Genomic DNA, 40703 nt, shown 5'->3' on the forward strand with positions numbered 1-40703 from the left:
GTCGCGATCAAAAAACGATTTTTGCAGTAGAAAGGGCGATTGGGCTGATCGGTGCAACGGCGAAGCGATTGCCGATTAGTTTTATGGATCAGTATCCCCAAATTAATTGGCGACGCTTGACTAGTGTGGGTGATAGCTTAATGTTTGGCTATTTAGAAGTGGATCTCAATACTTTGTGGGAGTTAACTCACCATGATGTGCCTTTTATCAAAGAGTTAATGCGAAAAGCGATCGCCAATTTATAACTCTATAGCTGTCGCCATTCTTAAACCCAAGTAGTGTGAGGCGGCGCGAAGCGCCGCCTCACACTATTTGGGTTTTGATTTGATACAGGTGGCTATAGCTATATAAAAAAAGACAGCACTTCGTGCTGTCTTTTTTATGCACAGATCCATCCTTCAAGGCGATCGCAGGTTTCAGGAATTCCATAGTTTTCTTGTCGAGAAGCATGTGCTGCTTGAATTGCCGCAAGTACAGCATCGATTGTGTCTCCTGATGGATCATTTACACATTCCCCGTTAAGCTGTTGATTAACTTCGACATCAAAGCCGTATTTTGTTAGAGATAGAGGCGATCGCACCTGATTAATTATTTCTTGACGCAAAAATTTCATTTCTGAGGTTTGTTTTCGCTTGTTATCGGATTTATAGCTTTGCTTGCCAATAAGGCCCCTTGCGATTAGGGCAGGGTAAATCTCCATGACAATGCGTGGATCGTCAGTGGGATGACAAGGCAAAATGCTAAACCCAGTCTTAAGCATTCTAGGTGCGCCTTCAAAAAACATTTTCCCTACAGGCACACCATAAATTTTCATCGGACTAATTGCACCTGTGAGCCGATCAGTTTGACGCAAATGTTCGCGATCGCCATTAGCTCGACCCTGACGATATTGATTTAAGGTTTCCACAAATTCCTGCTTAGTCATCTGCCCAATGTGAGCAACATATTCTGCCCAAGTTTCTCCCCATTGCAAGTTCTCGATTAATTTGCGAGGCTGTCCTAAAGGAAAATCCACCCCAGCAATCCAAGATGGCGATCGCTGAAGAAATTCCATAAAAGAGAGAAAGTCTGTAAACCGATAGAACTTCTCAATATGTAGAATATCTGCTTCTAAAAATGACTCTACACAAGTAATTACCTTTGTTTTACTAGGTGCGCTCGTAAAATCAATTCCATATATTTTCATGGTGTTCTCAAACTAGAAATGACGCGGCTTTGCCGTGCCACAAAAAATTTGCTTCTTATCTATCTCTAACTTTAATTTCGATTTGTGGAGGTGGGGGTGTTGGTGTTGCTGTAGGTGTTGGGGATGGAGGAATTGGCGTTGTCGATGTGGGAGTTGGTGACACTAATGGAGAAGTTAAGGGAGGAGTTGTGGGACTGGCTGTTGGTTGAGCGATCGCCGTTTCCTTCAGATTAAGTTTTAGTTGATAGGGGATCTCAGAAGTGCCGCCAATACCCTTGATCTGCACGACATAGGCTCCATCAGATGTAATGGGGACATCGGCATTGACAACATTAACAGCATTGGATAGGGGAACCCCTTGAGCATTCAGGACAGTAAGTAATAGTCCATTACCTGTAATTGCTGTACTGAGCAATTGACCAGACTTAGCCTGAATTGTATAAGTATGCGTGCCATCGCCCACGATTTTGCTAGGAAAGAAGGAATCCTTGTTAACTTCTAAATTGATAACTTGATTTATAGAAGTATTAGAAATGGTTGCTGATGTTGGACTAGGACTAGCTTCAGGTACTATCGGCTTGACAGGTATCGCTGGATTATTGACAATAACTGCGGGCTGATTATTTCGCATCATTGCTGGTAAAGCAAAAGCAGCAATTACCGCTACTACTGCCAACAGTCCACCAAATAGAAATAGAACTCCTGAGTTAGAGCTAGCAGATGGAGCGGGAACTGTTCGACGAGTGGTGGAACTAGATTTGTAAGAAGTCGCCACATTAGAGTTAGCTAATTTGTCCGTTCCATTAAGAACAGTTGTCCTGACAATCTTGCTTGTTGTGGCTTGACGCTCCACTTCAGTCATCGTCGCAAAGGTGCTAATACCTTGATTGACCTCACGTATTGATTGATATCGTTGTGTATAGTGATATCGCACCATCCGAGTTAATACCATGGCTAGTCCGTTACTAACCTGTGCTTTATCGCGCCAGACTAGTTCCCCCGTAGCAGGATCGGTTGGCAGATCAGTGGGACCGTAACCTGTAAGAGCCTTAATCGCCACCATACCCAGAGCATAAATATCACTGCTGTAAGTTGGTCTCCCTGCACATTGCTCACTGGGCATATAACCAGGTGTGCCGATGGTGACCGTAAATCGTGATTCCCCTTTCTCATTGGCGGTCAGTTGGGTACTAGCATCTTGCATAGCTCTCACCGCACCAAAGTCAATTAGGACAATTTTGCGATCTTTCTTACGGCGAATTAAGTTGTCTGGCTTAATATCGCGATGGATTACCCCTTCTGAATGAACAAATTCCAAAACATCAAGAACATCTTTCAAAATCTGAATTACTTCAACTTCGCTGAGTTGTTTGTCTCGCACTGGTGCGTCTATATTGGCAAGCTCCGCCAGAATCCGATCTTGCGGTTCGTTATCTAAATCTGACACTTCAGGCAAAGGGGCTTTGAGTTCGTCATGAAGCGATCGCCCTTCTACAAATTCTTGTACTAAAAAGAACTGCTTATCTTCCTCAAAATAGGCAAGCAATTGTGGGATCTGGTCATGCCTGCCTAACTTTTCAAGAGTTTCTGCCTCAGTGTTAAATAGCCGTCTTGCCTCCCGAATAAAACTAGGATCATCACTAGCGGGTTTTAATTGCTTGACAACGCAGGGTGGCGATCCAGGTCGGCGCATATCCCTCGCGATAAATGTATGCCCAAATCCACCTGCACCGATTTGCTTAATTAGTTTGTAACGTCCATCAAGTACTTTGGCTGGCATGGCGATCGCCCCTCTAGTTATAGGCTATGGCAAGTTGGAAATTTGCTCTATATTGTAAGAATTGGAGAGTTTTGAGAGCCTCCCGAACGGGCGCTCTCAAAACTCATCTAGGATTGCTATGTTTCATTGTATAGGATCAGTCAGTTCTGCAAAACTTCAGCGCTGTAAGTCGTATCATAGATAAGAAAAATATTCTCTTGCCTCAAAGTTAATGAACTTGACTGCTGACACGCACTTACTTACTCAACAACTCCAGACCATTGATGAGCAATTATCAAAGCGATCGCTAGCTCTCGATCCTAGTGGCTACTTTATTATTTATGTAGATCGCCAACAAAATTTAATTTGTGCGAAACACTACAGCAATATCATCAATGAGCAGGGCTTAGCCGTTGATCCTGAGACAGGAAAGCCAATTCCTGCTAAAGGTAAAGTTGATCGCCAAGCAGTGCAGTTATTTACAGGTCGTACTGCTAAGGAACTATGTGTAGAAATCTTTGAAAACACCCATCCTTGTCCTGTTACACTATTTGACCATGCTGCATATTTAGGTCGTGAAGCGCAACGAGCAGAATTAGCACTGTTGCAGCAACAAGAATATATCCAAGACTAGAGATTGTTACGATATTCAGCGCTTCGCACGATCGCATGTACCCAAATATAATCATTCATATCATAGTCATAAGCGCCAGATGTCACCTTTGAGCCTTACCTCTAACAACAGTTGGTGGGAAATCCAAGTTATAGCCGAACAGTCTCTAGAAGAGCAGATTTTCTGGCGACTACAAAATTTTGGCTGTCAAGGAATGGCAAGCCAAAAAAAAGACGGAGAGATTCGCGTTAGCAGTTATTTGCCTGTTGAAAAAGGTAATGTTTTAGATCTAGCGGCTTTGGCGCTATGGCTAAAGCAAGATGCGATCGCTTGGAATTACGAAGCACCAATTACCCAATGGACAGTAATTAACGACGAGGATTGGTCATCGAGCTGGAAACAACATTGGAGTCCACAGGAAATCGGTGACATGTTGGTAATTTATCCAGCATGGATTGATCCGCCCACCGATGGCGATCGCAAAATTCTACGTCTTGATCCTGGTAGTGCTTTTGGTACTGGCGCTCATGCCACTACACAGCTTTGTTTAGAAGCTTTAGAAATGCGTCTTTGGGGTGCAAAGCCCGAAGATAATATTGTGGTTGCCGATGTTGGTTGCGGTTCAGGGATTCTCAGTATTGGGGCTTTGCTGATTGGGGCAAGTCAAACCTATGCGATCGATAATGACATTCTGGCGATCAAGGCAACTAATCACAATCGCCAACTAAATGATATTCCTGAAGATAAAATCTGGGTTGCAGAAGGCAGTATTCAAGACTTGATTGCCCATATGCCTGCACCTGCGAATGGGTTTACCTGTAATATTCTTGCCGATATCATTGTTGATATGGTTCCCCATTTCGATAAGCTAGTTGGTGAAAATGGCTGGGGGATTTTAAGTGGAATTTTGGTTGAGCAAGTACCAAAGGTTGCTGAGGCTCTGGATGCTCACAAATGGGTAATTGCTACATTTTGGAAGCGGCAAGAATGGGCTTGTTTGACAATTAGGCGTTCGGAATATTAGAGAACAAGGCGCTTAAGCGCCTTGTTCTCTAATATTCTGTAGGGGCTATTCATGAATCGCCCCTACGGGTGAGTGGGACTTGCAACCATAATCCCGATCGCATGATCAACCCCTTCAACGTAACGCTGTAAATCGGGAGAAACTTTGACTTTTCCTGATGGTGACGCATGGATCAGTCCTATCCCATTGCTAGTAGGATAAACAAAACCTGTATGCGTAGTATCCAGCCCTTGAATATCCGTCGTCACAGCAATAATGTCACCCGCTTTGAGTAATGGATAGATAGAACGAATTTTGGAGCTAGGAATATATTGTAGTGGATGCGATCTCGTCTCTAATGCGATCTGCTTTTCCATTACTAAAATGCATTGACGATTGGCTTCATTATTCTTTAGACGTGGATACTTTTGCCAATTACTGCTCATAAAGTTCAGAGTCTTATGGAGAGGAATCCCTCCTAATTCAGCAGTGCGATCGCGCACAATATTCCTTTTTTGATTGTCGCGTATCCATGCTGAGAAATAATGTAAACGACTGCAATAACCATCTAGTTTGCCATCTGTATATCGAACTGTTTGAACATTCCTCACAAAATTCTCATAACTTGAATTTGGAGAAAGTAAATTGCGTGAAAATGCTAAAACCGTTTCCACAAAAAGCACACAGTCGAATTCTATAAGTGAGATAAATAGTTTTTCAGCATCGCCTTGATCTAACAAACCTTCGCGATAGGTTGCACCTAGAAATTTGGCAGAAACAGTTTGCAGAACTTTGTCTATAGGTAATTGGGATAACTGGCGATCACCTAAGGACTGCATCAATCGCTGATATTCTAATTTCTGAGTGGCAATATTTGCAGTGGATCGCTTTTGAGGCTCAGTAATTTGCTTAGATATCAGTCTAGGTTTATCTTGCTGATGCTGAATACAATTATTGATGGGGAACCCTATAAATATGTTGCCTAGTAAGGAACACATAAAAAATAGATTTTCAATTTCTTGCATAAACCCCGCACCTAGTCTGTAGGCTTAGCAGTATAGCAATGAACAAGCCCAAAATATAAGCTGTGCAAAGCACAGCTTATATAGCAATGTAAGTTTTGCAAAAAGATGAGTGGCGGCGCTTCGCGCCGCCACTCATCTTTTTGGTTTTGATTTTTGTCCGAGCTATCTTTTACATTGCTATATTTTGATGAAAATATTTTAAGTTGGAACCAGTTCCCCAGGGCGTAATTTCATCCATTTTCCCAACTCTTGTGTAAAACTCTCACAACCGACCACATCCCATTCCATTTGAATGTCTTCAGACTCAGTACGGATATTGACATTAATCGTTGGTGAGGTTGCTTCAAAGTCTGGATGATTTGTCAAATGTGGTTGCAGATGTAGTGATTCAACAGAGTGATAGGTGGTGCAGCGATCGACATAGGTGCAATTGATGCAGATGCACATGGCAGTTATACCTAATTCATGGGGCTATCTTAACAAAAAAGCCAAAAGATGAGTGGCGGCACTGCGTGCCGCCACTCATCTTTTGGCTTTTTTGAAAGCAATGTTTTGACAGCAATATGTTGTTTTCATCTCTGACAGCGATTACCAATCCAACCACAAGAAATAATTTAAAAGGGTTGCAAAGCAACCCTTTTAAATTATTTCTTGGTTTGGGTTTGGGCGCAAATCGCTGGATGGTGCTGAAAACAACATATCGGTTTGCTATACAATACCTACTAGCAGTTATAAATCCTTAATAATTTGTTGCATTAAACATTATGGCTCTGAAGAAAGGCACACTCGTTCGCGCTATTCGTGAAAAATTAGAAAATAGCCCTGAGGCAATGGCAAATGATACTCGCTGGTCTTCTTACCTATTTGAAACATGGGGAGAAGTATTGGAGTTTCGTGGTGATTATGTCCAAATTAAATTTGGTAAAGTGCCAACCCCTGCAATCTGGCTACACAAGGATCAACTAGAAGAACAAGCTGCTTAATCATTTACAGCGCTTTGCGCTCAAACCCAAAAGATCCTTTGAGACTGTCGCTTCGCAACAGTCTCAAAGGATCTTTTGTAGTTCATTTTATCGGTAATTTAGCAATCCTAAATAGGTTATGAGAGTGCGCCCCGAAGGGGTGCACTCTCATAACCCTCCAAATCTTACAAATCATTTAGGATCGCTATTGCTGTAAGAATATATTTAAAAAACATGACAATTATTTTGACCAATGACGATGGCATTGATGCTGAAGGGATTTGGTCTTTGCAGCAAGCTACAGAACTGGTATTTGGAACTAAAGGGGCGATCGCTGCACCAATCCGAGAATATTCAGGATGCGGACATCAAGTCACTACCCATGCACCGATCGCAATTTCTCAACGTGACGAACATGCCTATGCCATTGATGGTTCTCCTGCGGACTGTGTAAGGGTGGCGATCGCGCATTTGTACAGCGATGTGAAACTGGTACTATCGGGCATCAATCATGGCGGTAATATGGGCGTGGATGTCTATATGTCGGGGACAGTAGCAGCAGTGCGCGAAGCAGCTTTTCATAATGTTCCTGCGATCGCTATTTCCCATTATCGCGATCGGCGCAGAGAGTTTGACTGGAATTGGGCAGCCGAGACTTCTGCTAGGGTAATTAAGCAACTGTTAGAAATTCAACTTCCACCGCAGTCCTATTGGAATGTGAATTTGCCGCATTTAGAAGTTGAAGATTTGGGCAAGAGTCCTGAGATTGTATTTTGCGAAAAGTCGAGTCAGCCATTGCCATTGGGGTTTAAAGTCGATGGCGATCGCGTAACTTATGCAGGTCGTTACAATCTTCGCGATCGCGCTCCCAATACCGATGTTGATGTCTGCTTCTCTGGCAAAATTTCTGTCACCCAAATGGGTGTTTAGCTATGTTTCCCCGCCAAAGGAGGGGAAACATAGCTAAACAACTCGCTTTCTTGAAAAACGCTATATTTTATAAAACAGATAAATATGGTTATATCCCTTGTTTTAAGTTACAAATTAACAGAGTAATTTAGATTTTCAAGAATATGAACACAAAACTTGTCGAGTCAATTATCCAGATTGTTTTGTCCTTTAACAAAGAAGAACAGGACTATTTTACAGAAAGATTATTTCATTCCTTGTCTGAACCATCCACCCATGAATTAACACTTATGGCTCAAAATGGTAAATCTTTGGACTTTCTAGATGATGAGCCAGACTTATATACCCTTGCAGATGGAGAGCCAGTCTCGTGAATAAGGGAGATATCGTTTTAGTCCCATTCCCCTTTACAGATCTAAGTCAAACAAAACTGCGCCCTGCGATCGTTTTATGGGCTGATTCAAGAAATAATGATGTAACACTATGTTTCATATCTTCACAAGGTGTTGAGAATCTGAATGAAGGAGAATTTAGACTTAATCCAACCGATGAAGAATTTCAAGGTACAGGTTTAAAAGTTGCTTCTAAGGTAAGAGTTACGAGAATTGCGACAATCGAGCGAGGGCTGATTGCCAGACGATTAGGAAAACTAGGCAATCGACAAACTCAACAGTTGAATTTAGCTTTAATTAATGCATTTAAGCTTTGAAAATGATTTGGTAAGTTGGCTGGGTGGATAGATTTTTTGAGCGATCGCCCTTGGCGGAAAATGGGAAGAATCGCTAAGCGATTCTTCCCATTTTTCTCTATTTACCCCTTAACACAGACAATCTGCTTCAAAGTCGCAACTACTTCTACTAGATCAGATTGCTGATTCATCACTTGCTCAATTGGTTTATAAGCCGCAGGAATCTCATCAATGATGCCAGTATCCTTGCGACACTCAATGCCCTGAGTCTGCTGAATTAAGTCATCTAAAGTGAATTGATCCTTCGCCTTACTCCGCGATAGCAAACGCCCAGCCCCGTGAGAACAGGAGCAATAACTTTCGGCATTACTTTTTCCTTTGACAATGAAAGACTTCGCTCCCATTGATCCAGGAATAATTCCGTAGTCCTCAGTTCTTGCCCTTACTGCACCTTTGCGAGTGACATAGACATGTTCTCCAAAATGAGTTTCTTTTTCTGCATAGTTATGATGACAGTTTACAGTTAGTAAAGGCTTCACAGGCTTACCGCCGCTAGCAAACTTCTCGATGATCTTCTTAAATCTTGCCATCATGACATCGCGATTGAAACGTGCATATTCCTGCGCCCATTGCAAATCTCGCCAATAAGCTGCGAATTCAGAAGTACCCGCAATAAAATAAGCAAGATCCTTATCAGGCAAAGAATTTTCCGCTAACCGTGCGAGATTTTTGGCTGTATCGATATGTCTTTGAGCCAGCATATTGCCAATATTTCGAGAACCAGAATGAAGCATCAGCCACACTTGATTATCTGTATCTATGCAAACCTCTATGAAGTGATTACCTCCACCTAGAGAACCCATTTGCTTCATCGCTTTACCTTCCAGATGTTGAACTCCTGAATGTAATTCGCGGAATTCTCGCCATCCTTGCCAATTTAGCACTGGTTTTTCAACTTCCTTATTGTCATTAAAACCTACGGGGATTGCAGTTTCTATTTCTAAACGAATTTGCTTAAGCTTACCTTCTAGTTGTTCATAAAGAAATGGAGTCTTAATTGCTGCCATGCCACAGCCAATGTCTACGCCTACCGCCGCAGGTACGATCGCTTCTTTAGTGGCAATCACAGAACCAACGAGAGCGCCCTTACCGAGATGTACGTCAGGCATGAGGGCTACATGCTTAAACACAAATGGCAAGGATGCAACATTTTTTGCCATTTTGGTTTCTTCATAACCTAGATCATGATCAGCCCAAGACAAGACAGGCTTGGGTGTTGAGATATTTAACTGTTGATAAGGCATAGTCTTAATTTCATATTGTAGTATGCATACTACAATATGAAACATAATCTCGCAATAGCATTAATCCCAAAAGTTCAGGGCAGCGCAAAGCGCAGCCCTGAACAAAGAAAGAGATGTTGCTTAGCAACATCTCTTTCTTCAGGATTAAATTTAATGCCAACTAAACTGATTTAGCATCAACTTCAGAAAAGGTTTTGTAGCATTTTTCTGCGTCATAGATATGGCAGCGATCGCCTATATCCTTCATCAATTCCCAAGAAAACTTAGTTTTGTACAGATACTGTCCCCAATTCTCATCAAGAGACTTGTGCGCTAGACGCAAGTTATACGAAGGAATACCTGTCGAAACATGGTGAGGTACATGCACATTAATATCGTGACATAGCCATTCTACCCAAGCAGGATAGTCGCAATGGACAGTTCCTGTTAGCTGATCGGTGGCAGCGTGCCATTTATCCTTATCTTTAAACTGGATATCTGGCATCGTGTGGTGAACAATCGTGAATGTACTCATCCAAAAGTGATAAACCAACCAAGGCATCAAAAAGAAATTGATGAATCCTAAGAAACCTGTGGTGTAAATCAAAACTGGAAAAGCGATCGCTGCAAAAGCGATAACCAAACGATAGGAAAACTTAACTTGATCACGCTGACGCTCAGGATAAAGACTGGCATCAAAATGTAAGTTTGCCCAGTGAATAATTGAACCTATCCACCAAAATCGAGTACGGATTAGGCGATATACCCCAGAAATCAAACCTTTACCTTCTTCATATTCTTCAACGGTGAAAGGATACCAAGCATTGTCCTCGCCCATCTTATTGGTATGTAGATGATGGTGATCATGCTTGAAGCGCCAACCGTGAAAAGGGAAAATTAATGGCAAGAAAGCAATATGTCCTACAAGATCATTAATCCAAATTTTATTGGAGAAGGAACGATGTCCGCAGTCATGACCAATTACGAACCAGCCTGTGAGAGCCGTACCTGTAAAGATCCAAGCAAAGGGTAACAAATACCAAGGAGAAAAAGCAATGCTGGCATAACCAAGCGCGGCGGTCGTTAAGGAAAATAAAACACTCAACCAAGCTCTGAGAGGTTTTTTCTCAAAGTATTCAGAAGGGATAGTTTTAATAATGTCGCGGAGGGTCGTCTCAGGGGTAAGAGTGTGTGAGGAATTTTGTATGGCAACCACTACTGAGCACTCCCTACTGTGGTCAGGCGTTGACGGCTCAAGCTTTGTAATTGCTGGAAAAGAACATCGATATCAGATTGCAATTCCGCCAGTTCGGCTTGAACTTCTTCGGAATATAACTTTTTAGCGGTTACGTTCAATGTAGAAATCTCTTTTGTTAGGGCTTCAGTTTGTTTGCTCATACTTCCTTTAAAACGCTTTTAAAACGTCGCGGTCACACCACAAAAATATTTATGCCTCAGATTTTAGCTTATGTCATGTGTATTTTTGTATACCCATAAACATATCTAATGAGTAATTATACGGATTAGAATTTGATTAACTGTCACTTAGCACACAGACAATGGTCTTAATCTCATTGTTCCCTCGCCCCAAAGTTAAGACTGCAAGTTGACCTATTTATTAGTATTTCGTGCCAAGAGGTGTATCAGCAAAGAGGATGGGGGCGATCGCGGCGGCTGATCCGAGCCGATCATCGGCATATTCTTCGAGGCTATAGTACTGATCCATGCGATCGCATAGTCCTTCTGGACTCAGGCTCTGAATATTATGGCTAATGATATAGCTTTGAGCCGCAGAGCCGCGAAAGGCGGCAAAGGCTTCTTCACAATAGGCTTGCTTAGAATCTTGGGAAGCCGCCATCCAGTCAGAGCCATGCATATTACCACTGAGAATTGGTTGACCATGGGCGGGGATCACAGGACGACGTTCGGCAGCGATCGCTTGATAGGGTGAGGTCAAAAGGGTAAGGAGCAGGACTATAACTAAAACAAGTCTTGAAAGAACATGAAAATTAAAAATTTGAATCATAATTTACTCGAAGTCTAGCTAAAAAGTCGTTAAGGTTTGATAACATTTCCTGATTAATCGCACTTAACATATCAAAATAGTAAGCGTAATATTATCGAATAGGTTGTATTGTCTGATCTCTGGGGATTCTTTAGCTTCTTGATAAATCCTCCTCCCTGATTATTTCGTTAAACTCATGTTGTTTACGATACAGAAAAAATTCACCTCTCCTAGTTCATCAAATTTACTAAATTTTCTAGCCCGCCAAATGTCCGAACACTATCTAAATCATCCTACTTTTGGCTTGCTATCTCGCTTATGTAGGGTAGATGAGTTTCGTAGTTTGTTTACCACTCTCTACGCACAAAGGTTGTTTTTCCTAATTACTACTGGTCCTGATGGCGTTCAATTTGAGCCTGTCTCACGAGCAGATGCCAAACTCATGGTCGAAAACCAAATGCGATCACTGCGTCGTGGTGGATCTGATACTGATCAAAAAAATCTCCAACACATATATAAGCGAACTTTTTCCCAATGACCTCGCGTATTTCTCTCAAGGCTGCGGCAAAAATTAATCTCTATCTCGAGATCACGGGGAATCGTGCTGATGGTTACCACGATCTAGTGATGATTTTGCAGAGTATCGATCTATGCGATCGCGTTGATATTCGTAAAATCGGTACAGATGAAATTCAAATCCTTTGTACTAACCCTGAAGTACCTTGCGATCGCTCCAATCTGGCTTACAAAGCTGCTGCTTTGATGCAAAGCCTCTACCCAGAGATTGGGGGCATGGAGATTGCGATCGACAAGAAAATTCCGATGGGGGCTGGTTTAGCTGGTGGTTCAGCTAATGCCGCCGCAGTTTTTGTGGGGATTGATCGCCTTTGGGATTTGGGACTCACCCAGTCGCAGATTTGTGATTTTGCGGCTCAGTTAGGTTCTGATATTCCCTTCTGTGTTTCTGGTGGCACGGCTTTAGCCACAGGTCGTGGTGAAGTGCTTTCACCTTTGCCCGATCTCACAGATTTAGTCTTAGTAATTTGCAAGCCCCGCCAAATTGCGATCGCGACTGCATGGGCTTATCAAACTTTCCGAAAGCTGGAGTTGCTCGCCACGAGTCAAGTCAAAAATCAAAATCTCTCTAGTCAAATCGTGGCAGCAATTGCTTCTGGTGGTGAGTCTGCACCTCATAAAATTGGGCGCTTACTGTACAACGATCTCGAACGAGTAGTATTGCCTCAGTATCCTGCAATTGCTGAACTAAAAAATAAATTGCTAGATCAAGAATGTCTTGGTGCAATGATGTCTGGTTCAGGATCAACAGTATTTGCGATTGCGCCCGATCTAGATCGTGCTCAGCAAATTGCTGAGGCTGTAAGAACCGATGACATTGATGTATGGGTAGTAAAGAGCTTAGTTAGATCAATCTTTGATGCTTGATCACAGACAAGGGGCTTAACATATTTGTGGCGCAGCTTCGCCGCGCCACAAATAATCGGTTCTTTATTCTAATCGCTGGTATCTTGCAAGAGATCGCGATCTAATAACTCAATCTGTGAACCATTGATCGTAATTAATCCTTCACTACTAAGACGGTAAAAAGCTCTAGATAGAGTCGCAGGAATCGTTCCTAAAGTTGCGGCTAATTGAGTTTTGGTGACATCCAGAGTTATGACATTAGCTCCACTTTCGCGATCGCTCAAATCCAATAAGTAGGACGCTAATCTTTGTGGCACATCTTTGCAAGAGAGTTCTTCGACCATATGCGCGAGTTTGCGTGAGTGATTTGCAATACTCATCAACATATTGATTGCGATCGCAGGATATTGGTGCAGTAAATCGAGAAAGGGAAGTCGAGGGAAGAAAATTAATTCTGTGTATTCCAAAGCGATCGCTGAGGCAGGGAAAGCTTTGCCATCGAGGGCGGGAACTTCTGCAAAGTAATCTTGCACATTCAGCAAATGTAAGATGTGTTCTTTGCCATTAGCAGCCATTTTAAAAACCTTAACTCGTCCTGTGTAGACTATGAAAAATCCTGTTGCTTCACTATCTTGAAGGAAAATTGCTTCGCCTTTATCAAACTTTTGCAGTTGAGCAATTTGAGCTAAAGGAATGATTTGCTCTGGCGATAATCCTCGAAAAATTAGAATCGTCTGCAACCAATGGCTCAAGTCTAATTTGTTTAACATTTTCCTCAATGCGATCGTTGCGTTCAACAACTATACTTCCAATCCAAAGATCACAGATTTGTATAGCAGTTTTCAAACGAGCATAAGCTCATTTGAAAGCTCAACCCAAAACCTCACTCAGTAGATTTTCAGTGTTTCTACTCTCTTGTCAGCCCTAGACTTCTACCAGCGCAAAAATTCTTTCCACATATAGCAATAAAAGGTTAGGACATACTTTTTTAGATGCTTTTTTTTGCTTTGTTAATACGCGATATGCAACTACTCCCTTCCCACCGAAGAAATAGACATGTAAAACCAAGAAATAGCGTTGCGGCGCGAAGCGCCGCAACGTCTATTCTTTCACTGAGAAGGGAGTAACAAGTCTGAAAGCCTTGTTTTTTCGTGCTGCACTAGTGAGTAGTTTGAATTTTTGATAGCCTAAACAACCTCAGAGTAATATCTCAAAAATATTTACACATCGCGTTTTGTTCTGCTATTGTTATGGAAAGATTTTTGTTCTGCATTATTTAGCAAATTCGGGGGGGTCTCGATTTTGCTTATCCGACGACATAAAATTAAGACAAAATTAAAACCCAATGCAGATCTACGATGCGAAGCACTGTAGCTCTACATTCATCCAGGAAGCAAAAGTTCTTTCCAAATTCTATTGCCAAACTATAACCTCAAAATATGAGCATTAAAGATTCTTTTCGTGGCTTCCCAACTATTGCGATCGCTCTTTTCTTCAGCCCCATGCTTTTTGATCTTCCCGCCCAAGCCTTTTCTAGGCAAGACTTCGACAAACTATTGATGACCAATGCCTGTACAAAGTGCGATTTGTCAGGAGCTGATCTATCTAACAAAGATCTGTATGGTAGTTATCTCCAGGAAGCAAATCTATCTGGTGCAAATCTATCTGGTACTTTACTTAATGAAGCCAAGGTTACAGGCGCGAATTTGAGTAACGCCAATCTCTCTGGGGCAGTCCTCTTGGGAGTTGACCTCTCTGGCTCAAATCTGACAGGAGCGAATCTCTCTAAAGCAAATCTCTCTAATGGGACGTTAAGTAAGGCTGATTTTACAAAAGCAAACCTGAGCAATAGCGATTTAACATTTGCGGTCGCAGCAGATGCCATTTTTTCTAATGCGATCATGACTAGTGCCGACCTCAAATTTGCTGTGTTTTTGAGATCGAATTTATCGAATGTAGATTTTTCTAACTCCGCGATGAGCAAAAGTAGATTGTCAGGTGCAATTCTGACAGGTGCTAAGTTTGTAGGTGCAGTTCTAACTAATGCACGTATGCCAGATGACACTGTTTATAATGGTAGCGTGTCTCAATTTGGAGCTTCCAAGTAAGTTCTAAAGCTTTATTCTGGTTTGATGATTTTCAAAACCTTTACGCAGAAATCTGGGGGGACTTGTCAATTAAATTGCGAGAACGTAAAAGTTACTCAATTCAAGTTTTTTTGACTCAACAAAAGTCTGGATTTAGTCTAAGTCATCAACTTCAGAAATAGTTTCAATCTATAGTAATGTAAGGTTTGCTTAGGACATAAAAACCAGATAAGAGAAGGCGGCACTTCGTGCCGCCTTCTCTTATCTGGTTTTTGATTTGTTCTAGCTATTTCTTACATTGCTATATAGAGATAGGACAAATCAATGCCCCAATAAATGAAGGTGTGGTGCGAAGCACCACACCTTCATTTATTGGGGCTTTATATCCTAAGTAAAACTGACATTGCCATAACATCAGTTAAGAATTTTTTAAGTTTGTTTTGACTTAAGTCAAAGACTTCTCAGGTGATGTTCTCCTATGCTATCGACAATAGATTAGATAAACAGAAATTGCATATGACAACATTATTTGAAAAGCTTGGTGGTGCAGCAGCAGTTGATGTAGCCGTCGATCGCTTCTACGAAAGAGTATTACAAGATGATCGCATCAAACACTTTTTTGAGAATACCGATATGCAGAAGCAAAGGACGCATCAGAAAGCCTTTCTCACCTATGCCTTTGGTGGTACTGACAAATATGACGGGCGTTATATGCGCGAAGCTCACAAGGAGTTGGTAGAAAAGCAGGGCTTAAACGGTACTCACTTTGATGCGGTTGCTGAGGATTTGATGATTACTCTCAAAGAGATGGGAGTTGCTGATGAACTATTGGCCGAGGTAGCAGCAGTAGCTGCGGCTCCTCAGCACAAGAAAGATGTCGTGAACGGCTAAGTATTTTGTCGAAAGTGCTGCTTTACAGCACTTTTGATGTAGAAAAAACAGGACACTAAAATATGGCAACTTTTCAAATCAGCGATACCGTAGGCGAAATCGTTCGCGATCGCCCTTCTCTTTCGCGACTGTTTGAACAAGCCAAAGTTGACTATTGCTGTGGCAGCAAGAAAACGCTGGATGAGGCATGAAGAAAAGATTTTATTCCCGATGATCCGTCAGTTAGAATCTAGCGCCGCCGTTCCCTCTTTCCATTGCGGCACGATCGCTAATCCTGTACATCAAATGGAATTTGAACATGATGAAGCTGGCGTTGCCCTCGGTCAGCTACGTCAACTCACTGATAATTACACTCCACCTGAATGGGCTTGTAACGCCTATCGCGCCATGCTTGATAGTTTGCTGAACTTTGAGCAGGATATGCACCAGCATATTCATAAGGAAAATAATGTGCTTTTTCCTAAAGCGATCGCTCTAGAGAAAATCAAAGCAAGTCAAAGCTAATCAGAATTATGCGATCGCTATATCCATAAAACCTAGACCAAGGCAGGTTGCGCCTGTAAATCACAAAATGTTATTTAAAATTTTAGTTGTTTTGCATATCTTAGGAGCCACTGTCTGGACAGGTGGGCATCTGGTATTAGCCGCAACTGTGCTACCTCAAGCTCTCAAACATCGCGATCCTGATCGCATTCATCAATTTGAAGAACATTTTGAAGGGTTTGGACTGACAGCCCTTTTGTTACAGGTAACCACAGGGCTGTGGCTTACATGGACTTATTTCCCAAGTTTCCAGAACTTCTTCTCTTTTGATTCATATCTCTCTACTTACATTGGCATCAAGTTATTACTATTGTTAGGAACGATAGCACTGGCGATTCATGCCCGCTTTTTTATCATTCCTAATCTCACTAAAGAAACTTTGAACTCCTTGGCTTATCACATTATTGGAGTCACAACCCTAGCCGTTTTGTTTGCGATTTTAGGTGCAGGGATTCGCCTTGGCGGCTTTGCATAAAAAAGAAGGGGCGCATAGCGCCCCTTCTTTTTAGATTTAGAGAAGCTCTTTCAGCTTCTCTTGATATTCTTCAGGTGTGATACTTCCTGCTTTTAGTTCCTCATTGAGCAAATGTACTTGAGGCTCGATCGCTTTTTTCTTAGCGGCAATTTCTTCAGCTTTAGTTTTGTAGATCGCTTCACCCTCTTTCTTCGCTTTTTTAAAGGCTTGACGAATGCTAAAAGCATCCATCTCACCACCCGAAGCAAAGTATTCATTGGCAACCTTACCCAACGCCCATGTACTGGCATAGGCTGTAGTTGCGCCAACGACCATGCCGAACACAGGAACTAGCTTAGCTAGGTTACTCACAGCGATTCTAGTGCCAGTGATCCCCAAGCTGCCAAAGATAGCTTTGCGGAAATCATCACGGTTGCGGTCATAGCCCCAGCTTTGCCCGATCGCTTGGGCGAGATCAAGTTGATTCCAGTAGATCAACATATCAAAGGCGATCGCAATCCCTGGGATCGGGAATGCACCTAAAACAGCATTTAAAAAACAGGCATCGGTAGTAGCATTCTCGACCTCAGCCGCACGCTTATCAGGATCGTCGATTTGACGTACCTGCTCCGAAATTGAAGATTTGGTAGAGCGACGCTCTAGGGTCTCTAGCCACTCTTGTTTGCCCCAAAGCTTAGAACTAGTAAAAGTTTTACCAATTTTATCTAGTAGTTCTTTTTCTTCCGAACTACATTCACCATCAATATTTGCCATCGCATAGGCTGACTGATAAACCATCTCCTGTGCGATTTCGCTGGTAATTTGGGTCAGTAATTCATCAATTGGCGCATCTTCTTCATTCAAGAGGCGATCGACGGTAACACCTTCGGGCAGATGAATTTCTTCAAAAGTATCGGCAAGACTGGCAAACTCTTCTTCGAGCAGTTTGCCGTCGGCTTTTGCCATGCTTACCAAAACTTTAAAGCTTGCCAAAACTTCTTGCTGATTGACTACGGACATCGGATGCTTGCTCCTTTCCAGAAATTATCATTGATGGTAACAGCGATCGCTATCTAAGTTTGTATAAAGCTAATCTCAAACTCAAAATCCACAATAGGAAAATTACAGCGCTTTGTCCTCAAATCCGCACAAGAGTTTTTTAAAACTGATGTTACTTGGAAGGAATCCCTATAATGGCATAGGTTTGCTGCTTGCCCTATGGCACAGCCCCTAAGGAAACCTTTGGATTTTTGGATAATCCCCCCTGTGGTTGCCATTCTTGGCTAGCTTTCAAAAAATTCTTGTATGTTTGCTAGGCGTATATTTGTAGTTATTTCGTTATTGACTATAGATACATTTCATAATAATCTAATTAAAGATTTAGGCTAGTAGGATTTTACTTTCATCACAAATATAGCAAAGCAAGTTTTGCTTTTGTCCTAACACAATCGACGGCTGCTATAGCAAGCACTTGAGTGAGGAGCTTTAGTGCATTGGTATTAGTTCAACCCCAAATAGTTTTTTATTGCTCAGCACTAACGTCTCTTGGAGCGAATATTAACATAAGATAAGATTTGATACAGCGTCTTCACAACTGCTAACTTCAACTAAGAACTATGATTGTCGCAATTCCAGAACCATTTAAAACTGTGGTGACCTTTGCTCACCCACTTCTGATGCTCTTAACTCTATTTTTGGCACTTTATGCAGGATATGTTGGCTGGCAATATCGCAGGATTCGCAGCACTGAAGGGGAAGAGAAAAAAGCCTTAATATCCAAACGTTACAATATCCTGCATCACAAACTTGGATCAGCTTTTTTGGTGTTAATGGTAGCAGGTGCTGTCGGCGGTATGGCTGTCACTTACAACGATAGTGGCAAACTATTTGTGGGTGGACATCTGCTAGCAGGTTTGGGTTTAGCATTTTTAGCTGCATTGTCGGCGGCGCTTGCACCATTATTGCAACAGGGCAAAGAATGGGCGCGAGTTACACATATCACTGTAAATACGGCTTTGATAGGTGTTTTTGCTTGGCAAACTTTCACAGGTTGGCAAATCGTGCAGAGAATTTTAGAAAAAATGTTCAAAGTTTCCTAATAAAAAAGGGCGCGAAGCGCCCTTTTTTATTTGATAGGACTTACGCAAAATAACCCAACGTAGGGGCAATTCATGAATTGCCCCTACTATAAAATGCGAGTTTCAAGGCATTTTTGCGTAAGTTCTATTGATTAACGATAGTTTGTAAATTGTAGAGCGAGGGGAAAGTCTTCTGTCTTTACAAGTTGGATGATTTCTTGAAGTTCATCTTTTGATTTGGAAGTAACTCGCAAGGCATCACCTTGAATGGAAGCCTGAGCTTTAGGAAAATTATCACGGATGGTTTTCGAGAGTTTCTTGGCTTGCTCTTGCTCAATTCCGCGCTTCAGCTTAATCTTTTGAACTACGCGATTACCGCTAGCAGATTCCACTTCGCCGTAGTCAAAGATTTTTAGAGACAAACCACGCTTAATCGCCTTAGATTGCATCACATCAATCACAGAGGTAAGCGTCATTTCACTATTTGTGTTAATGGTTATTGATTCTTTCTCAAGTTCAACTTCTGTCTTAGTGCTTTTTAAGTCATAGCGACTAACAATTTCACGACGAGTTTGATCGATCGCATTGACAAGTTCTTGATGATCAAAATCGCTAACCACATCGAAAGAATAACTGGAAGCCATAGATTTATTTTAGATTTTATTTGTTTCTAAATGCAGAATGTATCTCATCCTACCAAAAAACTAATATAGCTATAGCCATCTGTATCAGGACAAATCAAAACCCAAATAGTGTGAAGTGGCGCGAAGCGCCACTTCACACTATTTGGGTTTTATGTCCTAACAAGACTGACTACAGCTATGAGTAGCTGGGCATAATTAAACCCCAAAAACCTGTGGCGCACACTGTGCGTGCGCCACAGGTTATTCCCAAAGCCGTTTGCCTTCTTCTCCTTGCAAGCGATCATGGGTATCACGCAAAAGCTTGGGAATATCTAATTGCTCTGGACATCGGGGCAAGCAATCACCACAGTCCGTACAACGAATTGCTTTACGACCTGGGAACCAATGTCCTGCATTTTCAAACATTTTGTAGCGATATTTGCCAAATTCCACCATATCAAAACTGACTGCTAAATTCCTGAGCCTCAGCACTTCAGGAATATTGATTTCTTCAGGGCAAGGTAAGCATTCATAACATTGAGAACAGCGATCGCCTTCGAGGATGGTATAGCGACGATTGATGCAATCAAGAACAGCTTGTTCTAATTCGGACATTGGCTGATCATTATCCCATGCGTCTTGATGCGAGTCGATTTCGGCAGGATTAGCTGCACCAAGGCTAAGGGTATGTACACGGGGATCACTTAGCAGAAAGCGATCGCACATATATAGAGCCGTGAAGGGATAGCTCACACCTGCTAATTCTTCGGAGGGAGCATATAGCATTCCACCTTTATCCGATGGCGAGATGATAAATACGCCCATGTCTTTTTCATGGGCTAGTTGTACCGCAGGGGCATTGCGTTGATTGAAGTAGTAATAATGTAGATTAATTGACTCGAACAAATCGGTGTTGATCGTATCGAGAATTACGTTAAGGGGCGCATGGGTAGAGAAGCCTACATGACCAATCATCTTTTGATCAACAGCTTCTCTGACTGCTTTCATACAGCCATGAGGGTTGGTTACTAAGTCGAGATGTTCTTGTAAGTTAATGCCATGTATGTCGAAGTTATCAACATAGTCCACATTCATCTTTTTGAGGGACTGCTCGATTTGGCGACGCATGGAGTCTGCATCTTTAGTTGGCGATATTTTGGTAGTTAGATAAAAGCGATCGCGTTGTTGGCTAAGTCCATTTCGCATCGCTTTGCCGATAAATTCTTCGCTCTTGCCATAGCCTTGAGCTGTTTCAATATGATTGATGCCAACTTCTAATGCTCTGGCGATCGTTTTGTGGGCATTGTCCGCTGATTCCATGTAGCGCATTGCTCCCAATGAAAAGACTGACAGGAGCATCTCAGTTTTGCCAAAACGACGGTAGCGCATAGTTGATCTAATAAATATGATTTATTTTAGTACATAGTTAAGAAGGCAATGGCAAGGAGTAATTTCAATTAGCAATTCTCATTACGAAACCGATTTTGGTGTTTCCAGCGCCTTCGGCGCTGGAAACACCAAAATCGGTTTTTTGAAAGCCCGCCAACGGCGGGCTTTTAAAAAACCGATTTTTATAATGAGAATTGTTGAACCACAATAATTTTTTGAAAGTGTTGCTTTGCAACACTTTCAAAAAATTATTGTGGTTCGTTTGCTCGGAAATTGCTGTAAATGAGTCCTGAGAAGCTGAAGCTTATAAGAAGGGGCTTTAAGCCCCTTCTTACCTTTTTTACAAATGATTCAGAATTACTATATATAGCTATAGCCACCTGTATCAGGACAAATCAAAACCCAAATAGTGTGAGGCGGCGCGAAGCGCCGCCTCACACTATTTGGGTTTTATGTCTTAACAAGAATGACGACAGCTATATAATTAAGGCGATTCCTGAATTTTGACTTGGAGCGATCGCCCATGACTGCCTCACCACAGCAGTATTTGCGCCTTGATCTTGAGATAGCAGTTCCCTATAGCGTTGTCCTTGATGGATTGGATGCTTGGTTTGAATGGGATCTGATATCTGAAGTGGATTTTAAATGGCGCAATAGTCGCAGTTCGGCAAATCGTTTAACGGTTGTGGCGATTCAAAATGATTTGATTCTTCAAGGGCTAGATCTTTGGTTAGAGTTAGGATTAATCAAAGAGAAATCAGTAAAACTAATTTGTGAGACTCGCTTTGTTTGCGACATTAAGGCAAATGTTACAAACAAAACGATCGCTAGTAGAGATTTACCAATTGCGGAACCAAAGCGCCAACCTGCCAATATTTCGGGTTCGCGATTACCGCGATCGCCTATTGAGCAGATACCGATAAAACCCAAAGCACCTCAAGAACCTAGTAAAGTCGCGCAAACGGTGCGATCGCTACTATCAGAATTCAGCACCATGTGGTTGCTATTTTTGGGCGTGTTTTTGGTGGTGGTTTCATCGGGATTACTAGCGGCTAGTCAATGGGATAATTTTTCGCCCCAAATCCAGTATTTGTTGTTGTTGGCTTATACGCTGGGATTTTTTGGTGTGAGTTTCTGGACGAGCAAGAATGAACGTCTGCGAATGACCACTCGCGCTTTGCAATTAGTGACATTGCTCCTAGTCCCCGCTAATTTCTGGGCGATGGATGGTTTAGGGTTACTCAAAAATCCTGTGGGAATGGGAATTAGTGTGATCGCAGGTTGTTTACTTTCAGCGATCGCCGTTTTTCTATTACAAACATCCTTTACATTTCGCGAAACTCAAGCTTTATCTGAGGACGCATCCACTAATCAAAAGAAAAAAAGCACCAAAAGACAACTTAGCCAAATCTCAGTTTTAGTGATTTTGTTACTGGGTTGGCTACATCTGGGTTGGTTTCTATCCCCATACTATCCATTAATTGCTGTCTATTTGGGCATCAGTGGGATTGCAATTTCAACTTTTCTAAATCGTCGTCAAAGCTTAAATACTGCCGACAGTTCGACATTTCCCCTTGCGCTGATTACGGGTGCTTATAGTACAGTCTTGTTGATTAGTCGGGCGCTTTTATTTGGGAATGTTTCTGTTTTTAAATTAGGTTTAGCTTTTGGGGTTTGTGGCTGGGTTCTAGTGCAAATTACGAACAAAGCAGAAAAGTTGCGATCGCCTTCTGAAGCCTCAAATTTAACTACCTCAAATCCATCCAATCTGTCATTTCAGGCGAATTTAGGCAAAGTTTTGCTAGGTTTAGGTTGGCTAGTGTCAGTTTGGGATCAATATCCTTGGCAAACCTTGACGATTAGTTTATTAATTGCATGGATACTCAGCGATCGCCTGATCAAACTAGAGCAAACCATTGATTTAACCTATTTATTTTTGTGGGGCTTGCAAACTCTTTGGTTAGGTCAAAGGCTAATTCCTGCTGCTTGGAAAGAAACTTCCGTACAACAATTAATAGCATTCTTCCAAACTCAATCTGAAATTAATTTGATTGGCATTTGCCTATTTCCCTATCTGATTATGACTTTGATTGTCGCCGCAATTTATCGCGATCGCCAAAAGTTGCATCTAGCCAATACTGCGGAATTACTTGCTCTCGGATTTGGTGTGTTGCTGACTATTCTGAGTTTTGGTTATCCGCTACCGATATTTGTCAACCTATCGCTTTCAGCCGTCACGCTCTTAATAGTCCAAGCAAGGCGATCGCCTGTTAGTAAAGATCTGCATAGTCTAGTTTATTTCGCCCATATCGTTAGTCTCAGTGCAATTATCTCAGGGATTTTCTTCTTCACTCGTTCCACTGAGATATTTGCATGGGTTGGCTTTCTACTGGTCACAATGGTGATTGAATGGAGTGCAGTTTTAGTGATTGGAAAGTTTAGCCCTCACGCCCAGCCCCTCTCCCAAGTGGCGAAGGGAGAAAGAAATCAAGTCCAGATTCACTCTGCAAGTGAATCTCCTGAAAACATCTTGCCCCCCTCTTCCTCTGGGAGAGGGGCTGGGGGTGAGGGCATTCTACCCACTGAGAGATTGTCTAAGGGCAATCTCCATCTACAAGCATGGCGCGATAGCGCATGGCATATTGGCGCAAGTTTAGCCGCCCTTAGCTATATCTTGCTCTGGAATGCTCCATTTTCAGGACAAGGTGATAACAGAGAATTACTATTTTTAACCAGTTCTTGGGGTGTGGCTTGGTTAAGCGTACCTTTGTCTTTAACCTTTTTAGGAACTTGGCGCGAATTTGCCGATCGCGATTTGGCAATCAGATTGAGCATTGCAGGACTCGCGATCGCCCAGTTCTTAACATGGCAAGGTGATGGCTCGCGTTTGATTGGTTTAGGTGTTGCCTTTGCCCTGATGCTAGTGAATACACGCCGCAGCAAATCGCTCCTCACCGCTTTTAATACCGTCGGTTATGGTCTATTATTTATCGCCTTTTTACTGTGGCAATTCAAATCTAATGATGGCTCAACAGCCCAGTTTATCTTCTGGACTAATGGCATGGTTTTCAGTGCCATTTTGCTATATGTTCTCAATCATTGGCTCAAATATCGCCGCGATCGCCAAGTTCCTAATCTCAATTTATCCTTAAATCAATCCTATTCACAAGCCTTTGATATTTGGTCAGCTTTAATTTCGGCGGCAGTTCTGATTTTACAAACCTATTTAGCTGTTCTTGTTTTTGGCTTCAATGGTGATGACCAACTATTTATAAATCTGCTGCCTAGTACAATTTTGGTCACCCTAGGACTGATTTATCGAATCTGGCAATCCACAGCGAAAGTTCCTTTTTGGGCAGAATGGGGAGTTGCATGGAGTGTGGAACTGCTAACCTCAGGGGCGATCGCAGTTACTAATGGCTCGGCACTTGAACTAGCGATCGCCAATATTGCCTTGGGCTTTATCACCCAACTAGGTGGAGATTGGTGGATGCAACGCTCAGGTAAAAATGAATATCCTCGCAGTTGGGATGTCATTCCCTTGATTTACGGTGTGATGGGTTCGCTATTGAGAATCGGCAACTTTAGCAGTCTTACAGGTTTATTCTCGCTGAGTACATCCCTCATCGGTATTGGTATCGGGCGCAGAGCTTCTCAATCCAATCCTATGTTCAAAGCACTTACCTATTTGTCAATGGTAGTAGCGACTTTTTCCGCCTATGAGTTACTTTTCTATCAAATGGTGTCCCGTTCTCAAGGTGGTAGCCTTGGCGATGGCTTGGTGATTCTCGCGACCTTAGGTTGTGCGATCGCCTATGCCTACAAACTCTTTGTCAACGGGATTGCGCCATATTTAAGACTTTCTATCCGAGAGATTGGTATTTCAGCTCATTTACATTGGGCTGCTAGCGCTATCTTTTTGTTATGGGGAAGCTTCTTGAATCCATCGGTTACGGGTGGTTTACTTGGTGGAGGGATTGGAACTGCGCTAACAGTCTATGCGATCGCCGAGGGGAAGAGATCCCCCCTAGCCCCCCTTGTAAAGGGGGGAATAGATTCAGGTTCCTTTATAAAGCGGGGAATAGATCAAGTCCCCCTTTATAAGGGGGATTTAGGGGGATCAGATCTCTGGGTTTATACAGGGATAACTACCGCGATTGGCGCGATCGCCTATTTTATTTACTTTGCCTTCCCTAATCCTTGGTTGATTGCGAACTTCATTCAGCCCTATGCGGCGGCGATCGCCTGTATCGTGACAACAATGCTCTATCTGCCAGATTGGGAAGAATGGGGCTGGGCAGAACGTCCTTGGCATAACTCTGCTTTTCTATTGCCGTTGATCTTTATATTTATGACCCAACAGGCGATCTCCACACCTTGCCTGATCATCGTTGGTGTTTTCTACGCCATCTATGCCAAAGTTCAAGACCAAATCCGTGCTACCTACATCACGGTGTTTCTATGGAATTGGGCAGTTTTCCATTATGTCTCTTTAATTGGATCGCCCAGTTTCGATATCAATACGATGATCCATGTGGCGGCGATTGGCTTCTCTGGACTATATTTTGCTCAAGTCGAACCCAACCTGCGATCGCCTAATACTAAAGCCCTCCGCCATGCCTTTCGAGTTCTCTTAAGCGGTGGCATGGGGCTAGTTGCCTTTCTTTATTCCTTTTCTAATACTACGATTGCGCTCTCAACTTGGGGCTTGAGTGCTGCCTTTATCATGGCAGGACTAGCTTTTCGGGTCAGAGCCTATCTCTTTATGGGAACGTTCACGTTTATTTTGTTGGTAATCACCCAAGCGGTTCTTTTAGTGACTCAATATTCTTTCTTAATGTGGGCGCTTGGTATTATCGCAGGGATTGGATTCATTCTGGTTGCTGCTAATTTTGAAGTCAGACGCGATCGCATTTTGGCATTGTTTCGCAATGTGGCGATCGAGTTGGAAGCTTGGGAGTAAGTGAATTTAGTAGAGATCGCCTATTCTTACAAATTTTCCTTGAGTTAAACCTCACGGTAGATCAGGTGTTTAAATCAAGTTTTTACAATAAATCTTCCCAATTAAAATTAAATTCAGGGAAAGTATTCATCGCTAAAGTATCACCCTGTTCATAGCGCTGCATTCGCTTATAGCCCGATGAAGAAGGCTGTGTATAGCCTTCAATAATTTGTTGATTTACATCAAATAACCACATTTCAGGAATACCATTGACAGCATATAGAGGCATCTTCACATCACGGTCATAGGCAATCGTGCTGTCGGCAACTTCGATAATCAACAAAATATCCTCTGGTGTTGGCAAAGCGCTAGCATAAAAATCATCGCGCCATTTGAGTATGGCAAGATCTGGTTGAGGCTCTGAATAATTTCTAAGGATAATGGGATTTTGCGTCCAGATAAATGCCCGATCACCCAATTTTACTTGAAACAATCTTGCTGTTTTTGCCACACAAACCGCGTGTTTGATGCCAATCGGGGACATTTCTCTAATTTCTCCATTAATTAACTCGTAGCGATCACCGACCGTAAAAACACCTGCTTCGTGCATGAGGTGATATTGCTGCACTGTAAATTTATGGATATTGCTGGTAAAACTTGGTGTCACTATTTGGGCTGTCATCGTATTTCACCTAAATTTTGGGGCAAAGCACAATATGTAATTCGCACATTTCAATTATGGCAAATATAGCGATCGCTTGAAATCACTTGAATATGTGGTGAAAGGCTAGTCTGGTATTTTTGCGGAAGCGCAAGCCAAAGGAGAAAGCTAATGATGATGAGGAGATCGCATCATTGGCGATAAGTCAGGATGCCAGAACGCTGATTAGTGGCAGTTGGTATGAGACGCTCAAATGTTGGAATATCACCACGGGGCAATGAATCCGTCCTTACGAAGGCATGATTATTGATGGCGTAGCAAATCTAACTGAAGCGCAGTTCGCAACATTAAAGGCTTTGGGTGCAAATGCATGAGCATCTATTGGACTATATATATCAATTTTCGTAATTGCGTCTTGCTTTGTTAGCTTCATTGCGGAGAGCATCAAGGCGTTTTTCGATTAATGTACGCGATCGCCCCTTAGACGCATCACTGAGCATAATCTTCAGCGCACTACCCAAACTCTTGTACGCCGCAGGCAAAGGATAACCATTCCGCACCGCCAGACGAATAGCGCCTTGGTCAGCCTCGATCAAATTACGAATATCTTTCTTACTAGTCCCCTTGCGCCATAGCTGAAACCCAGCCACACCACAAATACCGAGCGCAAGCACAAATAGCAACCCATTTTGAACCCAAAGCTCTCCAACTGCACCACCTAAGCCGATCGCTAGCGCCGCTACTTCCCAGCCATCCTTTGGCACTGCATCATTTTGAATACGTGCGACCTCATGCCAATACAGGAGATTGCGCTGATCCTCAGCCATCCGTTCCCAGCGCACCATATCGACTAAAATTACCACCTCATCGCCACCAGCTTCTTCACAAGCAATTAGTGGCGGACGGACACCATCGGCGTTAAGTACTTTTACCCAAGCCTGTAACTCTGGGGGTAGCAAGTCTTGCAAACGACGGATTTCAGTTCGAGCAAAGGTATTTCGGAGGGAGGAAGAAGTTGGAGATGGCATGAATCTTCGTCAAAGTTCAGAATTTTGAGGGACTTATTGCTAAATCTAGATTTTAGTATAAGTTTTAACTACTTGCACTTTTGATTAGATTATTACAACTAAAAAGTTATCTTCAGATTATAGGCTTTATAAGTTCTGTGTGAGCTTACTAAAAATGCCACATTGTAACTAAGTAAGAAAGATTAATTATTCGTAGGTTGTGTTAGAGGAACGTAACGCATCAATAAAAAAGTTCGCAAAATCCTCATTGATATAGCAATGATAGTTGAAGAAAAGTAAAGAAATATAGTGGATAATTGCGTAGTATTGATATATAGTTATTATTCTTAACATAAATAAATATTATCACTTTAAATTTTCATAATGCAATTAATTAATTCTGAGTGGACAATAACTGAAGAAGAAGTAGCTAGAAAAGCTTTTGATATTGCCTATAAGCGAGAAATTAGTTCTCTGATCGATTCAGTCCGTTACAAAGCTAGCAATTTAGCTGAAATTGATGACATGTGGCGTTTGCACGACTTTTTAAGTGTGAAGCGTCATGAAGTCGATGGTCGATATGACTATCACTTGCCCATGCTAGTTTTTGTGTTTGCAGGATTAGTTAAGGATGGCTGGTTGAACCTGAGTGAATTGGAAGGTTTAAATACCGATAAAATCGCCAAGATTGCAGCACTTGCATGTATGTAAACGATAAAAGAGAATTTCTAAAAGATAGATTTTTATTAAGTTTTAATAAAAATCTATCTTTTAGAAGAGCGATATCTATGTCTACCGACATAATTATTAGAATAAATCAAAATTTAAAAATGTGAAGGTGTCTCTTCATATTTGCTTTGTATATTTGATCACAACACCTTAATAAACATGATAATTACTTTGCTCAGTCTAGTAACCGTCGTGTTTATTAAACCGTTTTACTTTGTTAAATAGATAATTTGTTAAGCGGATTAGTTTAACAAAGCAAAACTTAATATCTACCCTTAGAGGTTTTGTAAGTGTAAACACTGTATGAGTATATATATCTAAAGGAAATTCAAACATCATAGATATACATAGTCATTGTTGTTCAGGCTACATCTAATTAAACGATTCTAGCGGAAACCTTTTGCTTACAAAGCTTGTAGCATCTTTTCTCGAATCTTTATACTAGATTTTAATTTTAATCTTAAGATTTTATATTCTTAAGTATAGAGCTAGCTTTTTCTGTATACGAAAGTACGAACTCAAATCATCATAGTTGAACCCAAAAAACACCCATGACATACACAATTAACTCAGCCAGAAGCATTTTCCCTAGCACATTAGCAGCTGATGTTGTACCTGCTACCACAGCTCGGTTTAATCAACTTAGTCCTGAAGATCAACTCGCTTGGATTTGGTTTACTTACCTTGAGATGGGTAAGACTGTAACGATCGCTGCTCCAGGTGCTGCAAGTATGCAACTAGCTGAGTTGACCTTGAATGAAATCAAGAAAATGAGTTTTCAGCAACAAACTCAGGTTATGTGTGACTTGGCAAATCGTGCTGACACTCCTATTTGTCGGACTTATGCAATCTGGTCTCAAAACATTAAACTAGGCTTCTGGTATCAACTGGGACAGTGGATGGAAGAAGGAATTGTTGCACCAATTCCCGAAGGTTACAAACTCTCGGCGAATGCTTCAGCAGTTTTGGAAACTCTTAAAGGTTTAGAGCCAGGACAACAAATCACAATTCTCCGTAATTCAGTTGTGGATATGGGTTATGACCCTAATAAATTGGGTGAATATACTCGCGTTGCTGAGCCAGTTGTAGCTCCACAAGAAATGTCTAAGCGCACTCAAGTAAGTATTGAAGGTGTAAACAACCCCACAATTCTGTCTTACATGAATAACATGAATGCCAATGACTTTGATGCTCTAATTGCTCTATTTCTCCCAGATGGTGCTTTACAGCCTCCTTTCCAGAGACCAATTGTTGGTAAAGATGCAGTTCTGAGATTTTTTAAAGAAGAATGTCAAAATCTTGTGCTTGTGCCAGAAAAAGGTGTTTCTGAGCCAGCAGATGGTGGTTATACCCAAATCAAGATTACTGGTAAAGTGCAAACTCCTTGGTTCGGATCTGGCGTTGGCATGAATATTGCTTGGCGTTTTCTGCTTGATCCTGACAGCAAAATCTTCTTTGTAGCGATCGACTTGCTTGCATCTCCTAAAGAGTTACTGAACTTCGCTCGTTAGTTTTAGTTACATTTTGAAAAAAGCCGCGCGATCGCGCGGCTTTTTTCAAAATTTCTTTGGGTAAAAAAAAAGTGCATAGCGCTGTAATATGCAAATGTTTATTTCACAACAAAAGGTATTGGTAGCGGATGACTGGAGCGGATTACTAATAGCCATACTTATTATTGGTCTATGGTTTGTCAGCCTATTTGAACTACTCACAATTCCAATCTCAAATACTTCTTGGTTCTGGTTGATTAGCGCGGTTTTGGTACGGACTTATTTGCATACAGGATTATTTATTCTTGCCCATGATGCTATTCATGGCAATTTAGTTGCCCATAATCGCAATCTCAACCATCTGATAGGGCGATTTGCAGTTATTACCTATGGATTTTTATCCTACGACCTCTGTTTTAAAAATCATTTTAAACACCATCGCTCTCCTTCTCAAAGTAGCGATCCTGATTTTCATGGCAGTGCAGCTAACCCAGTACTTTGGTACTGCAAGTTCATTTATGAATATTTCCCAAGGCGATCGCTGATCATTTTTTTAGTAAATATGATCCTAATTGCTATTGTCTCAACAACAATTTTCCATACCCCATTGTCAAATTTGATATTTTTTGGACTGCTACCCCTAATTTTGAGTTCCTTGCAGTTGTTCTTTTTTGGTACTTACCTCCCCCACCACCAAGTTTACGGCAACCCTAATTTTTCTCCTCGTTTACAAAGTAGTTATGGCTCTAATCTATGGTCATTTTTTAGCTGCTATAACTTTGGTCATTACCACTGGGAACATCATCAATATCCTAAAACCCCTTGGTATCGACTACCTCAAGCTCATAAAAACTAAGAAAGAGAGCTTTGCTCTCTTTCTTAGTTTTTAGTCAAAAGATAAGGGTTGGCACAAAGAGCCAACCCTTATCTTTTAGAGTTTGATTTGTTCTAGCTATTGCTTTCACTGCTATACCAGAGATTTATTGAAAGTGTTGCAAATCAACACTTTCAACAGCAATTCTCATTATGAAACCGATTTTTATAATTAGAATTGCTGCACTTTCAATAAAAACTATAAGAAGTTCAAGAAGTTTGAGCCTTAAGCCATGCCCAAGGTACAGTAAGCATTTTGTTAGAATTAGGCACAAAAGCACGCTGCTTAAAAACTTCGTAGTGATTTCGTTCGATCGCTTTTAAAATATTGCGATACAAAATTAGAGAAGACCATACTGGCCATCGAGCATCCCGACATAATGCCGAAATACCATCCTCAGCATGTTGATAAAACTGTCGTGCTCTCTGAATTTGAAAACGCATCAACTCAATCCAACGCTCATCAACCGTACCGCTTAATAAATCTTTTTCGGTATAGTCAAAATAATGCAGATCCTCAAGGGGCAAATAAATTCGTCCTCGCTGAGCATCTTCACCAATATCACGCAAAATATTAGTTAACTGCATGGCAATACCTAAGGCGATCGCCGCCTCAGTTGCCGTACTGATTACCGATGGATCTTTAGTCTCAAAGCCCATAATTGCTGCCGACATCAAGCCCACAGTGCCTGCAACGCGGTAGCAATACAAATGCAGATCATCAAAGGTTTGGTAGCGATCGTATTTTAAATCCATTCGCATTCCAGAAATCATATCTTTGAAAGGCTGAATTGGCATCGGGTACTTCTGGACAGTATCGGCTAAGGCAATATCTGAGGCATGGATAGGATCGCCACGGAACGTCGCCTCTAACTGTTTTTCCCAGTTAAAAAGCGTTTCGGCATCGGTGCTTTCTGCCTGCATACCGTCTACAAGCTCATCAGTACGACGACACCAAGCATAAATCGCCCAAGTAGCTCGCCGTTTTGCTTCAGACATCAGCATCGTACCAAGATAAAAAGTCTTGGCGTACTTTGCCGTGATGCAACGACAAATCTCGTAGGCTTCCTCCAGACTGACTGGCTGACGCATTCCCATCGACTTAGGCACTGACGACAGATGGATTTGACTGGTTTTGGTTAGAGGTTCGACCAAGGACTTTACTTCCAGAAGATTGACTTGCTTTATGAATTTCCTGTGCTGTTAGCTTACCAGAAAGTACCGCCCCTTCCATACTGCCAAAAAAGGGCTGGGCTGTATAGCTACCTGACAAAAAGAAATTAGTGATCGGCGTTGCTTGACTAGGACGGAACTGCTCACGGTTTGGAGTAGCGGTATAAATTGATCTCGGAGTCTTGACGACATGAGACTTTAAGACTTTTGCAGGACTGGGGAGATGCTGCGGAAATAGTTTCGCAAGTTCATTCAGCGTTGCTTCCACGATTTCGCTATTGGGACGATCAATCCAATCGGCAGCAGGGGCAAATACTAGCTCTAGCATCGATTTATCAGGGTCAGCATATTCCTTACAGGAGTTACTCATATCGGAGTATACGCTGAGCAGGGGCGATCGCGAAAATAGGGTGTGATCAATATCCGTAAGCTTGCGATCAAACCAGATCTGCACACTAATTACGGGTACACCTTCTAGATGATCTAGCTGTTTAAAATAGGGCAAGCCTTGCCAAGTTGAGGGGATGTAATTTTTAAAAGCATCCACTGACATCGCCGAAACGTATGCATCCGCGTAAACCTCACGACTGGGTGAACCATCTGTGCTTTGGATGATCAACTTTTCGATATTGCCATCTTGATCGGTGACAATTTCCTTGAGGGAAACTCCTGTATGGACTTCGCCGCCTCTTGCCACGACATGATCAACGATCGGCTGACAGAGACGCTCAGGAGGTGCGCCATCGAGGTAGGCAATTTTCGAGCCGTCCTTTTGTTGGAGAAACTTATTGAGGGCGCGGAGGGGAATCGTTGCCGAAATTACATTGGGATCGATAAATTTGAGGGATTTGCAAACGGCAATAAAAATGTCAGTGGTGATGTCCTTGCCGATGCCACGCATCTCTAGCCATTCCTCAAAGGTATATTTGTCCATCGACACAACATAGTCATCACCACGAATAATCGCAGGAATTAGCCCGATCGCAAACCGAATCTTTTGATTCCAAGTGAGCATATCGTTGTTGCGAAGAATCGAGGTAATGATATTGAAAGGAGCGGGGATATTAGGTACGTCAAACCATGACAATACCCCAGGCTTTTCAGGTTGATTAAAAATTAAAGCATGGCGTTTCCATTGCAGGCGATCGAGGATATTTAGCTCACCCATCAGTTGCAACATATTTGGATAAGCGCCAAAAAAATTATGTAGCCCTGTTTCGATCCAGTCGCCATCGGCATCTTTCCATGCTGCTACCAAGCCGCCGAGAACGTTACTGCGCTCTAGCAAAATCGGCTGATGTCCTAAATCCACCAAATACTTGGCACAGGATAATCCTGCTAACCCTCCTCCAGCGATCGCAACGCGCATACTTTTTCAATACCTATACGTTTAATTTTTTATGTTTAATTATCTCCATCTTACTTTGCAAAGCTTAATAATTCACTAAATTTTGTTAGTAAAACCCAGAAAGTAGAGTGGAGCGCTTAGCACCCCACCCTACTTTCTGGGTTTTATATGTATGAATCATTGGATAATCGCATTTTTGTTTTAAGATGGCGATCAGCACTTCAATCTTAGCCAGTATGGTAAAAAGCCTCATTGATTCCCCTGAGATCTCTAGTAAGTCATCTCGCAAATTATGGATGGCGGCGATTAAGTTCCCGATGTATAGTGTGGCGATCGTGCCGATCGCTACGGGTACGGCTGTCGCTTATCGCAATACAGGGGCGATTAACTGGAGTATTTTTTTCATGTTTCTGGTTTCCGCAGTTTTGATTTTAGTCTGGGAAAATCTCTGCAATGATGTATTTGACGCGGAAACAGGTATTGATATCAATAAGGCGCATTCAGTTGTCAATCTCACGGGCAAGAAGAATTTAATCTTTGCGATCGCCAATATTTGTCTGCTCCTCGGCATTAGTGGCGTATTTGCAATTTCTTGGATACAGCAAGATATTGTGGTGGTTAGTGCGATCGCCCTTTGCTGTTTTCTCGGCTATATTTACCAAGGTCCCCCATTTCGGTTGGGATATCAAGGGTGGGGTGAAGTTTTATGCTTTTTTGCCTTTGGTCCCTTAGGAGTTTCGGCGGCTTATTATAGTCAAACTAAATCTTGGTCAATTGGCTCGATCGCCGCAGCGATTATTGTCGGAATTATTACTAGCCTGATTTTGTTCTGTTCTCATTTCAATCAAGTTGCCGATGATCTTGCCGCAGGTAAGCGATCGCCTGTTGTGCGCCTAGGAACTAAGCGCTCAGCACAACTTTTACCTTGGATCTGTGCTGTGATCTATGGGATTGCGATCGTCGCGATCGTCCTTGATTTTTTCCCCATCTGGACTGCGATCGTCTTAATTAGCTTACCGATAGCATGGAAACTCTGTACATTTATTAGCGAAAACCATGAACGCGCCGAGCGTTTACTCAACTATCGCTTTATCGCTGTTGCCTTACATTTTGTCATTGGTTCATGTCTTAGTGTGAGCTTAATTTTGTAATCTTGTTACTTACTGATGTTACGTATGACAAATGTCATCATAATGTTTCTATGTCGACTTCAAAGAGGATTTGGAGACCAAATTCCTACATATTTGTAAAAGTAGTTGCTTGGTCTTCAAGCCCAAATCTCAGCGTTCCACGTAACATTAGTTACTTAATCAATAAGGATAATTTTTATATTTCATAGAAACCAAACTCTTTCCTGATTTGAGAGGTAATCAATCTAAAACGAGTCAAATGTTTTAGATTTGCAATGAGATTAGATTTAGGGACTATATCTTTATAAAAAGGAGCAACAGCAAGATTATTTTCTCCATTAGCTCTACTATAAATCGCACCACAAAAAGGAATATTATTTAAAACAATTTCATGTGCAGGTAAGCTTGTACATCTATGATCATAGAAATCCTCTTCTATAAAAAGACAGTTAAATAAATCTGGCTTAATAATTACAGAGCTTCCACAATATTGTCCAAAGTCCTTACGCAGATAATATAAATACTTGTTTTGAAATTCGTGTATATATCCCCTGTTGATGATCCAACCAGTTTGTTCAGAGTTTTTCTTTACAAATTCTGCAATTTTATTACTTATTAGGTCATCCGCATCAACTGCCATGACATGGGAAGGACTGAGCTGTTTACTTCTTTCCAATCCAATGGTTAATTTTTTTGACATATCCTTATGTCCTATAAACCACTCTCCAACAGGAATAGGCAAATCTACTTCTACATATTCTACAAATTGCGTATTGAAGTTAATGTTCGGTTTTTCGTTACAGACAACAACTATGTGGAAATCATTGCAGGTTTGCCCACATATAGATCTCAAAGTTCTTTCAAAAAGGGTACTAGTTAATTCCCAAGATTTTGCGTATTTAGCGCTTTTCAAAGGTACTATAAATACAATCATAGTTATATTATTGTTAATTAGAGTAATTAGTTAAGTTGAAAAATCTATCGATTATTATACATAAGAGATTCATTGGTTAATAAAGTATCAAAAAAGTGAATCTGGAAATCTGAGATTTAATGAAATTAGCTATACTTTATTAGCTTGCTAGTCTCTAAGCTATTATCCGCGATGCTAGTGTTTGGAAAATCTATTTTTCATTAAAAAACTTTTGCCTATGCTCATAAGTAAAATTGTTGCATTAAGAAGCGAAGAAACACTAAAAATAAATTTATTATTAAAAACAGGCGCATTATCATTAAAGCACAAGAATACTAAAATTTACAAGAAGCTTATCTTTCCTGACTATAAATTTTATTCTACACAGACAAAAGCTCATGGCATCATCAATATCCGTATGTATCCCAACATATAAGAGACCAGATTTTCTTAAAGAAGCATTGGATTCAGTACTAGCTCAAACTTTACAACCAATTGAAATCATAATTGGTGATGACTCTAATGATGACTTAACCGAAAAACTCGTTGTAGATATTAAGAAAAGTTGTGAAATTCCGATCTTTTATACAAGGCATTCTCCTTCCTTAGGACAAGCAGAAAATATCAACTTCCTATATGAGAATTCAAAAGGCGATAAACTTGTTCTATTGCACGATGATGATTTGTTACTGCCAAACGCACTAGAAGACTTAAATAGTTGTTGGAATCTTCATCCAGATTTAGTAGCTGCATATGGCAAACAATACATAATTTCAGAGGATGGTGATGTTGATGTGGAGGCTAGCACTGGGCTTAATCAAATGTTCTTTCGTACCGATAAGCAAGAAGGGATCCAGCCTTCTTCATTAGAGGCTGCGATATTACATCAATTTCCAAGTGATTGCTATATGGTTCTTGCTTCCGCAGCTAAGTCTATTAACTACCGATCCCATCAAGAAGTAGGAACAGCCTGCGATTTTGATTTTAGCTTTCGACTTAGCTTGAAATATTCAAACTTCTTTTTTCTGAACAAATACACTGCAAAATACCGACTTAGTGAAGCCTCAGTTTCTAAAAGCTCAGATGATGATGCAGCGGCTCAGTCTTTTTACCAAATACTCAACACTGATGTGCCTAAAGAAATAGCTTGGGCTAAAGATTACGAACTCAATCGCTCCGCACCGATCGCTATCAAGCAACTGACTAATTTAGGTCGGCGGGAAGAAGCTTTAGACATTTATTTCAGCAAATATCATCCCTTGACCAGTCGGATTAGCTTAGGGGGAGTTCGTAGACTACTTAAATTGTTTTTACCTCAAGCAATAGGGAAATTAATCTAGTCTATAGGAGTTTTTTTTAATGAATAAGGTTCAACATTGCACAATAGGAATATCTTCTGTGGGTGGAATTGAGTCCTATGTAAATAGCCTTTTGACTTCGCTACCAGATATGTTTGATCGAAATTTCATCAGCTCTTTGGATGATGTTGATCAAAGTCAATGTACATTACTCCATGTGCATGATGCCAAAATGCTTAAATCCATAACCAACAAATGTCCTGTTGTTTACACTGTGCATAACCATAACTTCTACTGTCCTAGTGGTTCTATGTATCTATATGGACAAGCAAAAGTATGCGATCGGAAAATGAGTGTACTTGGCTGCACTTGGGGAAAGTTGATTGATGGTTGTGGTAGTCGTAGACCCGAAGAAATTATTGGTAGCTTTAAGAGAGCTTATAGTGAGCTAGAAGCAATCAAAAACTTGGGAATTACTGTGATTGCGAATAGTGATTATGTTCAATCACAATTAATAGCAAATGGATTACCTAAATCTCAGACAGTCACGCTAAGATGTGGCATTGCTGCACCTCAAAGCAATCATATCCCCCTAAATGAATCCATCCATGACCAACAGCGCATCTTGTTTGTGGGTAGGATAGTGCCAGAGAAGGGGCTGGATTGGTTACTAAGAACGATGCCTCTTTTAGATCCTTGTATTCATCTTGACATTGCAGGTGAAGGGTGGGCAATGCCTCAAGTTCGGAAGTTGGCAGAGGATTTGAATATTGGCGATCGCTTAACTTGGCATGGATGGTGTCAAAGCGAGAAGCTAGAGGAGCTTTATCGTCAAAGCTTTGCTGTAATTTTTCCTAGTGTTTGGCCAGAGCCTGCGGGATTAGTAACTTTAGAAGCCTATGCAAGATTTCGCCCAGTAATTGCTAGTAACGTTGGCGGTATCCCTGAACATGTTCAGGATGGGAAAACAGGAATTTTAGTGGAGCCAAATAATAGGCAAGCGTTAGCCGCAGCAATCACCGATTTGGCTCATGATTTTGATAAAGCACGTGAGATTGGTATAGCTGGCAATAATTTATTTCACTCGGAATTTACGCTTGCTATTCATGCTCAAAGATTGCAAGAAATTTATGATTTAGCGATCGCTAAGTTTCATAAATCTTTTTGATAAAAGCCTGTCTGTGGCAGGCTTTTATCAAAATCTTTAAGCTTGTTTCGCTTCTGAGCCATCAATGATGCGTTGGAATAGATAGCCTGTCCCACGAGCCGTCAAGATTAATTCAGGGTTGCTAGGATCTTCTTCGAGTTTTGCTCTCAGACGAGAAATATGGACATCGACAACGCGAGTATCCACATGGCGTTCTGGTGTATATCCCCAGACCTCTTGCAAAATTTCTGCTCTCGAAAAAGCTTCACCCGATCGTCCGACCAATAGCTCTAATAAACTAAACTCCATACCCGTCAAACGGATACGCTCATCGGACTTATAGACTTGACGCTTGTTAGTATCAATCTTGATCGTGTTGATATGGATCACGCCAGAACTGGGGATGCCTGATGTGCCATTGCGATCAAATCGCCGCAACACTGAACGAATTCGCGCTTCTAATTCCTTTGGTGAAAAAGGCTTAACAACGTAATCATCTGCACCTAATTCGAGTCCAGTAATGCGATCGGCAACATCACCTAAAGCGGTCAGCATGATAATCGGGATATCCGATTCTTTGCGAAGCTCTTGACATACCCCGTAGCCGTCGAGCTTTGGCATCATTACATCAAGAACCACCAAGTCAGGGTTTTCTTTATGAAAAACTTCGATCGCTTCTTCGCCATCTGCGGCGGTGACGACCTCGTAACCGATCATCGACAGACGTGTTTCCAGAATTCGACGGATACTAGCTTCGTCGTCTACAACTAGAATTTTTTCCTTATGGTTTTCCAAGCCAGTTTACACTCCACTATGTTGCTAGCTGCAATTCAGTAAAATTTTATAATTTTACATATTTATTTAACTAAGTTTACAAGAAATCGGTCGTTACAATCCGAAAACAAAACTTAAAGTTTCAGAATAAACTTAATCTATGCTTTGTGGTGTCGCTCAGCAATTTTGACTATGAAACTGATTTTGGTATTTCCAGCGCCTTCGGCGCTGGAAATACCAAAATCAGTTTTTTAAGTACCTGTGTGAAATAAATTACCAAAACCCGTAAAGTTGCGCCACCGAAGGGCGCAACTTTACGGGTTTTGCTTTGTAACTAATTATGCCTAGCTACTTATAGCTATAGCCACCTGTATCAGGACAAATCAAAACCCAAATAGTGTGAGGCGGCGCTTCGCGCCGCCTCACACTATTTGGGTTTTATGTCCTAACAAGAATGGCGACAGCTATATAATGAGAATTGCTGGATGTCGCTTCTTTAGAGATTTTATGTGAGTGATTGCGATAAAATTGTGTGAAGTTTTATGCACAATGAGGATTTTGCGATTATGACTGAACCAACTCAAGTACCACAAGCTACTGATCCCAAAATGGGATTTAACACCTATGCAGAAAGGTTAAATGGTAGAGCCGCTATGGTTGGTTTTATCATTGCCGTTGCGATCGAGCTTTTCACTGGTAAAGGTTTGTTAGCATGGCTAGGTCTAATTGATATAGGCTAATGAAATAAGGGCGCTTTGCGCCCTTATTTCCGCTTCTAGTTTTTTTAATTTTTTTTTAGTTATGGCATCTGGCAAAATCGAGAACTCTCTGTACTGGATTGCGGCAATTTTGGGATTAGTTCTCGATCAAGCCTCCAAATATTTAGTTGTGCAATATCTCAAACCCCTAAAATCAGTTCCCTTGATTAATGGGGTATTTCATTTTACCTACGCGACCAACACAGGTGCGGCTTTTAGCTTGTTTAGTGGTCAGATTGATTGGCTCAAATGGGTATCGATGATTGTGAGTTTGGGGCTAGTAGCCTTTGGGATTTTTGGTAAAAACTTAAATCGCTGGGAGCAGGTTGGCTATGGTTGCATTTTGGCGGGAGCCGCAGGTAATGGAATTGATCGCTTTGTGGCTGGCTATGTAGTTGACTTTATTGATATACGGATTATTCGCTTTGCGATTTTTAATATTGCCGATATCTCTATTAATGTTGGCTTGGCTTGTCTAGCGATCGCGGTTTTATTTGTAACCAAACCATCCAAGTCAAAAAACTAGATAAAAATATGAGCCGATGAAAAGCAGCCACAGGCTGCTTTTCATCGGCTCATATTTTAGTTTTTAATTTACAAAAGTGTCGTCACACTTTTGTAAATTAAAAACTAAACCTAATCCAAGAAAACAAAACGGCTACGCCGTTTTGTTTTCTTGGATTAGAGCGTGAAGCGCTATATTGCTAGTTAGAAGTTATTTGAGAGGCTTAAGAGTATGGCAAATTCCCCAAAAATTGTAGTCGTTACTAATGGCAAAGGGGGGGTGGGTAAAACAACAACAGCGATCGCCTTAGCAGGTATCTTGGCTCAGGACACAAAAGTATTAGTCGTGGATGCTGACATCCAAGGAAGCTTGTCTTGGTGGGTAGGACGTAGCAACAAGGACATGGGTTTTGATATTGCCAAAGAAATTGATCCGACTCATTTAAAAAAACTACCGAAACTCAGCAGTTACGATCTAGTATTGGTAGATACACCACCTGCGCTACATTCCCACGCACTTGCCACGGTTGTCGCGATCGCTGATTATTTGGTTTTGCCAAGTCCACCTGCTCCGATGGATTTAACAGCTCTAATTGATACTGTTAAAAGTACAGTGCGACCTGCTCAAGTTCCCCATCGAGTTCTCCTCACCCGTGTTGATCCGCGATGTCTGAACGAAGCGCTTGAAGCTCAAAATACTCTACTAGAGGTGGGAGTACCTGTTTTTCATGCATTTGTGAGAGCTTACAAAGCCCATGAACGCGCTGCTTTAGAAGGGAAATTGGTTACAGAATGGAAAGGCAAAAATGCTAGAGAAGCGGAAGCAGACTATCGACGTGTAGTTGATGAGCTGCGTCGGGACATTTTAAAGTGATATGAGGTGTTAGTTACTATGCATCAAAGAATTAAATAAAAAATAAAAAACTATGTCAACTCTAAGTACAGGACAAAAATTTAATGGAGTTGAAGAAAGCCTCGGAATTGAGATGAAGGTCAAAGATGAAGTGACGCAGGAAATCAAAACCACGACGAAAAA

At 41.5% G+C, this 40703-nt stretch carries 43 protein-coding genes (1 of these 43 running past the window's edge); 25 read left to right on the forward strand and 18 right to left on the reverse strand.

All coding sequences use genetic code 11. The features are described 5' to 3' along the window. Window positions 1-245, forward strand: the 3' portion of a protein-coding gene (locus tag H6G05_RS05340) for a HepT-like ribonuclease domain-containing protein (RefSeq protein WP_190576967.1). Its footprint begins 136 nt before the window's first position; the window shows 245 of its 381 coding nt (coding positions 137-381); the start codon falls outside the window, past its left edge; its stop codon occupies window positions 243-245. Between the two features lie 134 nt (window positions 246-379). On the opposite strand, the gene H6G05_RS05345 is transcribed toward H6G05_RS05340, so the two are convergent. Together H6G05_RS05345 and H6G05_RS05350 are read right to left on the reverse strand one after the other, a co-directional pair. Next, window positions 380-1186: a DUF429 domain-containing protein gene (locus H6G05_RS05345; RefSeq protein ID WP_190576970.1), complete on the reverse strand. Its 807-nt coding sequence runs from the start codon at window positions 1184-1186 to the stop codon at window positions 380-382. Window positions 1187-1241: 55 nt separating this feature from the next. Then, complete coding sequence (locus H6G05_RS05350) at window positions 1242-2966, reverse strand: serine/threonine-protein kinase (RefSeq protein WP_190576972.1); 1725 nt, start codon at window positions 2964-2966, stop codon at window positions 1242-1244. Between the two features lie 211 nt (window positions 2967-3177). On the opposite strand from H6G05_RS05350, the gene H6G05_RS05355 reads away from it, so the two are divergent. Both H6G05_RS05355 and prmA read left to right on the forward strand, forming a co-directional pair. Next, window positions 3178-3579 (forward strand): DUF4346 domain-containing protein, encoded by a 402-nt coding sequence (locus H6G05_RS05355; protein ID WP_190576974.1) that lies wholly within the window; start codon window positions 3178-3180, stop codon window positions 3577-3579. 79 nt (window positions 3580-3658) lie between these two features. After that, a complete protein-coding gene (prmA, locus tag H6G05_RS05360; RefSeq protein ID WP_190576976.1) occupies window positions 3659-4582 on the forward strand; it encodes a 50S ribosomal protein L11 methyltransferase in 924 nt (307 codons plus the stop codon). Window positions 4583-4644: 62 nt separating this feature from the next. Here prmA and H6G05_RS05365 read toward each other — a convergent pair whose 3' ends face one another. Next, complete coding sequence (locus tag H6G05_RS05365; RefSeq protein ID WP_190576978.1) at window positions 4645-5586, reverse strand: N-acetylmuramoyl-L-alanine amidase-like domain-containing protein; 942 nt, start codon at window positions 5584-5586, stop codon at window positions 4645-4647. A gap of 198 nt (window positions 5587-5784) precedes the next feature. After that, window positions 5785-6033, reverse strand: a complete 249-nt coding sequence (locus tag H6G05_RS05370; protein WP_190576980.1) for a Ycf34 family protein — start codon at window positions 6031-6033, stop codon at window positions 5785-5787. Window positions 6034-6350: 317 nt separating this feature from the next. Here H6G05_RS05370 and ndhO point away from each other — a divergent pair, with 317 nt between their 5' ends. The 4 genes from ndhO (at window position 6351) to H6G05_RS05390 (ending at window position 8166) form a co-directional block, all read left to right on the forward strand. Beyond that, entirely contained in the window at window positions 6351-6569 is a 219-nt protein-coding gene (gene ndhO, locus H6G05_RS05375) for an NAD(P)H-quinone oxidoreductase subunit O (protein ID WP_094532423.1), read from the forward strand. A gap of 213 nt (window positions 6570-6782) precedes the next feature. Further along, entirely contained in the window at window positions 6783-7478 is a 696-nt protein-coding gene (gene surE / locus H6G05_RS05380) for a 5'/3'-nucleotidase SurE (protein ID WP_190576982.1), read from the forward strand. Between the two features lie 143 nt (window positions 7479-7621). Further along, complete coding sequence (locus tag H6G05_RS05385) at window positions 7622-7831, forward strand: hypothetical protein (protein WP_190576984.1); 210 nt, start codon at window positions 7622-7624, stop codon at window positions 7829-7831. Then, window positions 7828-8166, forward strand: a complete 339-nt coding sequence (locus H6G05_RS05390) for a type II toxin-antitoxin system PemK/MazF family toxin (protein ID WP_190576986.1) — start codon at window positions 7828-7830, stop codon at window positions 8164-8166. The genes H6G05_RS05385 and H6G05_RS05390 overlap by 4 nt, the downstream gene beginning before the upstream one ends. A gap of 101 nt (window positions 8167-8267) precedes the next feature. On the opposite strand, the gene H6G05_RS05395 is transcribed toward H6G05_RS05390, so the two are convergent. From H6G05_RS05395 to H6G05_RS05410, 4 genes are all read right to left on the reverse strand, one after another. Beyond that, the gene (locus H6G05_RS05395; protein WP_190576988.1) at window positions 8268-9449 is read right to left on the reverse strand and encodes an RtcB family protein; all 1182 of its coding nucleotides are present in this window, start codon (window positions 9447-9449) and stop codon (window positions 8268-8270) included. Window positions 9450-9609: 160 nt separating this feature from the next. Then, window positions 9610-10644 carry a fatty acid desaturase gene (locus tag H6G05_RS05400; RefSeq protein ID WP_190576990.1) on the reverse strand — a complete coding sequence of 345 codons (1035 nt, stop codon included), beginning with the start codon at window positions 10642-10644 and terminating at the stop codon, window positions 9610-9612. Then, on the reverse strand, window positions 10644-10826 hold the full coding sequence (locus H6G05_RS05405) for a hypothetical protein (protein ID WP_190576992.1): 183 nt from the start codon (window positions 10824-10826) through the stop codon (window positions 10644-10646). Before H6G05_RS05405 ends, H6G05_RS05400 begins: the two co-directional genes overlap by 1 nt. Before the next feature lie 220 nt (window positions 10827-11046). Beyond that, window positions 11047-11454: a hypothetical protein gene (locus H6G05_RS05410; RefSeq protein ID WP_190576994.1), complete on the reverse strand. Its 408-nt coding sequence runs from the start codon at window positions 11452-11454 to the stop codon at window positions 11047-11049. Between the two features lie 247 nt (window positions 11455-11701). On the opposite strand from H6G05_RS05410, the gene pipX reads away from it, so the two are divergent. Continuing rightward, window positions 11702-11971, forward strand: a complete 270-nt coding sequence (gene pipX / locus H6G05_RS05415) for a transcriptional coactivator PipX (protein ID WP_190576996.1) — start codon at window positions 11702-11704, stop codon at window positions 11969-11971. Beyond that, the gene (ispE, locus tag H6G05_RS05420; RefSeq protein ID WP_190576997.1) at window positions 11968-12876 is read left to right on the forward strand and encodes a 4-(cytidine 5'-diphospho)-2-C-methyl-D-erythritol kinase; all 909 of its coding nucleotides are present in this window, start codon (window positions 11968-11970) and stop codon (window positions 12874-12876) included. Before pipX ends, ispE begins: the two co-directional genes overlap by 4 nt. Window positions 12877-12944: 68 nt before the next feature. Here ispE and H6G05_RS05425 read toward each other — a convergent pair whose 3' ends face one another. Further along, complete coding sequence (locus H6G05_RS05425; protein WP_190576998.1) at window positions 12945-13625, reverse strand: Crp/Fnr family transcriptional regulator; 681 nt, start codon at window positions 13623-13625, stop codon at window positions 12945-12947. Window positions 13626-14294: 669 nt separating this feature from the next. Here H6G05_RS05425 and H6G05_RS05430 point away from each other — a divergent pair. The 5 genes from H6G05_RS05430 to H6G05_RS05445 all read left to right on the forward strand — a co-directional run bounded on the left by H6G05_RS05430 (window position 14295) and on the right by H6G05_RS05445 (window position 16851). Next, entirely contained in the window at window positions 14295-14963 is a 669-nt protein-coding gene (locus H6G05_RS05430) for a pentapeptide repeat-containing protein (RefSeq protein WP_190576999.1), read from the forward strand. A gap of 495 nt (window positions 14964-15458) precedes the next feature. Further along, the gene (locus H6G05_RS05435; RefSeq protein ID WP_190577000.1) at window positions 15459-15833 is read left to right on the forward strand and encodes a group I truncated hemoglobin; all 375 of its coding nucleotides are present in this window, start codon (window positions 15459-15461) and stop codon (window positions 15831-15833) included. 62 nt (window positions 15834-15895) lie between these two features. Beyond that, window positions 15896-16024 carry a DUF542 domain-containing protein gene (locus tag H6G05_RS25255; protein WP_242025264.1) on the forward strand — a complete coding sequence of 43 codons (129 nt, stop codon included), beginning with the start codon at window positions 15896-15898 and terminating at the stop codon, window positions 16022-16024. Next, window positions 16014-16337, forward strand: a complete 324-nt coding sequence (locus tag H6G05_RS05440) for a hemerythrin domain-containing protein (RefSeq protein ID WP_242025266.1) — start codon at window positions 16014-16016, stop codon at window positions 16335-16337. Before H6G05_RS25255 ends, H6G05_RS05440 begins: the two co-directional genes overlap by 11 nt. 67 nt (window positions 16338-16404) lie before the next feature. Continuing rightward, window positions 16405-16851 (forward strand): CopD family protein, encoded by a 447-nt coding sequence (locus H6G05_RS05445; RefSeq protein ID WP_190577001.1) that lies wholly within the window; start codon window positions 16405-16407, stop codon window positions 16849-16851. A 36-nt stretch (window positions 16852-16887) separates the two neighbouring features. Here the strand turns inward: H6G05_RS05445 and H6G05_RS05450 are convergent, their stop codons facing one another. Continuing rightward, on the reverse strand, window positions 16888-17850 hold the full coding sequence (locus tag H6G05_RS05450; RefSeq protein WP_190577002.1) for a hypothetical protein: 963 nt from the start codon (window positions 17848-17850) through the stop codon (window positions 16888-16890). Window positions 17851-18446: 596 nt separating this feature from the next. Between H6G05_RS05450 and H6G05_RS05455 the strand changes: the two genes are divergently transcribed. Beyond that, entirely contained in the window at window positions 18447-18929 is a 483-nt protein-coding gene (locus H6G05_RS05455; protein ID WP_190577003.1) for a DUF4079 domain-containing protein, read from the forward strand. Between the two features lie 131 nt (window positions 18930-19060). Here H6G05_RS05455 and H6G05_RS05460 read toward each other — a convergent pair whose 3' ends face one another. Together H6G05_RS05460 and H6G05_RS05465 are read right to left on the reverse strand one after the other, a co-directional pair. Further along, window positions 19061-19552: a YajQ family cyclic di-GMP-binding protein gene (locus H6G05_RS05460; RefSeq protein ID WP_190577005.1), complete on the reverse strand. Its 492-nt coding sequence runs from the start codon at window positions 19550-19552 to the stop codon at window positions 19061-19063. A gap of 240 nt (window positions 19553-19792) precedes the next feature. Next, entirely contained in the window at window positions 19793-20920 is a 1128-nt protein-coding gene (locus H6G05_RS05465) for an aldo/keto reductase (protein ID WP_190577007.1), read from the reverse strand. Window positions 20921-21443: 523 nt separating this feature from the next. Here H6G05_RS05465 and H6G05_RS05470 point away from each other — a divergent pair. Beyond that, window positions 21444-25883, forward strand: a complete 4440-nt coding sequence (locus H6G05_RS05470) for a hypothetical protein (protein ID WP_190577009.1) — start codon at window positions 21444-21446, stop codon at window positions 25881-25883. An 82-nt stretch (window positions 25884-25965) separates the two neighbouring features. Here H6G05_RS05470 and H6G05_RS05475 read toward each other — a convergent pair whose 3' ends face one another. Both H6G05_RS05475 and H6G05_RS05480 read right to left on the reverse strand, forming a co-directional pair. Next, window positions 25966-26544 (reverse strand): Uma2 family endonuclease, encoded by a 579-nt coding sequence (locus H6G05_RS05475; RefSeq protein ID WP_190577010.1) that lies wholly within the window; start codon window positions 26542-26544, stop codon window positions 25966-25968. A 374-nt stretch (window positions 26545-26918) separates the two neighbouring features. Then, entirely contained in the window at window positions 26919-27551 is a 633-nt protein-coding gene (locus tag H6G05_RS05480) for a DUF3318 domain-containing protein (protein ID WP_094532588.1), read from the reverse strand. 363 nt (window positions 27552-27914) lie between these two features. Between H6G05_RS05480 and H6G05_RS05485 the strand changes: the two genes are divergently transcribed. The 3 genes from H6G05_RS05485 to H6G05_RS05495 all read left to right on the forward strand — a co-directional run bounded on the left by H6G05_RS05485 (window position 27915) and on the right by H6G05_RS05495 (window position 30605). After that, complete coding sequence (locus tag H6G05_RS05485; protein ID WP_190577011.1) at window positions 27915-28241, forward strand: hypothetical protein; 327 nt, start codon at window positions 27915-27917, stop codon at window positions 28239-28241. Between the two features lie 569 nt (window positions 28242-28810). Beyond that, window positions 28811-29770 (forward strand): orange carotenoid protein N-terminal domain-containing protein, encoded by a 960-nt coding sequence (locus tag H6G05_RS05490; RefSeq protein WP_190577012.1) that lies wholly within the window; start codon window positions 28811-28813, stop codon window positions 29768-29770. Between the two features lie 88 nt (window positions 29771-29858). Continuing rightward, window positions 29859-30605, forward strand: a complete 747-nt coding sequence (locus H6G05_RS05495) for a fatty acid desaturase (protein ID WP_190577014.1) — start codon at window positions 29859-29861, stop codon at window positions 30603-30605. A 227-nt stretch (window positions 30606-30832) separates the two neighbouring features. On the opposite strand, the gene H6G05_RS05500 is transcribed toward H6G05_RS05495, so the two are convergent. Beyond that, a complete protein-coding gene (locus tag H6G05_RS05500; protein WP_322096329.1) occupies window positions 30833-31714 on the reverse strand; it encodes a phytoene synthase in 882 nt (293 codons plus the stop codon). Between the two features lie 10 nt (window positions 31715-31724). Next, the gene (gene pds / locus H6G05_RS05505) at window positions 31725-33164 is read right to left on the reverse strand and encodes a 15-cis-phytoene desaturase (RefSeq protein ID WP_190577016.1); all 1440 of its coding nucleotides are present in this window, start codon (window positions 33162-33164) and stop codon (window positions 31725-31727) included. Window positions 33165-33379: 215 nt separating this feature from the next. Here pds and menA point away from each other — a divergent pair, with 215 nt between their 5' ends. After that, entirely contained in the window at window positions 33380-34294 is a 915-nt protein-coding gene (gene menA / locus H6G05_RS05510; protein WP_190577018.1) for a 2-carboxy-1,4-naphthoquinone phytyltransferase, read from the forward strand. 175 nt (window positions 34295-34469) lie between these two features. Here menA and H6G05_RS05515 read toward each other — a convergent pair whose 3' ends face one another. Further along, window positions 34470-35207: a glycosyltransferase family 2 protein gene (locus H6G05_RS05515; RefSeq protein ID WP_190577020.1), complete on the reverse strand. Its 738-nt coding sequence runs from the start codon at window positions 35205-35207 to the stop codon at window positions 34470-34472. 377 nt (window positions 35208-35584) lie between these two features. On the opposite strand from H6G05_RS05515, the gene H6G05_RS05520 reads away from it, so the two are divergent. Both H6G05_RS05520 and H6G05_RS05525 read left to right on the forward strand, forming a co-directional pair. Continuing rightward, window positions 35585-36526, forward strand: coding sequence for a glycosyltransferase family 2 protein (locus H6G05_RS05520; RefSeq protein ID WP_190577022.1), 942 nt, complete (start codon window positions 35585-35587; stop codon window positions 36524-36526). Between the two features lie 19 nt (window positions 36527-36545). After that, on the forward strand, window positions 36546-37652 hold the full coding sequence (locus H6G05_RS05525; RefSeq protein WP_190577024.1) for a glycosyltransferase family 4 protein: 1107 nt from the start codon (window positions 36546-36548) through the stop codon (window positions 37650-37652). A gap of 36 nt (window positions 37653-37688) precedes the next feature. On the opposite strand, the gene rpaB is transcribed toward H6G05_RS05525, so the two are convergent. Next, a complete protein-coding gene (gene rpaB, locus H6G05_RS05530; RefSeq protein ID WP_094532609.1) occupies window positions 37689-38426 on the reverse strand; it encodes a response regulator transcription factor RpaB in 738 nt (245 codons plus the stop codon). Between the two features lie 545 nt (window positions 38427-38971). Between rpaB and H6G05_RS05535 the strand changes: the two genes are divergently transcribed. From H6G05_RS05535 to H6G05_RS05545, 3 genes are all read left to right on the forward strand, one after another. Then, on the forward strand, window positions 38972-39145 hold the full coding sequence (locus H6G05_RS05535) for a hypothetical protein (protein WP_094532635.1): 174 nt from the start codon (window positions 38972-38974) through the stop codon (window positions 39143-39145). Between the two features lie 61 nt (window positions 39146-39206). Beyond that, window positions 39207-39689 carry a signal peptidase II gene (gene lspA / locus H6G05_RS05540; RefSeq protein ID WP_190577026.1) on the forward strand — a complete coding sequence of 161 codons (483 nt, stop codon included), beginning with the start codon at window positions 39207-39209 and terminating at the stop codon, window positions 39687-39689. A gap of 210 nt (window positions 39690-39899) precedes the next feature. Beyond that, entirely contained in the window at window positions 39900-40541 is a 642-nt protein-coding gene (locus H6G05_RS05545; protein ID WP_190577028.1) for a ParA family protein, read from the forward strand. Window positions 40542-40703: the final 162 nt, after the last annotated feature.

This window comes from Phormidium tenue FACHB-1050 (genome assembly GCF_014696925.1).
In the GTDB taxonomy this organism is placed as follows: Bacteria; Cyanobacteriota; Cyanobacteriia; order Pseudanabaenales; family Pseudanabaenaceae; genus Pseudanabaena.

Coding starts and splice junctions, on each gene's coding strand:
- H6G05_RS05345 (WP_190576970.1), bottom strand. CDS start 1,186: ATGAAAATATATGGAATTGATTTTACGAGCGCACCTAGTAAAACAAAG.
- H6G05_RS05350 (WP_190576972.1), bottom strand. CDS start 2,966: ATGCCAGCCAAAGTACTTGATGGACGTTACAAACTAATTAAGCAAATC.
- H6G05_RS05355 (WP_190576974.1), top strand. CDS start 3,178: ATGAACTTGACTGCTGACACGCACTTACTTACTCAACAACTCCAGACC.
- prmA (WP_190576976.1), top strand. CDS start 3,659: ATGTCACCTTTGAGCCTTACCTCTAACAACAGTTGGTGGGAAATCCAA.
- H6G05_RS05365 (WP_190576978.1), bottom strand. CDS start 5,586: ATGCAAGAAATTGAAAATCTATTTTTTATGTGTTCCTTACTAGGCAAC.
- H6G05_RS05370 (WP_190576980.1), bottom strand. CDS start 6,033: ATGTGCATCTGCATCAATTGCACCTATGTCGATCGCTGCACCACCTAT.
- ndhO (WP_094532423.1), top strand. CDS start 6,351: ATGGCTCTGAAGAAAGGCACACTCGTTCGCGCTATTCGTGAAAAATTA.
- surE (WP_190576982.1), top strand. CDS start 6,783: ATGACAATTATTTTGACCAATGACGATGGCATTGATGCTGAAGGGATT.
- H6G05_RS05385 (WP_190576984.1), top strand. CDS start 7,622: ATGAACACAAAACTTGTCGAGTCAATTATCCAGATTGTTTTGTCCTTT.
- H6G05_RS05395 (WP_190576988.1), bottom strand. CDS start 9,449: ATGCCTTATCAACAGTTAAATATCTCAACACCCAAGCCTGTCTTGTCT.
- H6G05_RS05405 (WP_190576992.1), bottom strand. CDS start 10,826: ATGAGCAAACAAACTGAAGCCCTAACAAAAGAGATTTCTACATTGAAC.
- H6G05_RS05410 (WP_190576994.1), bottom strand. CDS start 11,454: ATGATTCAAATTTTTAATTTTCATGTTCTTTCAAGACTTGTTTTAGTT.
- pipX (WP_190576996.1), top strand. CDS start 11,702: ATGTCCGAACACTATCTAAATCATCCTACTTTTGGCTTGCTATCTCGC.
- ispE (WP_190576997.1), top strand. CDS start 11,968: ATGACCTCGCGTATTTCTCTCAAGGCTGCGGCAAAAATTAATCTCTAT.
- H6G05_RS05425 (WP_190576998.1), bottom strand. CDS start 13,625: ATGTTAAACAAATTAGACTTGAGCCATTGGTTGCAGACGATTCTAATT.
- H6G05_RS05430 (WP_190576999.1), top strand. CDS start 14,295: ATGAGCATTAAAGATTCTTTTCGTGGCTTCCCAACTATTGCGATCGCT.
- H6G05_RS05435 (WP_190577000.1), top strand. CDS start 15,459: ATGACAACATTATTTGAAAAGCTTGGTGGTGCAGCAGCAGTTGATGTA.
- H6G05_RS25255 (WP_242025264.1), top strand. CDS start 15,896: ATGGCAACTTTTCAAATCAGCGATACCGTAGGCGAAATCGTTCGCGAT.
- H6G05_RS05440 (WP_242025266.1), top strand. CDS start 16,014: ATGAGGCATGAAGAAAAGATTTTATTCCCGATGATCCGTCAGTTAGAA.
- H6G05_RS05445 (WP_190577001.1), top strand. CDS start 16,405: ATGTTATTTAAAATTTTAGTTGTTTTGCATATCTTAGGAGCCACTGTC.
- H6G05_RS05450 (WP_190577002.1), bottom strand. CDS start 17,850: ATGTCCGTAGTCAATCAGCAAGAAGTTTTGGCAAGCTTTAAAGTTTTG.
- H6G05_RS05455 (WP_190577003.1), top strand. CDS start 18,447: ATGATTGTCGCAATTCCAGAACCATTTAAAACTGTGGTGACCTTTGCT.
- H6G05_RS05460 (WP_190577005.1), bottom strand. CDS start 19,552: ATGGCTTCCAGTTATTCTTTCGATGTGGTTAGCGATTTTGATCATCAA.
- H6G05_RS05465 (WP_190577007.1), bottom strand. CDS start 20,920: ATGCGCTACCGTCGTTTTGGCAAAACTGAGATGCTCCTGTCAGTCTTT.
- H6G05_RS05470 (WP_190577009.1), top strand. CDS start 21,444: ATGACTGCCTCACCACAGCAGTATTTGCGCCTTGATCTTGAGATAGCA.
- H6G05_RS05475 (WP_190577010.1), bottom strand. CDS start 26,544: ATGACAGCCCAAATAGTGACACCAAGTTTTACCAGCAATATCCATAAA.
- H6G05_RS05480 (WP_094532588.1), bottom strand. CDS start 27,551: ATGCCATCTCCAACTTCTTCCTCCCTCCGAAATACCTTTGCTCGAACT.
- H6G05_RS05485 (WP_190577011.1), top strand. CDS start 27,915: ATGCAATTAATTAATTCTGAGTGGACAATAACTGAAGAAGAAGTAGCT.
- H6G05_RS05490 (WP_190577012.1), top strand. CDS start 28,811: ATGACATACACAATTAACTCAGCCAGAAGCATTTTCCCTAGCACATTA.
- H6G05_RS05495 (WP_190577014.1), top strand. CDS start 29,859: ATGCAAATGTTTATTTCACAACAAAAGGTATTGGTAGCGGATGACTGG.
- H6G05_RS05500 (WP_322096329.1), bottom strand. CDS start 31,714: ATGCGTCAGCCAGTCAGTCTGGAGGAAGCCTACGAGATTTGTCGTTGC.
- pds (WP_190577016.1), bottom strand. CDS start 33,164: ATGCGCGTTGCGATCGCTGGAGGAGGGTTAGCAGGATTATCCTGTGCC.
- menA (WP_190577018.1), top strand. CDS start 33,380: ATGGTAAAAAGCCTCATTGATTCCCCTGAGATCTCTAGTAAGTCATCT.
- H6G05_RS05515 (WP_190577020.1), bottom strand. CDS start 35,207: ATGATTGTATTTATAGTACCTTTGAAAAGCGCTAAATACGCAAAATCT.
- H6G05_RS05520 (WP_190577022.1), top strand. CDS start 35,585: ATGGCATCATCAATATCCGTATGTATCCCAACATATAAGAGACCAGAT.
- H6G05_RS05525 (WP_190577024.1), top strand. CDS start 36,546: ATGAATAAGGTTCAACATTGCACAATAGGAATATCTTCTGTGGGTGGA.
- H6G05_RS05535 (WP_094532635.1), top strand. CDS start 38,972: ATGACTGAACCAACTCAAGTACCACAAGCTACTGATCCCAAAATGGGA.
- lspA (WP_190577026.1), top strand. CDS start 39,207: ATGGCATCTGGCAAAATCGAGAACTCTCTGTACTGGATTGCGGCAATT.
- H6G05_RS05545 (WP_190577028.1), top strand. CDS start 39,900: ATGGCAAATTCCCCAAAAATTGTAGTCGTTACTAATGGCAAAGGGGGG.